Below are 57,671 nucleotides of genomic sequence, written 5' to 3'. Positions count from 1 at the left end.
GGATCATCAATGTACAAATACCGCTGGCGCAGCTGTCCGTCATTTTCCTTGAGATAAAATTCAACCTCGCTCACGCCGTAAGGACGCGAGATGGAGCCATGCACGAGACTCAGCTTTTCCTGACTGTGAATGAGTACCCTCTCTTGCTTGTTATGCGTGAAGGCAGTCACGGAATACGGGACGATCGGTGCATGATTCGTAATGCTCGCTTCGATGAAACCCGCCTTTTTGGCACTTTGATAGCGCAGTGCTCCACGCAAGCAAGACAGCTTCAGGTCTGGCACCTTGCCCGCATCCTCCGACTTTTGCCGGAACTCGATACTGCGTCCAGGGACGAACTCTTTGAGCGCTTCACGGAAAACATCAATCCGGCACGACTGCCCAGTCAGCTTGATAATCGAGAAGTCAGCCAGCCTTCCCTGTTGGTAAAAATCGTCCAAAAAAACGCGCAAAATCTCGTAAATATCCGCTTTGATCAGGTGATTGATCTCTTTGGCGTTGAAAACGACATCTGGAAAATCAAACACATCCCGGAAGCGACCATCCTCCCGTATCGACAACACCCATCGCTCGACTGCCGTCAGCTTTAGATCAGGCTCTTGACGATTTTCCGTATCGGATGTGAAGCGATTGCGCAGAATGCCGGTCTGACGGAAAAACTCTTTTTTCATGTGATCAGCGAGGTCCCACAAAAAGTGGAAATTGTTGCGGACACGCTGATACTCGTCCCGGCTCTTGTTCTCGTACTCCTTGTAGCGAGTCGGCAAAATCGTCTCAGCTTCCTGATATCTCGCCTCGAAGCGTTCATAGATGGAGTCGACGCCGTATTCATCCACGTACCGGAATATTTCCGATCCAGGGATGTCGATGATCTGGTCGATGTCGGTCACTTGTCGCCCTTTTCCGTAATAGTCCGCGAAGACGATTTTCATAAATTGCATGATGCGATACGTAATGTTGTTGCCGCCAAAATTGGTGTCGCCATTTTCATAGGTCGTGTCGATATCGATGCGATAAGAGATATGTCCGTCCTCAATCCGGAAATGGCAGGATGACAGGTCCGTCGTTCCTCCGCCGCAATCGATAACGAGTGCTTGATACGTCTCCCCGTCCAGAAAGCTGTTTTTGTCAATTTGATCCGCAATCGTATTAAACAGGACGGCCATTCCTTCATCGAGGGCGTGCTCTGATTCAATGCGATACTCCGGCAAAATCTCGGTGAACATCTCAAGAAACTGCGTTTTCAGCTTGACCGGACTTGTGATATGCAGATGACGAAAGCGGCATTTGAATTGATGCTCGGCCATTTGAATGACGTGAAGAAGGTACTGGCGCAGGATGTCGCTTCGTTTCACACTCGCGGTATTCCCTTGGCTGTCCATGACCTCCTCGATTTTGTGATAGCTGTTCACCCAGCGCTTGATACCTTGAAACACGGTCGCGTTCGTGCTGTATCCGTTCTTTTTCATGTGCCGAAGTGCTTCATAACCGATGTGAAAGCGAACGTCATGCGGGGAGGAGCAATCCGCCACGCTGACAGCCGTCGGCAGTACCTCGATCCATTCCTCGTTTTTTTGCGTTGTATCAGGAAAAGAGACATAATTGATCGCATTCAAACGTATGCGTCCATTCAACAAGTCGTTGCTGGAAGGGGAGCTGACATACTGATGGTCGAGAAAAGCACCCGCTGTCGTCGAGGAGGTACCAAAATCAATCGCGAGAACGGCATCTGTTTCTTCCAATTCCCTGATCTCGAGGTCAGTCACCGGTACTTTGTAGTAGTGGAGATTAACAGGCGGCAACGGATGTTCCTGGTGATACGCCTTGTACAAATACTCCGAATCCTGTTTGCGGAAAAAGAGCAGGCTGTAGTTTTGATTGACCGTTTTTCTCAATGGAGCATCTTGGCAAGCGTGCAGCACAAAATGCCCGGCTCTCCTATCGTCTTTGTCCTTGCGCAGATGCAAAATCCCGCATAACTCCATATGGTCATTCACCAAAAGCACATTGGATTCGGACAAGCCTTGGGAGGATTCGACGCGATAGTTGTCCAGCCTGTCAATGGCGAGACCCATGTACAAGCACATCTTCGCTGGTATTTTGATCACATCTACACCTGGCATCGGTGTGTTTAAATATTTGTGGAGTACAGCTTCGAGGCGTTCAACACCACCTGGAACAGCACGCTCAATCAGGAGGTTTTCTTCTGCGCCGCGAAAACGCAGAATCGTGTGCAGCAGTCCCTCCCGATCAAGATTGTTCACGAAAGAGCGGACCAGCTTTTCCTTGTAACAAATATTGCGGAGCTGAAAGGTTGTCATTTCCATCAGCTCGTCCCGCGTATAGGTCGCTTCTCCTGGATGATTGCGTTCTTTGCCATCTCCGCTGCCTTTTTGGAGATGAAGCTTATATGAATAGGTAGACATCCCAACTCTCCTCTCTCCCGACCTTTTGTTGGGGTCAATCGGTCAAAACCCTCTAGTACAGTGCAACACTGTCGATTAGCATCGTTTCCTCGACATCCAAAATGCCGAAATGATTTCGCCAATAAATCTCTGTATGGAACCGAACCGGCAGAAAAATATCCTTGATTAAAGCAAGCTTGGCATGTGCGGTTTCACTCTCCGACTGCCCGACGTAAATCAGCAGCTCGTCTTTTTCTTCGCAATTGGCGTAAATGGTGGAGTGAGAGAAAATTTTGCGCATCGTATCCTTGAGCAGGTACACCGCTTCGCCAGTCTCATACAAGCGCAAAATATTGCCTGCGATAATCTCTCGCTCCTCTTTGGTAAAAAGTCGGATATTTTCCTGTACCCGACTGCCGAACAGCCCCGCTTCCAAATCGCGCAATACAAAGCGGATGTGGTATTCACGCTTGTTCATCCCTTGCGACAGATCGATCTCGGCAAGCAAATGGATGATGATATCAAACAAGGTATGCCGAAGCTCTGCATCGTCCGCGTAATTGGCATCAAAAAGGTCACGGAAAATATCGTCGAAGCGGTAGTACGGATTCACCTCTACTGTCTTTTCCACCATTTTGGCGTTGATGGCCTCATGACTCAGCTCCATGTAGGGCGAATACACTTTGGCCGCTTTGAACTGGATGTCTTTTTTGGCGATCCCGGCGCGTTTTGCACGAATAACCAAATCCCAGATGTAATTCAAGCCCATTCTCCTTCACACTTGTATTCCGGAAAATACATCTGAACCTCGGAGACGAGAAAGCTCATCATGTCTTGAAGAATAAAGCTGTTCGCCCCGCGTCTCCGAAAGCCGAGAGACATGATCTTCTTGTCATTTTCTACGCGGACGTTATCGCTAATGAACGGATTCAAACCGTATGTGGCGGAAGGCCGATTGTTTTTGTCCCGGATCTCCACATTCACTAGCTCCAGTTGCTCAGCGGCCTCAAAGGAATGGACGATTCGAATAATCTCTCCTTTGGCCCGGACAGTCATCGCCTGCTTCCGCGCATAGCTCCCAATGAAGCTGTTTTTGCGACGATTGGACACCAATTCGTAATCGAGTCTTCCGATGCGGGTCGTGACAGGCTGCGTAATTTTGCATACGTTCCAAACTCCCGACTTCTCCTGAGGTGAGACAATCGTCAGCTCTTCTGGTGACCGCTTGATGTAGCGAATCAGCTCCTCATCTCCATCCACCAAATACCCGTGCTCGCTGCCTGTCTTGCGTAACGACAGAACATGCTCGAAATTCACCCGGTCAATGGCAGGTACGGGAAAGCCGATGTTTTTTAAAGCCAAGCGCTCAATGTTCCATAGCGGAATGACGTCCAGCTTTTTGTAAGGCTCCCACTCATCGAGGGTAATCGACATTTCCAGTATCTCTTCGTCTTCTGTAAACGTGCCCTCACAGGCAACCAGAATGACATCGAAAAACTTGCTCGCGTAAGGGTGATTCACCGTTTTCCACGGCATCCCGTTCTTTTGAAACATGTTGTACAGCTTTTCCAGCTCATCCATATACACACGACTTTGTTGGAGGCGCACCTCGATTGGATAGTGGTTGCCCCCCGTGTTCAAACGCCCCTTGAAGGTCCGCTTGCTCATTATCAGCGCCTGTATCTTGTCGTACTCACACTCTAAAAAGATCGTCATCATGACCGCTTCTTCCCGGTTGCTGAGCTTGACTGCCAACTCTTTGCGATCACATATTTTCTTTTCTTCATCACCAGGGATCATCGGGTACAAATACTCATGGATCGGGTCAAAGTCATCGCGATGGCAGAGGGTCACATAGATGTCATGCTTATCTTCCTTGTCCTCGATCTCGGTAAAAACACGCTCCTCCAGCTTTTTCTGCATCTCCTCCTGATACTCGACCAGGTTGAGGAAGACGCCGTTCATGATCTGCTTGAGCAACCTGCGCTGCTCCAGCTCCTCCATTTTGTTCAAACGATCCAGTACGATCTCTTTCATGGCGTTTTCGCTGCCTCCTCCTGTGTCGGATTGGCTGTAGCTGGTGGATTAGCTTGCGGTGGCTGAACTGGCTGAGTCGTAGGAGCTGTCGCGGCTGGCGGAACTGCTTGATTGGTCGGCACTACTGGAGGTGCCTGAACTGGCTGGTACGTTGGAGCCGCCGGATTTACTGGGACTGTCTGGTTAACCGAGGGCGTTTGGTTATTCGGTGCCGTCTGATTTACGGGAGCCGCCTGGTTAACTGGTGCCGTTTGATTCACCGGAACTGCCGTTGGTTGACTCGCAGCACTCGTCCCTTGCACAGGTGGCTGTCCTGCTGACGCACCTGCCGACGGCGGAGCAGCAGGAGGATTTAGCTTCTCCTCTGCCTTTGTCACCTTGCGCTCCATCGCCAAAACTTTTTCCAGCACACCAATCTCCTGATAAATTTCCTGGGCCATCGTATATGATTGGATCGCTCCCTCGAAGTCTTGCGCCGCATAGCTCTCGTCGCCTTGCTTCTCCAGCTTGTCGCCATCAAGCGTCTTCTTTTCCTTATCGATTCCGGTCTTTTTGGAAGCTACCTCGTCCAGCTTGGTGCGAAGCTCCTTTTCACCTGTCACAAAGGACGTTTCCAACGCCAGCTTGCGAGCCTTTTGGTAATAGGCCTCCGCACCAGCGTAATCCTGTGCCTCAAACAAGAGGTCGCCTTCCTTTTTCCACTGCATGACGAGCACATACGATTGCGTCTTTTCTTTTTTCTCCAAAATCTCCGGTTCGTTAAAATCATCGCGCCCTTTCATTTCCTTGAGCGCCTTGTCGTACTTATCCAATGCTTTCGCGTACTGCTCATCCTTTACAGCCGTATCTCCATCCACGATCAACTGTGTAATGCGGATCTTTTTGGCCAAGAGGGCAGCCTGAACTTTGTTTTTCACGATATTTGCGGCATTTCGGGCATCGCTGTACGCCTTGAGTGCCTTCGGATAATCTCCCTCCGCAATGAAAGCGTCTCCGGCTGTTTCATACTCAAACATCCCTGTCGCAGCATCCGCGATGCGCTCCGCTTCCTTCATCTTGTACAGCAGAGCTCCGCCTCCAGCCAAGGCAAGCACGAGAAGGATGAGTGCCACCCGTTTGATAATTCGCCATTTTTTTTGCGGGTCTGTCTTGAATATTTTGTTCGCAAAAATAGCGGCTGCCGTGTAGTTTTGAACGACATGCTCTTGCTTGCTCAAAAGCACATCTTCTAGCGTATCGATCCAGGCCTCGGGATCTTTCGCCTCTTGAAGCCCGTCCTGCATTTCGGCCGGATTTACTTTCTCCCACAGACCGGGGGTGGCAAGCAGAAAAACATCACCGTCATAGAGCGGAAGCTTTTTGGAGACAAACGGACGAAATTCATTGGGTGTCCCCAAATAGCTCAAGAGATTATGTCGCTCTTCGTGCTGATCAAGCGCGTCCTCTGCGATTTCCTCCCCATCTACCATCTGTTGGGCAAGACTCTGATCCTTGCTCTGCCATTGCAATCGGCCATTGCGAAACTGATACAGTCGGGTGTTACCAGCGACCCCATACCTCACTCTGGCATAGTCCGTTACGACTACGGTCAAGCTCGCTTTTAGCCTGACGCGATGGCTCTCGGCTTGCAGGACACGATGGGCTTCCTGCAAATAGCGGCGTATGCGATAACGCGAAATGGATGGCTTCTGCAAAAAGTAGCCCAGAACGCTTTTGGCAGCCAACTCCGCACTTTCTACTTCCTGATCATTGTCCAATCCGCGGGCGATTACCCAGCACGCGATATCATCCAGCTCCGTGTAGGCAAAGTAATCCTTGTTGCGAACGAAGCTGCCTGATTCGGATAGAAACCCGGTAATGAATTCACTGTTGTCCTTTCTCATTCGTACTACCCGCTCCCCCGTTACCAGCCTTTTTCCAGGATGAGAATGGTTGCGTTATCCTGATTGGCTTTTTGCTTGCTTTCCACCGCTTCAATGATTTGGTCAGCCGCGTCATGGGCAGCGATATTTTGGAACAAAATCTGCTCCAGCTCCATCTCAGTTAACGTATCGTAGACGCCGTCACTACAGAGGATGACCTTGTCTCCCTTCTCAAGTGGAAACGGCTCACGACCAATTTCGATATTTTGAAAGTTATCGTAGCCCAAGTAGTTGATTAGCTGTTTTTTCTGCGGATGGTCCAATGCCTCGTCCTTCGTAATCTCGCCGGACAGAAAACGAGCCTCCAGCACCGACTCATAAATGTCTTTTTGATTGATCGGGATGAATTCTCCATTCCGGAAAACGGTAATGATACTGTCTCCAACCGCTCCCCAATACAGCTTGTCCTCTATGATTACGCCAGCGACCAGTGTAGTCCCACCCCGACTTCCTCTCAGCGCCTGCAAAATCTCCGAATTGGCAAGAGAAGCGGCCCGGGAAAAGAAGAGGGACAAATACTTCGGGTTGTCCAGCTTTGTAAACTCACGGATAAATGTAGTCACGGCAAGTGTTGAAGCAAGTCTGCCGTTAGCCAGTCCACTGATTCCATCAGCCAAGACTGCAATCGTCCCATGAGACGATGTTGCTGTCGAAAAGTAATCATCCTGTTCTTCTCGTCTGCCGATCGTCTGTCCATTTCCGATCTGGATGACGGGATTCATTTCTTGCCGGATCAAAGCTGCACGCAGACGAAACAAAAGAGTAATGGCAATGATCACGCCAAGGACGACCAGATACGGGATTGCGCCCTGTTGAAACATGCTCATCATTCCTTGCCTTTGTTGGAGTTGTCCCACTCGAAGTGAACACCGCATAGCGGGATGAATATAAAGGTACTCTTTCCGAGCTGAAGCACATCGTACGCAGTAAGCTCAACTGGCGTGTACACCGCTTCATTGTTATGATAAGCAAGCCCCGACGCATCGCCCGGGAGCAAGTAAAAGTTGCGTTTTTTCGGATCGTAGACAATCACCGCATGATTGCGGCGGGAGATCGCGTTGTCTCCGACGATTCGGATATGCATATCCTCTGCGCGACCGATGAAGTTCTTCTCTGCCATAATGCGGTAATCTTGACCTTGTTGCGGCCCCTCAATACATACCAGCCATCCGGTAACAGGCTCAATTCCTTCTGTTTCCCCCAGATACGGCATCGTCTTATCGTCGTCTGCCACTCTCGCTGGTGCTTTGTTGTCCGGTTTCGCCCCAGGCTCCACGACCATACTGCAATAAGGGCAGGTGCTTCCGTGTTTTCTGGTGCTAAACATGTGACCATTCGCGCATCTTGTCAAACTCATTCTTCTGCTCCCCCGTTTCGTTCCGTGCAAGGACGATATGTATGTGTAAAAGCGATGTTTCCCCCGTTGTTATTTCAGCAACAAGCGGGTATTAGCTATGTAAATGATGTCGCCAGCCTTCACTTTATGCGGCTGTTCAATCTCCAGCTTGCTCTTGTCGCGTTTGTTCGGCTGCTTGATGCCTGTGCCGTTTTTGGAATGAATATCCTCGATGAACCAGTCCCCAGACGCTTGATTCAGAACCGCATGCTGCTTGCTGATCAAGGCGGCGTATTCCGCGTCCGCCAAGTCGATGTCGACCTCGTTTTGCGCAGAGCTTTTGCCGATCAAAAGGGATGTCTCCCCTTGGATGAACCACTCCTTCACGCTCTCTCCCTCTTCATCCAATAGAACCAGTTTGGTGACGCCATCCTCTTTTTTTGGCGCCGGTTCGTCGGGGCTTCCGAATCTGACGATAATGACCCCGAACAAAAAGAGTCCGAAGGCAATTCCTGTAAAGATTTTCAGAGCGTTGCTGTCCGTATAACCAAAGACATAAATAAGTGCACAAATCACAAGAATGGAAATCAGCAACTCTATGAGCTTCACTCTGACGGACTTTTGGTACCCTTTTTTCTTCGCCACATTTTTACCCCCAATCAACTACCTCTTACATTTAAATCGTGATCAAAAGACGAATTTTTGAACTTCCTCTTAAGAAAAATGCTCCGAGCTTTGGGCGAATGGTGTATGTATGGACATCCATCCAAAGACAGGAGCAGGTTGCTACTACCTCTATGTCATGAAAGAGCTGTCATCCAAGCCCGATTTTTCCCTCTTATTTTTTCTTCATGCGGAAAAACTGTTCAAACATATCCGTTGTATCCAGTGGATTTTTCTTCTCGGATTTCATGGTGTTTGGATTAATCTCGCCTGTCTTCGGATGAAACCCAAAAAATCGTTCAAAGGTGCTCCCCAAATCTTCGAAGTTTACACCCGGTGCAGACTGCGCTTGCTGTTTGCTTTGTCCTTGTTTTGTACTGTTTGTATGACCACCAGTTTGTTGTTTCTTCTGCTGAAAAGCTTCGTAACGTGCGTCGTACGCCTCGCGCAAGGCCGGGTCCTGCAATGTCTGATAGGCCTCGGTAATTTCTTTAAAAATTCGTTCTGACTCACTGCTCCCGGCATTGACATCCGGATGATGCTGCTTTGCCAGTTGACGGTATGCTTTTTTGATGTCATTCGTGGAAGCCTGTTTGGTTAGCCCCAGAATCTCGTAATAATTTTTCATGCGCGCACCCTCTGTCTGGCAATGATTTTGGTTATTTTGTAGAGCCGTACCTCGAACACGGCTTTCGAGGTACGGCTCTTCCTACCTTACTTCTCCCAAAACCTAAACAGCGTAGCCGCCTTCGATTTTGGTGAGTTCGGTTTTGTCTTTCTTTTGCTTGATGAAGATGCTGAATGTTCCTACACCCTCGGTATCACCGAAGCTCTCGTTGTAATCTACTACGAATGCGTTCGGGAAGTAGATTTTGCGGATCACTTGATCAGCAGCGATTACTTCCAGTGTTACTTTGCGGTAGCAATCCGCTTTTTCTGCTGGTACCAAAGACCAGAGAGCCAGCTTCATGGTGTCATCCGCACTGTCACCATCAGTTGCAGTGATGATTTTGCCAGTCAGTTTCAGTGTTGCACCCACATCTGTGGAGCGCGCGTTGGAATCGTCTGGCGTGTCAGTGTCGTACTTCACTGTTTGGATGTTGTCCATGCCCAGCTCAATTGTTTCAGAACCTTCTACTTTGAGTCGAAAACCCATGAATAAAACCTCCTTGAAATGAAATCTTGCTCTCGAAGTACCTGATTGGCTTCGAGGCTTATGTGTAAGGGTGCGTTTTGGGAAACACACCTCAAACCACCTGCGTAATGTGTCAAAAAGTTTCATAAACAGCTCTCCAGGGGATCAATGCTATGCCTTGACCGGAGTCGTTCCTTTGGTGATGGTGACCTCCAGGTTTTTCACATTGCCGTTGAACACCAAATCGATATGGCACAGATTGCTCTTGTCATCGATGATGTAGCTCATATCATCGCCATCTTGAATGATGGAGTTCACGAAGCCACGCGTGCCCAGCCATTTGCTTTTTTGGCTGCTCGGATTGTTACTGAAGAACTTCACGATGTTGTCGTGTTTGAAATCACCCGTCTGGAAGCGGAGAATCCGCTCGATATAGGTGCTGACAAGTGTTTTGTAGATGGAATCAAAGCCGTCCTCTGCCATAGCGAGGCTGCGTGCCTTGTACACCGTAATGCGCTTGATGTCTTTGCCTTGGATTTGTGCATTTTCCGAAGAGAAGACGAATCCAAAGTTTTTGCGGTTGATGGAATCTTTGATGTTGTTGGTGAAGCCGGAGATTTCTTTGGCCATTGTGGTAACAGCGCGCAGTCCGTTTTCACCTGCTTCGATGTCAAAGCGCACACCCGGATATTCGCGGCTAACCACTTTGAATGTTTCGCGCAAGTACTCTGGACACTGGTACGCTGCCACGACACCAGCAGCTACATAGCTGGCACCAACATAGACACCCTCGATCCACAGCTTCAGGATGTCTTCTTTTTCCTGGGACAGCTTCACGCCGTCTTCGGTTTGCAGCATTCTGCTGTCGATGACAACTCCTGATTTATCTTTCGGAATAATCGTGAAGTTCGGAATGCATGGGATAGCGAATTCACTGAATTCCTTGCGTACCAGGATTCCGCACTTGTCGATATATTTATCAATGCCCGCTGTCGCCATGCTGTTGAAGGTCGTTTCTTCACCTGTACTGAAGCTGAAGAACACTTGCACCTTGAAGTCCTTGACGACTTGAAGCAGCATGGTGAGCGATTCCATCGTATTGCCGTCCTGCTTGACGACTTTTTCGTTCCCACGGAAACGCTCGCGAGTCACTTTTGCTTTTCCCGCGGAATCCATATCCACAGATGGAACGATTCCGAACCAGATCGTATCCGTGAAGTCGTTTTTCGCGTTGACCGTGTTCAGGTATGTCTCCAGACGTGGAATGTTGCTGCTTTTCACGAGCATGTCGAGCTTCGTATTCGTGATCAGCATAGCTGGCTGCATGCCTTTGTTCTTGGTCACGTACTGATCGAAGAACATCTTCACTCCCAAAATTTTCTCAACCAAAGGCTTCACCGTTTTTACGAAGTCGTCCTTGGCGTTTTTGTAGAACTCGAGATACGTATTGTAGTTCTGTACTTCTGTCTCAATGTTGACTTCGGTATGTACCGTCGGCAGCGGGCAGAAGGTGCGAACCACGAGATCTTTTACATAGGAGGATGGCGTCTCCGTGATCGACTCGTAATCCTCTTCGAAAACGTTCATCAGTCCGTTTCCGCTGTTTTCATCGAGAACCATCAGCTCGCGGCTGTCACTCTTTGGTGCCTCAATGATCTTCAGCTCTCCGTCTTCCCCAATCGTCAGCATCCCGATCTGAATCGCTTCGGATTGGTTCTCCTCTTGAGCGCCGCCCAAGAGCAGTCGTGTTTTGATATCTTCAATCGCCAGCGGCAGCATCGCCATGACGTTGTTGTAGTTTTTGCTCGCATCCTCGAACATCGTGTTCAGCTTGTCACCGAGATCGAGCTTCTTCGGATCGCCATCATCGAGCTTTTCATAATGGCCGTACAAGTAGTGAATCTCTTTGCGCACCTGACGGATGTCATCCATCACTTTTTTCGGGGAAATCATATCGAGCAAATTCTCGAATTTGAAATCCACGTTGGTGATCCCTTGGCTGCGCTTCGTATCAATCAGGGTAAACAGCATTTTCAAGAAGTCATTGCTCTGATCGATCTTGATTTCAGAAATCGCATCCTCTGCAATTCCGTCAGGCTTTTTCAAGGTGTACATCACTTTTTGGTTCGCTGCATTGTAGAACGAATACACACTCGGGGAGAACTTGTCCAAAAACTCATCGAAGCTGCGCACGAGAAGATGCTCGTTGATCTCCTTGATCTTGTCGTCGCTGAGACTGTCGATTCCTTTTACATCTCCAACAATAGTGATCAGGTCCAATTTTTCCGGGTTGATCTCTTCGAACAGCATGGTTCGGTTGGTCTGGTTAATAATGTCCATAAATGGCCCCTTTCTGTTGTCTGCATAACCACTTAGTCCTACTTGATAAATGATGAGTCCTACTTCATGAATAGAAATACAAATCGTTACATTTATACCAAAAACAAACAAAAAATCTTGCCTCTAAATTAAACTTTGCCTGCATTATTTGTCAACATTCCGCAGATTGTGACAATTTTCCTATACCTGCACGACCATTCTCAGTATTTAGACCCATTTTATTCCACAAATCTTCCTTTTCTTGGATTCCCGTTTTATGCTGAAGACACAGAGTCTCCTTTCCTAGGTCTTCGAAAAAATAGGGATAAGCCTCGCCTTGTCCACTCTCTTACTAGGAAAGAAGCACAAGGACTGATAGATAATTCTCCCTAGTTGCCGCTGGGGAGGATTATACATTCACCTCATATTTACAAAAATGGGTGCAATTAACTTTTATATACATCGGCAATAGGAAACCGATCTTTTATACGAACAACCATTTATAGGTAAATCGTCCCATTTTAGTAAGTCATGAACTTTTTTAAAATTTTTTTCAGAAAAAAGGTGAATGTATGTACAAAAATCGTCAGTCAACCGTCTCTATGCCGCCACTTTTCCGAATGGTGGTCATTGGACTGCTCCTCCCCATGCTCTTCTTGTCCGCCCCACTAACTGCTGGGGCAAATGGAACAGCAGATGCCGGAGTAGACGCGGTCTTTGTCTTTGATACGAGTAATTCCATGAACAAAACGGACCCTGGCAAAACAGCCGCAGAGGTCATGAGTATGTTCATTGATATGAGCGAGGCCACGCGTACCCGCATTGGCTTTGTCGCCTATAATGATCGAATTGTACAAGCTCAGTCTCCATCGAGCATGGCCGAAGCAAGAGATCGGGAACAGCTCAAGCGAACCATTCAAGGGTTGCGTTACTCTGGGTATTCGGATTTGGGACTCGGTTTGCGCAGAGGGGCAGAGATGATTGAAAAAGCAAAGGACCCGGCTCGCAAGCCATTTTTGATCCTTTTGTCAGACGGGGGAACAGATTTGCGGCAAAACGCGGGTGACAGGAGTGTGGCAGCATCCAACAAGGATGTGGAGACAGCTATCTCGAAGGCAAAAGCGCAAGGCTATCCGATCTATACGATTGGTCTCAATAGCGATGGCTCCGTCCAGAAGGAACAATTGAAAAAAATCGCTGAGGCAACAGGCGGAACTTCCTTTGTCACACAAAGTACGGATGATCTGCCTGAAATCTTCAATCAGATTTTTGCCAAGCATATTCAATCTCAGCTCGTTTCGGTGGCAGCCATGACAGCGACCGGCGGCTTGCAGGAAGTGACCGTAACCATTCCTAACTCCAGCATGCAGGAAGCGAACATCATCCTGTTGTCCAACAATCCGCTGTTGGAATCGCAAGTGTACTATCAATCGCAGAATGTCCATTTTATGAAATCAAAAAAATACTCGCTGATGAAAATAGAAAAGCCGAAGAAGGGGAACTATCTCGTTAAATTTAGGGGCAAACCCGGGGATTTGGTGAAGATCAACTTACTGGGGAATTACAGCTTGATGGCTGGTGTAGAGGTCAAGCCTGAACCTGTTATCAAGGGGAATCCTGCCACGTTTACTACCTATCTGAACCATCTGGAGGGACGACTGGATGACAAGGATGTGTACGCATCCATGCAAGCAGAACTGATCGTAAACGATCTCGTGGGGAAAAAAGAAGAAAAGGTCCCGATGAAGAATCTTGGCGATAGCTTTACGGTCGACTACGTCTTCCCTCACACGGGCAAGTACCAGTGGAAAATCTTTATGAACGGCCCGGACTTTTATCGCGAAACGGCTACGAGCGTTTATGACATTACGAATATCTCCCCAGTTGCTGCTTCGGTCAATACCTTGACAATCGAGAAGGAAAACGGTGAGCAGGCTATCGATCTGGGTTCGTTCTTCACGGACGCCAATAACGACAAGCTGACCTATACCATCGTCACCGCTGATCCCGAAGAACGATTTGTTGCTACGATTCAAGACGCGGCTCTGAAGCTGACACCCGAGAAAAGCGGTACATCAGAAATCACCATCACCGCCACAGATGCAGAAGGAGCAAGTGTCACAGGCCCACTGGTCATTACCGTACACTCGGTATGGGATCGCTACATCACCATCGGCATGATTGTGTTGCTCGTAGCTGCGATTGGCTACGGTGTTTACTTGCTTACACGTCCCAAGCCTGCGTTTGTGGGTCGCCTGGAGGGTTATTTCCTGCACACGGCAAGCGGCAATGACATCCCTGTCAAGTTTTGGCCTCTCGCCTCCTTTGGCAAGAAGCAGCGGATCACGTTGCAGGAGCTGTTCACCAGTTTGGATGTGAATGAGCATTTGCCCGAAGCGCAGAAGATTTACTTCCAGCCGGGAAAAAATCAGACGCTCCTCTTGGTCAATCATAGTCACTGCACAATTGAACGGGGCAAGGAAACCATGCCCCGACATAAAAAGCTCGTCCTCCATTACAACGACAAGGTGTATGTGACCTTTGAGGATCGGATGACCGAGATCGAAATTCGCTTTAAGAAATCGTCGTCTAATGAGGAAGCTTCCTAAGAGAGAAGCGCCTTTCCCTTCCAAATCAGATGCTCTGCACGAATCGCTGTCGCAAACAGCTTGAGGGTGGGGCATCTTTTTTTCGAGTCGACGGCCAATCCCCACATAATGACATTCGCCAGCAGCAGCGGAACATCAGGGTTCCGTGTTCGAATCGCTGGCAAGGTATCCTCAATGACTCTTGCCGCCACATCAACGGGACGCTCTTTGGTCAGACAGTAATACAGGGTGGCAGCCAGGCTGTAAATATCGGAGACTACTCCTTGCTTGGATTGACCCGAGTAAAACTCAAGCGGTGAATATCCTTCTGTCGTCACAATCGGCTTGGGTTCATCACTCTCGAAGTAGATCGCGGAGCCAAAATCGATCAGCACAGGATGGCCAGCTTCAATGACCAGGATATTTTGGGGCTTGATATCGCGATGAATAATGCCTTTTTTGTGCAAATAGTCTAATCCGTCAAATACCGGAAGTACCGTCTGATGCAAAAATGCTCCCAGATCAAGCTCAGTTTGGGCGAGTACATACTCATCCAGCGTCTTTCCTTTGCAATAGTCCACGACGAGATAACCTGTGCCATTTTCCGCAAAATGGTCGATGTATCCGATGATATTGGGATGATTCAGTTCCTTGTGCAGGGACGCCTCTTGCCAAAAGCTGTCTAGCAGCATGTCGAATTTGTTTTTTAACGTTGGTCTGCGACAAATGACCTTCACGTGATCCAAATCTCGCATCGCCAATGCTTGAGGGAAAAACTCTTTGAGAATAAGTGTCCGCTTGCTTTTCATATGGTAGACCACATACACAATCGACAGCTCACTTGTGGAAATGGTCTTTTTGATCCGATAAGCTTTTTGCAGGATCGTGCCTTTTTTCAGACCTCTTTCCCGTTCTACCTGTCCCATGTCATGGCCTCCCCTATCTTTCCTCTCAAAAAATGATAACGAAAGATGGGGGATTCTGGCAATATAAAGAATAAGAATGGAGAGGGGAATGATAGATCATGGCACATTTGGAATCGTTGCTTCACGTACAAGTTCCCGTAAAAAATTTGGAAGAGGCCATTTTCTGGTACTGCAATCACCTTGGCTTTTCCTTGCAGGCGCGGTATCGTACTTCCGCTTTTCTTGCCCTGTCTGCGGGACCCACCTTGATGATATGGGAAACCGATGAGCAGACGTCCACAACCTTTACCGTTCATCATCAACCCATGCCTGTCTTTTTGTACACCACATCCGATGTCCATGCACTCCATGATTATTTGCAGGCCCATGAAGTCTCGATTACCCACTACCAAAACGATGGCTTCGGATGGGTGCTCAAGTTTTTTGACCCGAGCGGAAACATGTGGGGAGTCATTCAAAAGAACAACTAGTCAGTTGGATATAGAAAAAAGAAAAAGAAGCATGCGTCAACAGCGTGCTTCTTTTCGATGTTTTGCACCCTATTCAAATGATAGCTTGAGAAGATTTTTCGCAGCTTTTTCTTTGCTGTTGCTGCTGTTCCCATAAATACTGGCCGCGTTGATAGAACGGAAGCGCGATAAAGGTCAACAGCATGAGGATCGCGAAGATGAGCGACCCTTGTCCAAATCCGAGTACCTGGAGCAACACGCCACCAATCCACGCACAAACACTCTGTCCAAGGAAGGCAAAGCCGCTGGCGCCGTAATACGCTCCACGCAAATGCTGAGGAGCAATCTCCCCGATCAGGATATCTCCAACGACAAAGCACAAGATTTCACCGATCGTAAACACCACCATCGACACAGAGAGCCAAAACAAATTCGTAAATAGCCCGAAACCGAACAGCCCCAGCCCAAACAATAGACAGCCCAGCTTCAATGCAGTCATTGAGGAGTACCGCTTCATAAACTTGGCGAGCGGATATTGAAGCGCTAAAACGGAGATGGTGTTCACTACAAATAAAAAGGAATACGCCTCTATCCGATCATGCCCAATGTACAGGGAGAGTGTGGTGTCCAGATGCGAATAGGCACCGGCAACGAACAAATTCCCGAGCAGCAAGTAAAGAAATACTTTGTCCGTAAATACAATGCGTGCCATCTGATTCATGGTGACCGGATTAGCAGCCATATCCTTCTTCCACTGTTCCTTGAATATGATCATAAATACCACCAGCACAGCTGCGTACACGGCAAAAATGATGGCTGTAACAAGGAACGGCAACAAGGATGTGCTTCCGGCTCCCAGCTGCAGACCGATTAACGGACCGATTGCTCCACCCAGGTTGATCGCGAAATACCTGGCGTTGAAAACAGCTGCCCGCTGATCATCCGACGTGACATCCGCCAGCAGGGCACGGGCTGTTGGCTCAAAAACGTTTCGAAAAAGACCGTTACAAGCACTTAGAACAAAGAACATCCACGTCTCCGTCGCAAAAACGTATCCGATCAAGACGATGCTCCAAGCTCCCATCGCAGTGATCATCACTGGATATCTGCCCAATCGATCTGACAGTGCTCCCCCAGCAAAGCTGCTTATTGTTCCAACCAGCAAGCTGAGTGCGAGGATCGAACCAACGATCGCAGGATCAATTCCTTTTACCTTTCCTAAATAAATTCCCAAAAACGGAAGCGTCATAAAAAAACCAGTGCGTGACAAAAATGTTCCGATAATGACACCCCATGCCACCGGATGAAATCTCATTCTCCCCATCTCTCTTTCCCATTCCCGTTTGTTATCTCTCGTGTTATCTTCAGTATATGGAACTAGAAAAAGGGGAAAAAGGGTTCGGTTTGAGTGAATCCGATCACCTTTTTAAGTATGTATTTTATTTGAGAAATGGGGGCCAGCATGGTTACCGTTCTGCATTTTCTGGAGCTTCGTTCGTTTTTTCATCAAGAAGAAATCGGGAAACCGTTCCCTGTCACCATCGAAAAGCTGGCAGGAATTTGGCACTGTACGCCTCGCTACGCCAAGCTGATTGTCCGTAAGCTAGTCGATCTGGCTTGGGTCGAATGGAAGGCGGGACGCGGACGTGGCAATGTCTCGGTCATGACGCTTTATGCTGATTCCGATGAAATCCTCCTCGCCGAGGTCAAGCTGCAGATAGACAAAGGCGACGTCAAAGAAGCGATGGAGCTCATGAATCGCTACGGCAAAGCAGCCGTCAAAGACCAGATCATGGATTGGCTCTCGGAAGGAATGGGTTTCTCCAGCTACTCGGTATCGAATCGTACCCAAGATATCATCCGCTTTCCGGTATACCGCACGATTGTGACGCTGGACCCTGGTCTGGTTTACTACCACTTCGATGCACATCTCGCGGGACAAATTTTCAATACACTCGTCCATTATGATCAGAACAGTCGGTCTATTTTGCCGTCTATCGCTCACTCGTGGGAAAGCAGTCCAGATGCAACAGCATGGACCTTTTATTTAAAAAAGAACGTGCAGTTTCATCACGGACGGGAACTGACTGCTCATGATGTTGTTTTTTCCCTGAATCGGCTTCGTTTGCATCCAGACACGTTTGAGGCAAGCTGGATGTTTCGTGATATAGATCAGCTCATCGCCATTGATGACAGAACCGTGCGCATCCTGCTTAAAGAACCGAATTACTTGCTTCTGAGGCTGTTGGCGACGATACCCGCAAGCATTGTTCCAGAAGAAATCGTTCAGCAGGATGAGAAAGGTTTTGGAGAAAAGCCAATCGGAACAGGCCCCTTTCAACTGGTCCGCCTTAACGAGGGGATCTGTATTCTTGAGGCATTTCCTGCTCATTTTCTGGGGAGACCGCAGTTGGATCGTGTGGAAATTTTGATCTTCCCCGAGTTGGACATGGGTCGCCTAAAAGAACCAAATTGGGCGTCTGTGATGGTGTCGCACGGGGTTCAGTCGAAAGCACTAGCATTGAAGGAAGCAGTCATTCAGGGGGGTCAGGACTGGTACGATACGGAGGCATTTTTTTCCTGCTGTAATTTGCTTGTTTTTAACCAGTGGAAGAGGGGTCCGCACAATCATTTCAAGTTCCGTCAAGCGCTTGATCAGCTGATTGATCGGGATCAAATGATTTCCGATTTGGGCGGTGATCGCATCTACCCGGCAAAAGGCTTCCGCACATATCACCCTGTTTTAAGGGAGGTAAGAGCGAGAGAGAACGAGCAGCTCTGCCATGCGAAAATCATGTCCCTGCTACAGGAAAGCGGCTATCAGGGAGAAACACTCCGACTCGTGACCACAGCCTACCATGAAGAGGATGCGCTATGGATTCAACAACGATGCGGCAATTATGGCATACATCTGGAAGTCGATGTGAGAGAACCATGGGAATTTTCGAATCGCGAATGTTTGCCCGAACATGACTGCCAGCTGTACGGCAATGTGTTTAGCAGCGATCAAATCAGCGAGCTGGAAATGTATTTGCAAAGAAATTACTTTCTCCCCGCATTTGATGAATCGTTGGCTTTGGCTATCAACAAGGAGATTCGCTTGACGTTTCAGGAGCCAGATCGGCTTGCTCGGGAACGCCATCTCGCCAGAATCGAAGCCATGATCAAGGAAAATTATGCTGTCCTGTATTTGGTTCAGAAAAAGACTCTTACGTCGTTCCACAAGTCACTACGCGGTGTCTCGATCAATTCGTCGGGGTGGTTGGACTTTCATAAAATCTGGTTTCAACCGGATGCGTTGCAGCAGCAGATGTAAGGAGGAGCTGTGGAGAGGGAAGAAGTGCATTTCCAGTCTACGCTTCGGCCTCCGCCCCGACCACAACCGTTCGGGGGACATCTTTATTCTTTCATGCCAAAAAAGCAATCCAAGAGCGACCTTGGACTGCTTTTTTCTATTAAGAAACTATTTTGACTGGTGATAAACTTCTTTACCTGCTACAAAAGTCATGATCACGTCAAATTGTGTATTCAATACCGTAATATCCGCATCATACCCTGCCGCCAACCGTCCTTTTCGCTCGCCAAAGCCAAGGATGCTTGCTGGTGTCAGGGAAGCCATATCCACTGCATCTGGCAAGGAGACACCGCTCAGCATCACCATATTGCCAACTGCTCGATTCAGCGTCAGGATACTTCCAGCAAGGGTTCCATCTGCGAGCTTTGCCTGATTGTCTTGGACGTGAACCTCTTGTCCCCCAAGGTCATAAGTCCCTTCGCCCATCGCGGCTGCCCGCATGGAATCACTGACGAGAGCGAGCCGTTCAGCTGTTTTGACCCGATACAAAATCTTCATGACTGCTGGATGCACATGGATTCCATCTGCGATCAGCTCTGTGCTCAACTGCTCATGATACATCGCGGCACCGACTACACCTGGCTCCCGATGATGCAGCCCTGTCATGGCATTGAAGCAATGGGTAAAATGGCGCACGCCCGCATCTACCGCTTCTGTCGCTTGGGCGAACGTAGCTCCTGTATGTCCAGCAGATACGATGACATCGCGTTCTTTTAACCAGGCAATCGCTTCAAGCGCTTCCGGTTGTTCTGGCGCAATCGTCACGACCTTGATCAGACCTTCTGATAGCTCGTATAGCTTTTGCACTGCATCGAGCTTGGGTATCGCGATGTTTTCTTCTTTTTGCGCCCCCTTGTAACGAGGGTTGATCCACGGACCTTCCAGATGGATGCCGATCGATTGTGCCCCCGGAAGCCCTTCCCTGCTGTTCTGCGCGATGTTTACCAGCACTTGCTCCAATTGAGCATAAGGAGCCGTCATCGTCGTCGCCAAAAAAGACGTCACCCCATGTCGCGCGAGTGCAGTCGAGATGGCCTGAAGTGATTCCGGCGTCCCGTCCATCGTGTCGTATCCGTCAATCCCATGCATATGCATATCGACAAATCCGGGACAAATCCACCCATCCTCTACTGTCACCACATGATCTGGCAAAGCTTTTCCATACTCATCAGCCTTGCCTGCATAGATGATCGTTCCATTTCCCACGACTACGAGACCATCATGCAATTCCTGTCCATCTGCGACAAGTTTCCCCTTGAGAGCGTATTCCTGGTTCAATTTGATTTCCTCCGTCTTTGGCGTGACTTTATTTGCGCATTTATTCTACTGGGGTTGCCCCAGATTGCTGCAAATTCTCGTCGTCTCCGCCGCCAGCTTTTCAACGAGCTCACTCGCGCTGATTTCCTGACTGAGTGGAGCTGCCTGCCCCGCCCACATCGACATGTACGCAATTTGCTGCTGCTTGCCCGCTGCGGCTCGAATGTCTTTCGTCAGAGCATTTTGCACCGGATAGGTCGGGAGCTCGTGATCAAGTGGAGCGATCGTAGTCATAAATTCATTTTGAATGCCCCTTGCCCATTTTCCAGAGAAAGCACGTGTCATCACAATGGACTCTTCGCTCGTCTCCAAAATAGCTTTCTTGTGCAGGGCATGTGCTCCGCTCTCCTTGCACGTCAGAAAAGCCGTTCCAAGCTGCACTGCCTGTGCCCCGAGCGCAAGTGCTGCTGCGATCCCTCGCCCGTCCATGATCCCACCAGCCGCGATTACGGGAATCTTGACCCGATCCACGACTTGCGGGACGAGCGCCATTGTTCCAATCATATTGCTTGGTGAATCCGGCAAAAAGGAACCACGGTGCCCGCCTGCCTCACTGCCTTGGGCGGCAATCATATCGACTCCACTCGCTTCCAATGCAATCGCTTCGCGAACGGTTGTCGCTGTTCCAATGACAGTAATTCCCCGCTGCTTCAGCTCTGCCATCAAGCGATGATCCAGAACACCAAAGGTAAAGCTGAAAACGGAGGGCTGTTCCTCCAGGACGACAGCCATCTGCTCAGCAAACGGCTCTGTAAATTGCGTCACCTGCGGGTTAAGCGGAATGCCCAATCGAGCTCGCACATCATTCATTGCCTGAGCAACGCCTTCTGCGATTGGCTGGTCGGCATCGAAATCTTCGGGAATAAACAGATTCACGCCAAACGGTTTGTCCGTTAACGCCCGAATGGACTTGATCGCCTCACGAATTTGCTCAGGAGACATATATGCGGCACCGAGCGTCCCGAGTCCCCCTGCTTCTGAGACAGCAGCTACCAGGGCAGGTGTGGTCGCTCCCCCTGCCATTGGCGCCTGAATAATCGGCCATTTCAAATGTAAACGCGAAGTGATCGGATTGTTTGTCCACATCGTTTTTTCACTCCTCCACTTTTTGAATAACCGCTTTTATTGTTTACTCGTTGCTTGGTCGTCGTTGTGAATCCATTCGAGAAACTGAGCCAACACCCGGGCAGTTAACCCCCAGATGACACGCCCGTCCACCTCGTAAAACAAATGCTCGACTGTCCCTATTTTCCACGGATATCGCTTGCCACCCGGGATCAGATGATAAGGAAAATCCTCTTCGGGCTCGGTCATAACAGAGGAAAGATACTTCGCTGGCTGTGTTGCCAACAGACGATCGAGTGGAAGGATAAAGACCTCTCCGACCTCGTCTGGGTTCGGCTCCATATCTCGAATTCCTTCCACGTATCCAATAAAGGGCGTGATGATAGAGGAGCCTGGCCCAATCACCTGATCGAGCTCGCCTACATAATGAATCCGATCAAGTGGAATCCCCAGCTCCTCGCTTGTTTCCCGAGCAGCGGTCGCCCAACGTGATTCGTCGCTCTTCTCAGCTCGCCCTCCCGGAAAACAAACCTCGTTCGCCTGTCGCCGCATCGTACTAGCTCTTTTTTCAAATAAAATGCCGAGCTGATTGTCAGCCATTTTGACGAGCGGAAGCAAGACACTGTACGCGCCGCTCGTCCCACGTTCACGTTCTTGCAATCTCTTTGAAATCTCCCTGATGGCAGGAGCAAGGGAATCCTCCCCTGATTCCTGTGGCAAGTACAAGTACTGAGAGACCTCGATTAAATTTTGATCCGGGTCACGAAAATACACCGAACGCATCGGCCCGATAGCCCCTGTTTTTAGAACAGGTCCTTCCACCAAATGGACGCCGCATGCATGAATATGCTGGATGACTTTCTCCAGCGGAAGGGATGTGATAAGACACAAATCAGCGGAGCCTGCGACTGGATGCATCGCTTTTGGCTCCCATTCTTGTCCGATTTGATGCAAATTGATTTTTTGCTGGCCGAAGTGCAGAGCCCTCCTGCCATCGCCAAAGGTAACTGCCTTCATACCCAGGACTTTTTCGTAAAAGTGACAGGTTGCCTCGATGTCTTTTACCGTCAAAACCAAGTGGTCTAATCGATCGATCATATGCCTTTACTCCTTCTCGTCCCGATACATGCTCATGCTGTTATTATAACAAACACAAGGCGGTTGCTTCTCCTCCCCATTGTCCTCCAACATTTCCCTCTTTTCAATTCCCAAATTGCCTCATCTCTACTTCACCAAATACAAAAACGAGCGTCTCCCTCGTAAACAGACGGGGAAAACGCTCGCTATATCCACCCTTTGCGAAACTATGCTTTTGAACGTGCCAGCAAGTACAAGAAATACGGTGCACCGATAACCGCTACAACAATACCAGTCGGAATCTCTGACGGCTGCATGATCCAGCGCCCGATAGTATCCGCCACGATGACCAGTAGCGCACCCGTCAGCGCTGATGTAGGCAAAAGCATCTCATGCTTTGGCCCTACTAATCTGCGAGCCAAATGCGGACCGATCAACCCGACAAAACCGATGCCTCCACTCACTGCCACGCAGGAAGCGGCAAGCCCGACTGCGGCAGCCAGCAGCTTCAATTGCTCTTTGGCAACGGGTGCACCCAAGCCTTTCGCCAACTCTTCTCCCAAATTGAGCACATTCATAACACGTGCTTTGTAAAAAACATAGGGGATTAAAATGGCGATCCAGGGCAAGAGCGAAAGAACGAACTTCCAGTTGGTCCCCCAGATACTACCTGCGAGCCAAGTCGCCACAAACTGGTACTTGTCCGGGCTCAGCTTCAGCGTCAAGACGATCATCGCGGCACTCATCCCGGCCGCCACGGCAATCCCCGTCAATACGATACGGGTCGGAGACAATCCCTTGTGTCTTTTATAAGACAATGCGAAGATCAGCGCTGCTGTCACGCTGGCTCCGAGCAACGCCAACACTGGCAGCAAAAAAACAGGTGCTGCAGACGTCGATGGATAAAACGAAATGAACAGCATCACCATCAAGCCAGCACCAGCGTTGATCCCCAAAATACCAGGTTCAGCCAACGCATTGCGGGAAATTCCTTGAATAATACACCCGGATACGGCAAGTCCTGCCCCGATCAGGAGGGAAATCACAATCCGCGGCAAGCGGAATTCGAACAAGATCAGGCTTTGTTTGTCTGTTCCAGAACCGATTAGCGTCATCAGAAGATCGCTTGGTGACAACCGGATATAGCCTGTGTTCATACTGATGATAAACGCGATGAATATGAGGATAGCGAGTATCGTCATAACCGCAAAGGCTTTATTTCTTTTGCGGGTTTGGTATTGGGAAAGCATTTGCTGCATCATTACATCTCCCTTCTTTCTTTACGCGCCAAGTAAAGGAAGAACGGTACACCAATTAGCGCAATAAGTGCCCCTAACGGCGTCTCATACGGTGGATTTACCATTCTTGCGGCCAAATCGGCGAAAACGACGAGCAAGCTGCCCAAAATTGCAGAGCAAGGAATAATCCATCGATAATCAACCCCAACCAAAAAGCGGGTCAAATGCGGAACGATCAATCCAACAAAGCCTACAGCCCCAACAACGGCGACTGCAGATCCAGCCAAAATCAGGACGATGATCATGCCTGCCAGTTTGACCAACGCCGTGCGCTGTCCCAATCCTTTCGCTACATCTTCTCCAAGACTGAGCATCGTGATGGAACGCGACAACATCATCGCCCCAATAAGAGCTGCGACAATCCATGGAAACATGACTTCAAGCTGAAACCATTTGGTTCCCGCCACACCGCCTGCATACCAGAAGGCCAAATCTTGTCCAATTTTAAAGTAAAGCGCAATCCCTTCGCTTAACGCGGACAATAGTGCGGTCAATGCGGCACCCGCTAAAACGAGGCGTACCGGAGTCAAACCGCCTTTTGCCAAGGAGCCAATCCCGTAGACCATACCTGCCCCTACGCCAGCACCCAAAAAGCTGTAGAGAATCAGGTACATGAACGGCAGACCCGGGAAAAAAGCGAAGCAGAGAGCCAAAACAAATCCGGCACCTGCATTCAAACCAAGCAGCCCAGAATCCGCCAACGGGTTTCGTGTCATCCCTTGCATGATGGCACCTGCAACAGCGAGGCTGGCCCCGACCATTGCACCGCCGAGCAGACGCGGCAAACGAATCTCCTGAATAATTTGGTGTTGGGTAATATCTGGATTAAATTGAAAAATAGCTTCCCATACGACAGCAAAGTGAATGTCGGCTGCTCCAAATGACACAGACAAAAACATCCCCAATATTAATGCGAATACTCCGCCGGTCAAAATGAGTGTCGCTGCCCAAGGGCGAGAGCGAAACGCAACCGGCTTTCCGTTATTCCCCTCTTTCAGGGAATGTGCGTGTTGACTCATACGTGCCACCTTTTTTCGTTAGTTTGGAGCTGAGTTGCTAATAGTGATATTGATTCTTATTATCACATAATGATTTTAGGCGATGCGTGAAAACAGTGTCAATGGACAATCGCGAACTTGTCTTTGTACATTTACGCTAATACTTTAAGGACTTCGTCGACCTTTTTCCCGTTGGCGATCACACCGTGATTCATCCAGGTCATGAAATCCACCTGGTACGCCCGCTTTTTTTGGACAGCGGGAAGCGCTTGCCACACGGGATGGTCGAGTTGAAGCTGTTCGGCACCTGGTTTTCCGTCATGCCACTTGTCAAAGGCGAAAAAGATATGATCAGCATCCAGTGTAGACAGCTCTTCCCACGACACCCCTTCTCTCCCTTGCTTGGCAAATTGTTTTTTTACGAGCGGGGCCGGCTCCATTTCCAAATCTTGAAACAACACCTGCGATGTGTAGTTTTTCTCTACGAGGATTTGATCGGCCGAGATGCGCAAGAAGGCTACCTTCTGCCCTTTGAGACTGCGTCCTATTCCATTTTTTGCAGCTTTTACTTTTTGTTCATACTGCTCGATTGACCGCTCTGCCAATTCACTTCGGCCCAACCGATCACCGAGGGTGCGCAATGTTTTTCGCCACTCAGGACCGAACTGCCGAATTACGCATGTAAAGGCAATCCGGGAACATTGGTCATACACATCCGCCTTCCAGCCTGTACACTCCCGAAGCATAATGACATCTGGGGCACGACTGGACAATAGCTGCACGTCATCGGTCAGCACATCGTACGCCGGTACATCATGCAGGCCCAAGTAGCTTGCTGCCCCCAATATGTATGCGCCCATTGAACGACGGGTCGAATGCCAAGAGCCAGCAAATAATCCTCCATATAAAGAGAGACGACTCGTAAATCATCCCGATGAATGTTGCGGTATTTTCCTGGCGCAAGCCCTACACTCTGTTTAAAACGACGATTGAAATAATATTCGCTGTTGAATCCGACGTTTTGGGCAATCTCGTTGATCCGATCACCTGTCATGAGCAGGAGTTGCTTCGCCCGATTGATCCGCAATTGATTCATGTAATCGAGCGGTATTTCTCCCGTCATTTCCTTGAAGAGCTGCGTATATCGCCAACGTGGAACGTTCGCTTCCTGTGCTAGCTGGTCTACGGTCAGCGGCTCTTGATAGTGCTCCTCTACATACGCAATCGAACGTTCAACTGCTCTCCTCGGGTCCAAACTTGTTTTGCCTGGCACATTTTGCTGGGCCAAAACGCATAGCAATTCCTCAAAGCGCACGTGATTATAAAATCGTTGCAGCGACTCTGTGGCATCGCGATGCTTGTAAATCTCTGCAATCGATTCAACGACACGAGAAAAAGGCGTGCAGGTCAACTCCCCCATACAGAAAAAAGCCTCGGAAGCTTGTTCCTGCGTCGGAACTCCCGTGTGGACGACACGAAAAGTCAGATAATAGTAGTCGAGAACATGACTGGTGCAACTGATCCGAACGTTCTGACACGGTGCTGCAATCCAGCATCGCTCCCGAGTGAACCGATATGTCGACGATTCGATTTCCATGTGCCCTTCTCCGTCTGTTGCTACAATCATCGTGTAGTCCTCCGGCTCTTGATAGTCCTGCCATCTTTCCACATTTACTTTTTGGATGGCCGTCATAGCAAAGAATGATGGTGGAGATAGCTTGGCCCCGGTTGCTTCGTTATTCATCTCCCTCACCCTTATCGTGAGAATGATTATCATTTCTATTATAATGAGTAAACATCCCGACTACAAGCTCCGGAAATGAAAAAGAAAGCGCATCAACTGATATGACGCGCTTTCTCTACTAAACTCATTACTTTACAATCGCTTTGACCAAATCGTCTGCCTTCTTCATATTGGCCAGAATGGCACCAGATTGCCAATGCGTTCGCTCCATTGGGTAGACATGACCTTTTTTTACCGCAGGAACGGATTTCCAGATGGGGCTCTCCAAAATCTTGAGTGCATCCTTGTTTTCTTCGGAAGTCCACGTGCCATTCGACGGGAACACAATGATATGGTCTGCATCGATAGCCGGGATGGCTTCTTCTGATAATACCACGTGTGTTTCCTGATTTTTGGCAGCGGAATACGGAGTAAGTCCCAACTCCTTGTAGAGCATGCCTGTGTAAACATTGCCATCTCCGAAGAGGGCCAAATTCGGCTTATTCCCCACGTTCAAACGAATGACGGCCACCGTTTCATTGCCAATCGCCTTTTCCAGCTTCGCCTTGGTATCCGCTATTTTCTCATTGTACTTTTGGATCGCTTCGTCTGCTTTTTCTGGAACGCCTAACACCTCGGCGATTTTCTTGAGTCTTCCAATCGTGTCGTTACGGAGTTCATCCGGCAGCTTGTACGTAGGGGCTACCTTGCTGAATTCCTCGTATTTCTTGGGATCAGCGTAGCCATCCACAATGATGATATCCGGATTGGCTGCAAGCAACGCTTCCATACTTCCTGTAATATCAAAAAGCGGCACGTCCAGCCCGAGGTAATCCTGTTTGCCCCACGCCGGGTGATACCACTGGACAACCGGAGTCACACCCAATGCTGTCAAAAAGTCCTCCTGATAAATCGCCGCTACCCGCTCTGGCTTTATCGGAATTTCTACATCGCCATAGGCGTCCTTCACCACTTTGGTTTTCACAGCGGTGTTCTCAGTCGTTGCTTTCTGCTCAGTGGATGTTGGCTCCGCTGCTTTTTCTGCACACGCAGTTAACACGAGCATCATGATCAATAATAATGCCATCCATGCCAATCCTGCATTCCGAACCGTTCTGACCATCTTTCTACCCTCTCTCGCATCTGTTGATGATTATCCAATTGATACTCATTCTCACCTTTTGCATCCTGATCATATTTGTTTCCACTCTATCTGACAATGCATTTTCTCCATTATTTTTTGTCCAAACTCCACAACCGTCCGTGTGAAACCCTTCCCTTTGCACAAAATCAATGAAGGGTATCTGACGTTTGTCCATTGAGCTGGTAAGCTGTATATGATAATGATTATCAGTGATAGCAAACAGATTCAAACGAATACTGGAGGAAAATAGAAATGAAACACATGCGCAACATAAGCGGAACGCTAGGAATCTTCGTGCTGGCTGGTAGCTTGCTCATCGGATGCAGTCCATCTGCTTCGCAAGCAACGAGCTCCGCGAGCAGTGAAGCAAGTCAGAAAAACCAGACGCGTCCCTATACGGATTATCTCGGGCATGCAGGCAACATCCCGGTCTCCCCTGCACGAATCATCTATTCCGGTGAGACATTTGGCGATATTCTCGCGCTGGGCGTGAAGCCGATTGGGGGATTCGGGTATTCCAACCAAATCTTTGAGGACCAACTCCATGATGTCGAGAATGTCGGTTTTCCCATTAATCTCGAAAAGGTCCTGGAATTACAGCCCGACCTGATTATCAACGCAAATACGGAGGAAAAAGAATATGAACAGCTAGCCAAAATCGCTCCTACCGTCATTTTTGATACATTCGCGCCGTTGGAAGAGCGGATGACCCAGCTCGGTGATATTCTTGGGAAACCGGAGGTAGCTAGGAAATGGCTTGCTGATTACAAACGGAAATCGGAGGAGATGTGGAAGAAGCTGAAGGAGTCTGGCACTATGAAAGAAGGGGAAACCGCCTCTGTCTTTACCTATTATCCGGGTGATCGGCTGTTTGTCATGGCTAGAACAGGGCTTTCCCAAGTGCTCTACGATACAAACGGATTCAAGCCCACCGCGCCCATTCAGGAAATACTCCATGCACAAAAAGGATTTGAGCTCATTTCCGTGGAACGTTTGCCCGAAATAGCGGGAGATCGTATCTTTATACTGAATACGCCGAGCGAGGAAGCTGAGAAATCAACGCAGAATCTGCTAAAATCACGCATCTGGAAAGACCTTCCGGCTGTTAAAAACGGATCTGTCTACTTTATCGACATCGAAAAATCTAGCAGTGATGCGACAACAAGAGAATGGCTCCTGCAAAAGATTCCTGAAATCCTGGCGAAGTAATGAAATAGGAGAAGCTTTTCAATAATGATTGAAAGGCTTCTTTCTTTTGTATACGAATGATAAAATAAATGATAATGATTCTCACAAAAAGGAGGGCAAAACCGATGCTTCACTCTATACCACCTCATCCTCCGCTCGGTTCCCTTCATTTTCAGTTGTGTAAAGTAGAGCGGACAGCTAGTCCTTCAGCCACTCCCTTCCATTCCCTGCTCTTCTTCACAAAAGGGTACGGCAGCGTCCGTATTCACGACCAAACGTTTTCACCTTTGGCAGGAAAGTGTTTTTTGCTTTCACCGTCTACTCCTTTTGCTATCGAATCCTTATACGACAGCGCGATTGAATGCTACCAAATCTCGTTTACTATCATCCAGTTCGATGCAGACAATAGGCCCCTATCTTATCCATACGAACTGCTTGATGGTCGTATCGAGCTGTCCGCTCACCCCTCTGCCCAGCTCTTGCGCTTATGTGACGCTTTGCTCTTGGGGCGTTCAACTTCTTCTGAAATGGACAGCTTTTGGCAGCAATTACGGTTCCAGAAGCTGATCGGATTTTTGCTGGAGCAAAATCTCTCTCCTAGCCTTATCCCCAACAAGAGCAAAGAGGTCGAGAACAGCATTCGTTATATCCAGCAAAATTATCAAGAGAACATGACGGTCAAGCAGTTGGCAGATCTGGCCAATGTACCGTCGTGGCAGTACACACAGCTCTTTCGCCAGTTGACGGGTAAAAAGCCTTTGGAATATTTGACAGCGCTGCGTATTCATCATGCGAAAAAGCTCTTGAAAAGCTCGAACGATTCACTGCGGGACATCGCCTCGCAGGTCGGCTTCACGGATGAGTATTATTTTAATCGTCGCTTTCGAAAGACCACCGGTTACACGCCTAGGCAATATTCCAGGCTGACTCAACGCATGGAGCTCGTGCAGGACTGGACAGGGCATGAGGTAGAGATCCCCCTTCGCCCACAACGCATCGTCTATATTGGGGAGACATTTAATGATTTGCTCGCGCTCCATGTGGAAAATATCGTCGGCGGAAATTTTACCTGGGTAGAACGAACAATCTACCGGGACCGAGTAAGACACATGAAGGATATTGCGTTTCCCGTTGACTTTGACCATTTGACGGCATTGAAGCCAGATTTGATTATTTTCGCGAACGCAGAGGAAGACAAATACAAGCAGATGAACCAGATTGCCCCAACACTCACGTTTAATTCATTTGCTTCGCTGGAGGAACGGTTGTATACACTCGGAGATTGGCTAGGGAAGAAGAACGAGGCGCGGGAATGGCTCAGGAAATACCACACGAACGCTGCCACCATGTGGAATCAGCTCCGCTCCGAGCTTGTGCCCGGTGAGACTGCATCCGTCTTTATCCATGAGCATGGCGGGCGTCTGTTCGTAATGGGCACTTCCGGGCTTTCCTCCGCCCTCTACCATCCAAACGGTTTTACTCCGGTGGATAAAATTCAGGAAGTAATGCAAGCTGGCTACGGTTTTATCGAAATTCAAGAGAAGGACATCCACCTGTACGCGGGCAATCGGATCTTTATGCTGCTGTCCGAAGACCCCGAATCGCGTCAGGCTGCTGCTGCATTGATGCAAAGTGATAGGTGGCACAGTCTGCCAGCCGTTCAAAATGGGTATGTTTATTTTGTAGAAGCGCAAAAATGGAATGGCGGCGCTGCCCTTACCAGAGAGAGATTGCTGCATGTGCTACCACTTTTGCTGCGCCATTCTTCCTGAAGCAAACAGGCCAGCTTCCCTGTCGTGGGGAATCACTGGCCTGCTTACTACTCCTCTGCTACCATCCATGCTACATTTTTTGCTTGGAGTTCTTTATTCCATTCTGCTGGTGCTGGCGTATCGCTGATCACAATGTCGACCTCTCCTAAATCTGCGATCTTGCACAATGTGCTAACCCCGATCTTGGAGTGGTCCGCTAGCACAATGCTTTCATTGGCATTTTCGATGAAACAACGGGCAAGTTCTGTTCGATCCGGCTCATAGCAGGTCAAGCCTTTATGGAGTAAGATGCCGTCAGCCGCGATAAACGCCTTGTCCACATAAAATTGTTTCATCATCTTCTCTGCATAGGTCCCGCTTACCCGATGATGCTTGGCGCTCACTTTTCCACCCAGGAAGTAGATATCTGCCGCAAGCATTCCACTGTTTTGGTACTCGATTAATCGATTCAGCGCCGTGATCGAGCTAGTGAGGATCGTCAAATCTTTTTTCGTGACGAGAAAGCTGATCATCTGCAAAGGCGTTGTCCCTTCATCGATGACAATGGTATCGCTGTCTTGCACCAAGTCTGCTGCCAACCGTCCAATCCGTTTCTTTTCTTCCGCTCGCAAGACTTCACGGGTAATATGAGAGGGCTCGGAGCGCTCCACTGTCAGCTTTACTGCCCCGCCATAAACGCGCTTCAGCTTTTTCTCCGCTTCCAGCTCTTCCAAATACCTCCGGATCGACTCAGACGAAACCTGCAGCTTTTCGACCAGTTCATTGGTCCGCACCTTGCCATTGGAATTGATCAACTGCAAAATGATTTGCTTACGCTCTTCCCCGAACAACGACACGCCGAATGTCCCCCTATATCGTACTTTACGTCATTTCGAGCTTCTCTCCATGAATGTAAATCTGACGTTTTGCCAGCTCGTGAAAAATCACTGCCGGATCGAATGCCTCTTCTGGAGTAATGACGCCAGTAGCTTTTACGTTTCCTTTTGCGATCTGCTCAGTAGCAATCGCCAGCGGGATTCCTACGTTGCGGGTATAGGCGCGCAGCCCAGCCCAGTCAGCTACAGAGCCGTCAGATGCCGGATGTGTATGGTACAGGACGTGTCCTACTTTCCGACCGTCCTTGGTACCTGTTACTTCGACATGGAGAGAGTACCCGTATAATTCCGTCTCTTTTCCCTCCCTAGAATTGTAGAGGTATTGGGAGATACAATCAAGGATTCCCACCTTTGTTTCGCCTACCGTGATGGGATCGTTCCGTAAAAAGCCATAATCGTAGAGGGCTTTGACCAGCTCCATGTTTTGCTTCGGCCATGTTCCCCGTACCTCGATCAGCTTTACCCCTTTTGGAGACAAAGCCTGTGCCAGCGTCTTCGTTTCTGCATGAGGAATGATGTACTGAATGGTTTTTCCATACGGCTCGGGAAGCTTTATTTCGCGTGGGCGAGCAAATGGCGGAACTTGAATAAATTCCCCATTTTCATAGACGACGCGCCCTGGCAAGTCTGGATCATACTCATAGGTCGTCGTCTCTGTGATCGATTTGGAAAAGGCAATCGGGCGAAAGGAACCGTGGCTGACGCGGACTTCGTCGACTTCATCGAGCTGGTTCGCTGCATGCATCGCCATCATTTGGGTCAATCCAGGTGTCATGCCAAAGCCTGGAAGGCAGGTCTTCCCATGGTCGCGGAAGATCGCATCTGATGCGTTTTCTTCCCCAAAACCGTTCAAATTGATGCCATGGCAGCCAGCCTCCGCAATTGCAGCAGTAGACAGGCCGTTCAGTGTGATCGTGGTTCCGTCCATTACGATGTCGTAACCGCGCATTTTTTGGACCGTATCCGCATGATCGCGTACGTTTACCGGAACAAAATCTACGCGTGGATCATTCAGCCACTCGATTACCTTGCGACCTTCTTGTTCGTTAAAATCACCGATCGTGATCTGCTCAAAATCCGAATGCATCACGAGATCGAGCACAGCTTCCCGACAAATATTTCCCGCTCCACCCAAGCAAAACACCTTCATCACGATAGCCTCCCTTTATTTACTCCAGCCAGAAACGATTGTTTTCCATTGCCGTGATTAATCTCTCGATATCCTCTGGGTAAACCTCTCCGATATTGCCAATCCGAAACGTGTCCGCTTGCGAGATTTTGCCCGGATAAATAACAAAGCCTGCCTGCTTTAGCCGCTCATACAGCTGTGCGAAGGTAAATGCCTCGCTTTCGGGATAATAAAAGGACGTGATGAAGGGCGATTGCGATTCTTTTGGCAACAGGATGCGAAAACCGATGCGATCCATGCCTTCTGCGAGTAGCTGCTGATTGCGCTGGTAACGCTCGTACCGTTTTTCCACTCCGCCCTCAGCCTCAAGCTCTATCAGTGCTTGATAAAACGCTCGCACGACATGGGTCGGAGAAGTATAGCGCCACTTTCCGTTTTGCTCCTCCATCGTCTTCCACTGGCTGTACAAATCAAGGGACAACGTACGGGCAAACCCTTTGCATTTGATGAGCGCAGACGTTTTCGCAATGACAAAGCCAAAGCCAGGCACGCCTTGGATGCATTTGTTCGCGCTTGAGATCAGGAAGTCGATCGAGAGCTCTGCTGCATCCATTGGAATGCCTCCGAAGCTACTCATCGCATCTACGATATAGACTTTTCCGTATTTCTTGGCGACCTCACCGATTTCTTTGATCGGATTGAGCATACCCGTAGTCGTTTCGGAGTGTACGACAGCCACATGCGTGATCGTTGCATCCGCCGCTAGTCTCTGCTCCAATACCTCTGCATCGGCTTTTGTCACTTCGCCAAAATCAATGACCTCCGTTGCAATTCCATGAATTTGTGCCATTTCCACGATCCGATCCCCGTATGCACCATTCGTCAGGACGAGCAGCTTGCCGTCTGCGGGAATCGCACTGCTTATCACCGCTTCCACACAAAAGCTCCCGCTGCCTTGTATCAAGACGCTCGTATAATCTTCTACCTGCGAGGTTGCCAATCGGACGAGCTTTTGGCGGATTGCCTGTACCAGTTCATTGTAATCACGATCCCATGTGCACCAGTCCCGCAGCATCGCCTCGCGGACGGTTGAGGAAGTAGTCAATGGTCCGGGGGTGAGCAACAAGTACGGGTTGTCGGTTGGTCTTGTCTGATTCATGGTCTCTCTCCTCCTGCATGACGCATCTCGATCTTTTTCAGCACCTCGTCCAAGCATCCAATCTCCTCGATTACGTAGTGCGCGCCCGCCGCCATCAGTCGTTCTGTTGCGATAGCAAGTTTTTTATCCAGCTCTTCCTGTGGCATGCTCGTCACTTCCTCCAAGGACAGACCGAGCTCGCTTCCACCCTTCAGAACGCCAACGGTCCACATTCCGGCGTTTCTGCCTTCTTTCATATCGCTCGTCGTATCACCGACCTTGACCATCTCGTTCATTGGATATACGTCCAGCAGGATCGCATTTTGATAGCACATCCATGGATATGGACGTCCAGCAGGCACTTCACTTGGGGTGATCAGTACGTCCGGCTCGTAGCCCTGTTGTTTGGCCGATGCTGCTACAACATTCATCATTTCCCTTGTGTACCCTGTAGTTGAGCCGATTTTGATGCCTTGCTCACGCAGTCGTCCTACCAATTCGATTGCCCCCGGTATAGGAGTAGCATACTCGTGCAGCGTAGCCATCAGCATCGGTTCGAAGTCAGCGTACAATTCGTCCACATCCGCTTCATTCGGAAGTCGACCGTAACGCTCTTGCCACAGCGCTGCTACCCGCTCCATTTTGCACAGCGCCTGGATATGATCGCGCTTGAGCATCCCCATCGGCTCGCGTGCTTCTGCTGCTGTCAGCTCGATCCCCCGTTTTTTGAACACCTGTAAAAAGACCGCCAAAGGAGCGAAACACCCGTAATCTACCATCGTTCCCGCCCAATCAAATACTACTGCTTTCATGCTTTATGCCACCTGACCTTTCTCTTGGTAGGACCCTGTTGTCCGCTTGCGAAGTTTGGATGCAATCCATTCTGCACCAGCACGTGCGAGGATGTTGAGGAAGACGATCAATACCGACATCGCTGCTGCCGGAGCCACATCCCCGGCGTCATCCATGTTGACGATGGAGACAGATGCCAACTTGAAATCCGCTGCGTACAGAAAAACAACCGCCGAGATCGTCACCATCGAGTTGATGAAAAAGTAAACCGCCATCTCGACAATTGCTGGCATACAGACGGGAATCGTGACGCGCCACAATAGCTTTGTTTGCGAGATCCCCATGGACTCTGCCGCCTGCTCGAACTCGGGATCGAGCTTTTTCAACGCGCTGGTTGCTGTAATAAAACCGACTGCGAAAAAATGAATGACGTTCGCCAAAATTAGAATCCAGATCGTTCCGTACATGCCGTGAAATGGATTCGATGGATTATTGAAGAAGAAAATGTACGCTAGCCCAATGACCATCCCCGGCAATGCCAGCGGGAGAATCGACAGGAAGTATCCAGCTTGGCGAAGCCCCTTCCACACTTGGGACTTTTCAATCGTGTAGGCCGTAATAAACGTGACCGCCGTCCCGATCACTGCCGTCAGCAAGGCGACGAGAATGCTGTTCCACAGTGGCTCGATCCCTTCTCCGGCTACATTGGAAAAGTCGTAATGATCCAAGCCAAAAGTCAGATTATACGGCCATACTTTGATGAAAGAAGCCAGTACCACTGCAGCCATGAGAAGCAGCAAAAATCCGCTGACGCTCACACAAATAACGGAGTAAAACAAGTCGCGCAAACGATTTTCCTTGATTCGATACGGTTTGGACTTGGCTGTAACAGCCGCATGTTGCTTCCGCTCAACAATCCGGTCCACGACAAACGCCACGAGAGCGGGAATGATCAATAGCAGCCCAACCGTTGCTCCCATCGTCATATTTTGCTGACCGATGACCTGCTTGTAGACGTCTGTCGCCAGTACAGAAAACTGTCCACCGACAACCTTTGGTGCTCCGAAGTCAGTAAACGAGAGAGTAAAACAGACAAAGCAGGCGCTGACGATACCGTATTTCACACTGGGAATCGTCACTACAAAAAACTTGCGCCAATGGTTCGCCCCGAGCGTATCCGCCGCTTCGTACAATTGATAGTCGGCAAAAGCAAGGGAAACGGCGAGAATCAAATACGCTTGCGGGAAAACATAGACGATCTCCGCCAAAATTATCCCAACAGGGCCGTACAGATCGATGTCCCATTGGAACGGGAGCAACCCGAAGATTCCTGTCGTCATCAGCCCTTGATTCCCAAAAAGGTAGGTCAGGGCGATTCCGTGCATCATCGTGGGTGCAAACAGCGGTAGCAGCGCGATAGCCCGAAAGACTCGTTTTCCGCGAATCCCGCTGCGCGTCAAGGCATATGCGAATAGAAAAGCGAGTGTGACTGCAATAAGCGTGGTCATCGCAGAAATATACAAAGTGTTGTTCAGCGACCCTGCCAGTGCTGGGGTGGAAAAGTACGTAACGAAATTGTCCAGGCCGATGAACTGACCGTTCTTGTTATAGAATGCTTTGGAAAACAGCTGGCCAAGTGGCAACAGAACACTCGCTGACAATCCAAGAACGACAAGGCCGATGAGCCACTTTTGTATGGCTTTTCCATCGAAGATCGATGTCATTTCCTTCATGCTGCTCACTCCTGTCCCTCTATGGTTGGCGCATGCTCAAATGACAGCAAATTCTCCAGCGGAAACTCCAGCCACACCTTTTTGCCTCGGGCAATTCCAAGTCTTTGTGCCTCGGCCGCTATTAAATCGATTGTCAGAAGCTCTTTTTTTATCTGACCTTCCTCTTGCCACTCCAGAAAGATTCGATAAAAAGCACCGCGAAATTCTATTTCGGAAATAGTCGCAGGCAAGGTGCATTCGGATTCTTGCTGCAAAAGCCGCACATGCTCCGGTCTGATCGCAAGTAAGCGATTCGGATCAGATTGCGCATTCTCAAAGCGACTGTACTCAAAAAAGTTGATCGCTCCGATAAAATCAGCAACAAACGGAGTCGCTGGTCTGTTATAGATCTCCTCGGGTGTACCTACCTGAACGACCTCGCCGTGATCCATGACGACGATCTTGTCAGCCATGGTTAATGCCTCATCCTGGTCATGGGTGACCATCACGGTAGTCATGCCGTACTGCTCATGCAAACGCCGAATCTCCCGGCGCAGCTTTTGTCTTACCTTTGCGTCCAATGCTGATAATGGTTCATCTAAAAGCAAGATATCCGGCGATAGTGCAATCGCTCGCGCCAAGGCAATTCGCTGCTGTTGACCGCCTGAGAGCTGGCTGGGATATTTGGCGGCGGCATGAGACAAATCAACCATGTCTAGCGCCTCTTCTACTTTGGCTGCGATCTCTTTTTTCCCGAGCTTCTTTTCTTGCAGACCAAAGGCAATGTTTTCGGCAGCCGTCAAATTGGGAAACAAGGCGTAAGATTGGAACATCATCGCAATGTTTCTTTTTGCAGGAGGCAGAGAAGTAATCTCCCTGCCTCCCAAGATCATCTTGCCTGTTGTCGGCTGTTCCAATCCAGCCAGCATTCTCAGTAATGTCGTTTTACCGCAGCCACTGGGACCGAGCAGACAAACAAATTCATTCTTGTCAATTTCGATGGAAATGTGCTCCAATGCGGCAAACAAACCAAAGCGTTTACTGACCCCTTGAATGGATAGATAGGATTGTGTCATGCTGTTCTCCTCACTGCTTACTTGGGTTCACTCTTGGTCGCGTATCGTTTTTCCCACTCCGCCAAGACGTTGTCACGATTTTGTGCGGCTTGATTCAGGTCGAGCTTGATTAATTGCTTGATCGGATCTACTGCGTAGCCTTCCGGGAGCGTCGCGCCTTCTTGCTTGACACTGACGATGGCGAAGTTCTGGTTGTAGGCTTTCATGACTTCATCCGAGATAGCCCAGTCCAAGAACAGCTTGGATTCTGGCTTGATCTGACTCTTTTTGATCAAGGCATTCGCCTCTACATCCCAACCCGAGCCTTCTGTTGGAAAGACGACTTCCACGGGCGCGCCTTTTTTCTTCTCAGTAATCGAACGGTAGCCAAAGGAAATGCCGATTGGATATTCGCCAGATGCGGCCATTTTCGCTGGCTTCGAGCCGGAATGCGTGTAGATCGCCATGTTTTCATGCAGCTTGTCGAGGTACGCCCAGCCTTCTTTCTCCCCTTTTAATTGCATGATTCCGTTGACGGTGAGAAGCCCGGTTCCAGAAGACGCTGGATTCGGCATCACGATCAGCCCTTTGTACTCCGGCTTGATCAGGTCTTCGTATGAACGCGGGATTGGCAAATTGCGTTTTTCCAGCTCCTTGGTATTGACTGCGATCGCAGTCTCCCATGCATCGATTCCTACCCAGCTTGCAGGTACCTTGGAATCCTTAAACTCCGGGGATACCTTCTCGATTCCTTTCGGCGAATAGCCTTCGAGCATGCCTTGCTGTTCGAGTACAAGCAGGCTTGTCGCTGCCGTTCCCCATACGACGTCTGCTTGTGGATTGTCTTTTTCCGCCAGCAGCTTTGCTGTGATGATTCCTGTGGAATCGCGGACGATATTGACCTTTACATCTGGATATTTCGCTTTGAAGGATTCCAAATATGTTTTGATCTGGTCATCCTCCAGCGCTGTATAAACGGTAATCTCTCCGGAGGCGTTTGTACTTTCCTTTGTGGAAGTTTGTGTGTTTGGTTGTGACCCTGGTGCTTGTCCACATCCTGCTAAAAACGCGATTGATAGAACGGATGCAAGTAAAGGATAATGCCATTTCTTCATGAGAACCTCTCCTCTTTGCGGAATGTTCATTTCTTGGTTCCTACGACACCAATCTTACGGGGGAAATATTAAGCGAATATGAACACAACGTAAATTGATTGTTTTTATGTGTGTTTAGTTGTGTTTTATTGGTTTTATAAACATGTACGTTTGCACAAAACAAAAGACTGAGTCATCCATTCCAATAGCAAATGGGATGAACTCAGTCTTTTGTTTTAGCGTATCAACTACTGCAAAGCAGCCTCTACAGCCGCCTCTGCATGAATCGCAGTCGTATCAAATACCGGGACCGTGCAATCCTGCGCTGTGATCAATAGGCCGATTTCCGTGCAACCGAGGATGACTGCCTCAGCGCCTTCCTTGACCAATCGCTCAATAATCGCCTGGTAGGTACGTTTGGATTCTTCGCGAATGATCCCGACACACAGCTCATTGTAAATAATCTCATGGACGAGTTTTCGTTCTTGTTCATCCGGCAGCAATACCTCTAATCCATGAACATCACGCAGACGCCCTGTATAGAAATCCTGCTCCATCGTAAACTGCGTCGCAAGCAGTGCCACTCGTTTATGTCCGTGGCTCGCGATCGCTTGCGCTGTCGCATCCGCGATATGAAGAAAAGGCAGGCTAGTAGCTTCTTCGATGGCATACGCCAACTTGTGCATCGTATTTGTGCAGAGAACAATCAGGTCGGCTCCTGCCGCTTCCAGACTTTTCGCCGCAAGCGCCATCCGCTCGCCGGCTTCTTCCCATCGTCCTTCTCGTTGCATTTCTTCGATCTCGGCAAAATCAACAGAATACATAATGCTTTTTGCCGAATGCAAACCGCCCAGCCGCTCCTTGACGGTTTCATTGATCAAACGATAGTAGACCAAGGAGGACTCCCAGCTCATGCCGCCAATTAATCCGATTGTTTTCATTGTTCTCTACTCTCCTTTATCGTTATCGTTTCCATTCGCGTTTTCCCATCACGCCTGACGAAAACGGGTTTGTAGTAGTTCATGCGCCTTTTTCGTACATAACGAAGTGTCCAACGGAATCCCTCGTTCCAGCGCCTCCACTTCTGTTAACAAGGCTTCTTTTACACCATCAGCATTCAGCCCTAATGTCAGAGCCATCTTTTTGTAAAAAGAATAATAACTCTCTTTCTTTGCTGGACCGAGATGAAGAGTTCCAAGATAGGAGCTGTGCAGCAATTCGTGGATGGCCTTTCCCACATCTTCCACATGGACAAACGTCTTGTGCAAATTACCTGACCGGCTTACTTCTCTGCCAGCTTCCAGCTCTGCATACATCGAAGCTACGCGTTTATCCCATTTCCCAACTGCATTGCGACCATAGATCGGGCCCACTCGCACGATGACATGATTGGGATGCCGCTCACGAATGCGTGCTTCCCCTCGTATTTTGGCATTCGAATAAGCAGCTAACTGATTTCTCTCTTCTAATGGCTCGGGATGATCTTGTTCCCGATAAGAGCCTGTCCCTCTTCCGAAAATACCGTCTGTGGAGATGAAGATGAATTTGCTCTTTTCCGGCAACTGAGAAAGCAGAACATCCAAGCCTTTTTCTATTAGCTCTCGTTCATCTGTTGCACTCATCAACGCCCAAATAACAACATGTGGTGCAAGCTCTTGCAGTATCGCTGAAAAAGAAGGGGTGTCAGTCACATCGACCCGAAGCAATTGATGGACAGCTTGTGCAGCAAAGCATGTACCCATCAGATCAATGGCATTATCCCGCAAAAGCTCCTGATAGATTTGACTTCCCAAGTAGCCGCTAGCCCCGAGCAATAATACGCGGCGTTTCTTCATGGCATGTCCCCCTCTATCACTTACCATCTCGATTATAATCTAATATACCACTATCTCCCATATATAGGGACGCATAAATAACAGACCCGCTGCGTCCCGCGTAATATATTTTAATTTCCTACATCGATTATTCAGACCGGTATAGCTGGCCGCATGCCGCGTTAATGTCCGATCCGAATTGAGTTCGGACCGTGACGCTTATCCCCTTTGACTTCAGGACCCGAACAAATGCTTTAATCCCAGAAGGATCAGATTGCCGATAGCTATCTGGCGTAACTTCGGTCGAATTGAATGGAATCAGGTTAACGTGGTAGAGATGTTCCCAAGATCCCCTTCCCCGTAGCAACTCGGCAACTGCTTCCGCATGCGCCGTCGAGTCGTTTACTCCACGAAGAAGAATATACGCAATATATACCTTTCTCCCTGTTTCCCGGATGTGACGATCCAATGCCATCAGTACGTCGCGGACTGGGAATCGGTCGTTTATCGGCATCAGCTCGCTTCGCTGATCGTCAAACGGCGAATGCAGCGAGAAGGTTAGATTGACCTGGGGAAACTCCCGCGTCAGCTTGTCAATCCCCGGCAACAGGCCGATCGTGGAAATCGTAATTCGTCGATGTCCTAAACCGAAGAGAGAAGGATCGGTCAATATCGCCATCGCATCAAAAATATGCGGGTTTGCTAGCGCCTCCCCCATGCCCATAAATGAGATGCTGTCCAAAGAGTGGCCGTTCAAGCGAAAATACAGCAATTGGTCGGTAATCTCATCTGCGGTCAGATTTCGTTTCAGACCAATGGTACCGGTTGCACAAAACTTGCACCCGAATCCGCAACCGCACTGTGTGGAAATACAATACGATTTCCACCCCCGCTCATAAGTAAGTCGTACGGCCTCGACCTGTTCGTCGCCGGGAATCGCAAACAGCACCTTGCTAACCTGTTTCGACGTGAGTTCCTTTACCGGAGCGATATTGCAAACGTTCGGTCCAAGTACCCGGTTCAACTCGTCGCGCAAAAATTTGGGTAGTATGGTCATCCGTTCGTATTCGCCGATGTTTTGCCTGAAAATGGCGTCCATAATCTGAGCAAACCGATACTCGGGCTGCTTGCATTCAGACAATATTCGCCGAATCGTTTCATATTTAGAGGTTAGTTTCATGTCTTCTCCTTACTGCCGGAGAAACCATATAAAGCAACCGTCAATTGGCGCTATGACACGTTATTCATCTATATAGAAAAAGCGCATACGTTTGCAGATGACTACGTGCATCTGTCGATAAATTGGTAAATCTCCGGCAACTGATTAGTTTTTTTGTGAACCGCTTCATCCAATTGGAACCGGTTCACATAATCATCTACAACCTCAATCTCCATCGCTTTCATCCTCCTAGAAATGGCTTATCTCTTGTCAAAATAAAAAAGAGCTACAAGAAAGTTACCTTTCTTGCAGCTCAAAAAATACGGCACATCCAACCCGTTGCAGGGTATAAACAGGATATATTTTCTGAGTGAAAAGAATAAGGTAACGATCTTGCCAATAAAGAATAAGACAAATGCTGCTTTATTCTTTAAAAAAGTGGCAAGAATGATTACATTATCCTCTTCAACTCCTATCGTTAATTGTCAGAACGATTTTAACATACCAGTTTCTGCATGACAACATCCGTGAGTCCTACTCTTCGACCTTACCTGTCAGGGCATTGATATTGTTACCAACGATGTAATAGGCAAGAACCGGTTTGGCTAACCTCTCACCATTAACGAATGGGTAGATGTATCGCAGTTCAGTGGGTTTCGCCAGCAGGGCCTTGGCTGCTGCATCTATGGAGACAGCCTTCCTCTTATCCGGGAGCTTGGCGGGCTTTTGGTCGAGCACTTGAAAGTACCCGATGATTTTCCCTGTGAATCCATTCACCCTAATAACAATGCATCGTCCGTATACAAGCGGTAGTCCCTCAACAGATGGCACAAACTTTACTTCATATTTATTTGGATTCTCCTCATCAGTATTCAATATGTAGTAGAACTCCTTTTCTTCCTGTTTGAGATATGGTTGCATGAACTGAACAGCTTTCTCAAGAACCTGCTTTTCCGACAATGTTGCCTTCCCTTTTTGGGGTGGGGCGTTCGAATAGCTTGTAAATCCGATCACATCACCATCCTTCGCAACTAATAACTCCTTTTCATCAGGGGAAAAATAGATACTCTCCATCTCGTTATGGAAGCCGTTTAAGGTACTACCCTTCAAGCTCATACCAAACTCGCTTTCGTAAATCCGCACTGCCTCCTGCTCATTCGTGACCTTTAATACCTTTCCACCAGGCGTGAGGGAGATTGGTTTCCACCTCCAGTTTCCGTATTTCCGAATAGTGAGCAGCTTAGCTCCTGTTACTGCGTCTATATAACCGGAGTCTACAGAGGAGTAGACGAGATCGGTCTGATTTTCGTCATGGGTGTACATAAGTTGCAGGCGGGGTGCGATAAAGTGACTGAGCTGATCTTTCTTCATCGCCTGGGCTGGGGGGAGGAAGTCAGCTGGATCGATGTTTGTCAGCGTGTTTTCTCCTCCCGAAACGTGGGTTACCTGTCCCGTACTGTTTACTGACAACCGAAACTCATCGCCAACTACCTCAATGCCATTTACATAGCGGGTATAGATGACATCCCCTGCAGGAGCCCGCGTTACCTTGTACAGGCTACGCATTTCACCGATCCACCCCTCCATGAAGGTATCGGCGCTCTTATAGGCCAGCTTGTCATCAGGATTTTCAAGATCCTTGTCATCCAATAAATACGTGAGCAGTTTCCCGGTTTCTGCATGGATATAGGCTCTGGCAAAGAATTCATTATTCTTTTCATAACGGATCTCGTACACAGGCTGGTCTTTCGTTTCCAAGGTAATATGTCTTGATGTGTCATCGAGAGCTGGGAAGAGCATTTGCAGCTTTTGCTCTGTTCGTTTTGCCTTTTCGCTAAGCTGATTTTCCTGAAGATGAGCTGCAGCTTGTTGGTTCCCTGTCTGATCTGCCGTGACTGTGCCCGTGGCTGGTGACAGGAGCAGTGTGGCTGTTAGGAGTGCGCTCCTTGCCAGTACAGGATAACGCCTTTGAGAGGTCATACGTATATCCTCCATTTTCTCTTGACGTTGAAGCTCTCACAATAAGACGATGTTAGGTAAAAATTGTCACCTCAACTTACGCGAGACAAGCCTACGCACCTTTAATAGAGAAGAAATCATGGCGTAAGATACAGGGAAAATAACAAAGAGAAAAAGGGCCTTTTAAGGCCCTTACATCCGTGTTTCTTATCTGCTATTCAGTTACCTTCTACGCTTGGTTCAGCTTGTGATAGTACGTAAACAACTGATCGCAGTCCTCACGCTTCTCCACCTTGATCATGTTCAAAACACTCGGATTCTTACCGGAAAAATAGTCGCGAAGATGCTTATCCGAAAAACCGTTCTCATGCGCATCCTCCGCAGTTGAGCAGTAATGAACAACCTTGATCCCGGACCAAATGATAGCGCCCACGCACATCGGGCAAGGCTCGCATGTCGCATAAATTTCGCAGCCTGTCAGGTCCATCGTGCCCAGCGTCTTGCACGCTTCGCGAATGGCTACCATCTCTGCGTGCTGGGACGGGTCCATATCTGCCATCATGCGATTACTGCATACGGCGATGATTTCGTTCCCTTTCACGACAGCCGCTCCAAAAGGTCCTCCGAGCTTGTTGTTCATGCCTTCCATCGTTTTTTCCACTGCCAGCTTCATGTAATCCATAGACTTGCTTCCTCCCTCAAGAGGCCTTTATTTTACGATGTGTGTCCCTGCTTTGTTCGTAATCGCATCCTTTAAGCTCTCCGGGTTCGTAATGATCACGCTTGACCCGTTTTTCTCCAAAAAGCTCAGGCTTGCCTCAATTTTTGGCAGCATGCTGCCTTTTGCGAAATGCTCTTCACGAACGTATTGCTTCGTTTCCTCTACCGTGATGCGCTCCAGCGCCTTTTGATCCGGCTTGCCGAAGTTAATGCATACCTGCGGAACACCTGTCGTAATGATCAGTGTCTGTGCATCGATTTGCTCAGCCAGCAAGCTGGTGGCAAAATCCTTGTCGATGACAGCATCAATCCCATCGTACGTATTTTCGCCCGATTTCACAACCGGAATACCGCCTCCGCCAACAGCGACTACCACATATCCCGCTTCTATCAACGATTTGATTGCGTCTTTTTCCACGATGTCGATTGGCTTTGGAGAAGGAACCACTCTTCTGTAGCCGCGACCGGAATCCTCGATAAATACCCAGTCTGGATGCTCTTTGCGCATCTCTTCCGCCTGCTCCAGCGTGAAGAAGGAGCCGACTGGCTTCGTTGGATTTTGGAAGTTCGGATCATCCTTGCTGACCTCTACCTGTGTGATGACGCTCGCAACCTTTTTGTTGATTCCTCTTTTGGCGAATTCGTTGGTGAGTGCCTGCTGGATTTGGTAGCCGATTCCGCCCTGTGTATCCGCCACGCAATTGACCAGCGGGATCGTAGGCATCCCGGACACTTCATTGGCGATTTCGCATCGTTGCAAAGCAAATCCAACCTGCGGTCCGTTGCCATGAGTAACGACTACGTTGTACCCTTCTTGCACCATATCTGCTATATTTGCTGCGGTTTCACATACGGCTTCATACTGGTCTTGAATCGTGTTGCGACCATTATCCTTAACCAATGAGTTGCCGCCGATTGCAACAATAACGAGTTTTTCCACTGGGCACTTCTCCCTTTGTTAAGATACTTTTGCAGTTGTTTCACTCTGCGTGATCGTGCTTGGTTTGTTCCATTTATAGCACAGCGCGTATAAAACGCCGGATATGATCGACCCGCTAAGGAATGCTGACTTGCTGATGTTTGCCAATAGTGGCACATTTGGCAAGAAAGAGCCGGATAACGTAATCAAGAAGCTGACGATCAGTACGCCGCATGCCACCATATTAAAGCCGTTCTTGAATTCTCCATTTTCACCCGGTTTTACGTAGATCGCAGATAAATCCAGCTTTCTTTTTCTTTCAATGAAGAAACTGACCAGCATGATCCCCGTAATTGGACCGTACATGGAGCCGATAAAGCTATAGAACATATATAGCGCAGCCGTACCATTTACCAGCTTCCAAGGTAAAATGACAGTCCCCAATACAGCTGTCAAGATAGCCGCTGATTTCACTGTAAACATTTTCGGAAGAAGCGCTGTCATTTGCAGTCCAGATGGAAGCAAATTCCCAAACACAACATAGCTCGTCGAACCTATATTCAGTGCCAGCAACAAAATAATGACGGCAACCGGATTCCCAATTTGATTAATGGCAGCGACGACATTAAAGTCTTTGATGCCAAACGCAATTTGCGTTCCAACCAATAATCCTACACACGTAATTCCAAACAGGATGTAGGATGCAATCATTCCAAGCGGCAGACCAATCATCGGAGCTTTCGGGTGTTTTGCCCTTTGCGTAAGGTCTGCGATATTGACAATCGGGCCACCCCAGTTCGATACCAATGCACTCACACATGCGATAAATACAAGCCAATTCTCCATCGGTTTGACAGGAGCATAGGCAAAAATCGGACCAAATCCACCAGCAACGCTGATCGCCCAAATCGCTGCACCTACGATGAAAATATAGATGATCGGTGAAGACCATTTACTAAACAGACTGAGAATTTTCATTCCACCTAAAAACAATCCAACTGTAATGACCCAAAGGATCACATAAGAAAGCATCGTCGGGAAATCTAATCCGAGAAAATCAAAGCCTGGAACCATATTCATATACCCAGGGAATATTTTCTCAAAAATGACATTAAAGGATTGTGCGCCAATAATTGTTTTTGTCCCAAAAAACACAACACCAGCGATAAGCCCGCGACATATAGCAGGAATGACCGAGCCTTTTACCCCAAAGGAGCTGCGCAACAGCATCGAATAGCCAATCCCGTACTTCGTTCCCGCATAGCCATTCAACACATAGCCAGCCGAAACAATCAAGGCAGCAATCATGACTGCCCACAAGACTTGCGGAACGGATAATCCGAGGACAAAGAATCCGGCTACCGTCATGTACGACATGAGATTGTGCACAGCGCCCATCCATACGGTCACGTAGTTAAAGGTGCCCCAATCTCGATTTTCGGAAGTCTTTGGCAAAATATCGTCCGCGTATCCATAGGACTTGAATTCTTCATATGATTCCTTTACGTTTGCCTGTCCCATGTTCATTCACCTTCCTCTTTCAACTCAGCTTTCGCAACCTTCTTTTGCTGCGAAAGCTGAGTCACCTAGGATGAAAAGCTATTGGCTAATCGTTTCCGTCACTGCGAGCAATGCCTTTTCAAAAGCTTCCATCGGCGGATACGTAATACCCGCACCGATCATGCCGATGCCTGCATCTTTATGCGCAATGGCGGTGTTGATAATCGGCAGAATGCCTGTTTGGATCACCTGGCGAATATCGATTCCCGTCGGTACTCCGCTAAAGTCCAAGAGTGGAATCGTGACGTTTGGATTTTCGGCTGTGGTGATTTCTTTCATCGTGGTGGAGAAGCCGATCGCTTCTTCAACCGTTCCGCCTACGAGCGCAACAATCGCTGGAGCTGCCGCCATCGCGAAGCCACCGATCCCATATGTTTCGGTGATCGCACTGTCCCCGATATCCAAGCCGGAATCCTCTGGCTTGTAGCCTGCAAACATCGGACCAATTACCTTTTGTGCTGGTCCAGTAAACCATGTGTTGCCAGCCATGCCGCTTACACGAATACCGAACTCTACCCCATTGCGCGCCATTGTGGTGACAATCGTGCTGTTTTCGATTCCATGTGCTGCATCCAGCGCGCATTTGCACATCGCCATCCATGTCGGGCCAGAGAAGTAATCGCTGCTCGCTACGAATTCGAACACTTCGCGCTTTTGCTCTTTTGTGAAATCTGTCTCCAAAATGTACGGAGTCAACGCTTGAATCAACAAGCTCGTACCTGCGTTGTTGCGGTTGTGGCATTCATCACCCATGTGCAGTGCTTGCGCCAGCATGAGACGCAGATCGATTTCACCTGCAATTTTCATCGCATCACGCAGCATTGGTCCCAATACATCGCGCATCCAGTTCAGACGAGCGATGACACTTTCATCGTTGGCACCCATGCGCAAAATTTTAGCCATTTGCTCACTCAGGTTGGTGTAAGCGATGTTGCCATACGTCTTGTTTTTCACCACATGCATGAACATTGAAGCGGATGTCACACCTGCCATGGAGCCTACGCAGTTGTGTTCGTGGCATGGAGAGAACGTGATTGCGCCGGAAGCAGCTACCTGTTCAGCTTCCTCGATGTCTTTTGCCAAGCCCTCGAATACGATTGCTCCGGTTACGGCACCTTTCATTGCTCCGCACATTTTGTCCCAAGTAATAGGCGGACCTGCGTGCAGAATCGTGGTTTTCGTCATGCCTGGTACCACATTGATCGCTTGGTCGAAGCCAACAAGCATTGGCTGGGAGTTGATGATTCGCTCTACCGCCAGCTTGTTTGCCGCCGCGATTTTCTCCGCAACAGCTGCATTTTCCAGTCTGTCGAGAGCTATAATCAGCTCAGGCTTTCCGCCGCCTGGTGGCTTCCAATCCAGATGAGACGCATTCGCATTTTGCTTGATGATATCGTCTTTGAAAAACTCGATCCCTACGTTGATCGCATGAATTTTCCCGTTAAACAGCTCGTTGATTTTGCTCATGATTATTCCCCTTTCGCAACAAATTCTCTAGCCAGAAGACCTGCGTTCGTGCTGCTGCTCGCAATCGTTACACCCGCATCCATCAGCTTTTTCACTTGCTCATCGAAGTTCGGAGTATCGAGGTCAGTACCCAACACATAGCCCAGAATTTCCAGATGTCTGCCTTCCTTGGCAGCCTGCGCTTTTGCTTCAATGATCGCTGGCAGCATCACGCCGACAGGATCTTCGTGGGAACCGAAGCCCAAGATGAAGTCCATCAGAATGACGCCGACGGAAGGATCTTTCGCTTCTTCCAAAAATCTCGCGATGCGCGTGGAAGGATCGATCATTGGATGCGGCTTGCCATTTGTAAAGTCGTCATCACCCATGTCGAGGAAAGTATGAGCCTTGCTCTCATGGATGTTTTTCAGCTTGTAGTCCGCTTTCTTTTGGATGTTGCTGTATACGTCTTCATACTTGTCCATTGCGAGGTACATGGCTTCGTCGCACAGTGTACCGCCGCAGAACAGCCCCCGAATGTATTTTTGTTCAGGTAACAGCTTTGCCCGGACTTCTTCAATCAGCGGCCAGTTAAGAGCGCGCTTGTTGAGCTCGTCTTCGTTGGCACCAGCCAGCACAACTGCTTTGATGGCAGCCTCCTTGCTCGTCTTGGCAAAATGTCCGCCTGCTTCCAGAACTGCGGTTTCTTCTCCACCAATGAAGTACACAACGACAGGCTTTTTGCAGCTTTTCACTTGGGCCAACACTTTTTCTTGAACACTTGGTGCTGGCGGTTTGGAAATGAGCACGATGACCTTTGTCGCCTCATCCTCTTCCAGTGCTTTGATTCCGTCGAGCATCATGATGCCGCCGACTTGCTCGGAGAGGTCGCGACCGCCTGTTCCGATCAGCTGCGTGATACCGCCGCCGAAGTCGTGAATACGCACGCTCACCTCTTGGCTTCCTGTACCAGATGCACCTACGATCCCGATGTTGCCTTTTCTCACAGCGTTTCCGAAGCACAGTGCCACATTGCCGATAATCGCCGTACCGCAGTCAGGTCCCATCATCAAGAGGCCTTTTTCATGCGCAAATTGCTTGAGGGCGATCTCCTCCTCGATACTCACGTTGTCGCTGAACAGCATGACGTGCAGATCGTTTTCCAATGCTTTTCTCGCTTCTCTCGCCGCAAATGCGCCGTTTACCGAGATGACAGCGAGGTTTGCCTCTGGAATGCTGGCTGCCGCAGAATCAATCGTGGAATATTTGATCTCTGTTGCGGATTTGCTGCCGCCCTTTTTCTTGAACAGTTCTTCGATGGCGATGAGAGCACTCTCGCACAGCTCGTCTGTCGCTGCCTTCACCACGATCATCAAGTCGCTCGTTTTCGCTGCTTCCAGCTCAGGTGTGAGCAAGCCAACGTTTTTCAATACTTCTTTGTTCATGTCGGTGCCCATCGCGATAACCGCTTGTTCGACACCTTCAATTTGATTCGCTTTTGTAGATAGAGACATCAGGGATACCGAGTCAAAATACGTGCTTTGATTGATTACGACTTTGGTAGACATACATTACCTCCAGCTTCAAGATTTCGTTCCAAACCACATAGGATGCCAAGCAGGATATCCGTACCCGACGACGAGCCGATCCCGATGATTTTGTCTAAAACAGGGACAAGCTCTTCCATGGAGCCAGACACCATGCATGAAAGTAAGTCATTTAACGACTCTCTTACTTGTCCATGTACTGCTTTTTTCAGCGTGATCGCACTGATTTCGTTCGTTAATGCCTGGGACGAACGGACGATTTCATCGAAAAATGGGCATGACAAACAAGAGGAAATGTTCTGCATTTTGTATACACTGCACAATCCCACTAAAAAATCGTCACCCGATGGCGTTAAGCCCGGCCCCAGCCCGATTAGACTGATCGCATGCTGAGTGGCTGACTCTATGCGTTTGTTTGCCAGATCGTCGGAAAGCATGCCTGCACGCTGGATCAGCATACGGGACATCTCTTTCTCAAACGGATTGGCAGGTTGGGAGGACATCTTCATGCCCCCCGTCTTGCCGTATACGTCCACGTAGTTTTTCGTGAACGCCACATTTCTGCGCAATACATCTACGCCTTCTATGTCACAAGGATAGGAAGGAAGCTCTCCTTCCCACTTTGTTGCTTGCTGAGTCCATATTCGTATATTCGCTCCAATAACGAGCGAGCTATCATCTTCCGTAATGACCGGAGCGTTAACGGACAGCCCCAGCTCTGAAAAGCCCTTTACATCAATGATGAGCGTGTTGGGTGCATTGTCTAGCTGATGGTTGCCAATGGTGTACAATTCCCCGTTTTCGCTGCATTTCAGATTGATCGTGCGCTCAAAAATACTGTGTACGGTCCCGCTAAAGTTTGCTCGTGCCAAACGCTCAAGGAAACCAGCATCGCCAGACAACGCCTGGATGTACATGGGACGCTTTACTTTGCTCCTGCTTCCAGCAAGATTTTCTCGATCGCGGTGTAGCCTTTTCTTCTCGCAAGCTCAAGCGGTGTTACCCCGTATTTATCTACCATGTGAACATTGCAGCCATGCTCAATCAACAGTTTGATGATCGTTTGTTGCTTTTCACCGCCATCGCCTAAAATGATCGCTTCGATGAGTGGCGTCCAACCTACAAAGTTCGTATGGTTTACGTTGATGTCCGTCGTCGTTACGAGCTCACGTACGATGTCCACATGACCTTTTTCGCACGCTGGTGTAATCCCTACGCCACCAAAACGAGTCAAGAGCTCCAGGTTTGTTCCTGCCTTGATCATCATTTTGACGAGCTCCAGCTTGCCGTTGATGCAACCGAACAAGAACGGGTTGAAGCATGTCTCATCCTGCAAATCTACATCTGCACCCGCTTCTACCAAAAACGATACCGCTTCCAATTTGTCGTTCATGGCAGCAGTCAAAATCGCTGTACGCTTTTGTCTGTTTCTTGCGTTAATATCTACGCCCTGCTCCAGATGCTTTTTCAGTGCTTCGATATTCCCCTCAGCCGCTGCCTCGAGAAATGCTTGTACTACGCTTTTGTCTGTCATAGTAAGCCCTCCATGATCTCGTGATGGAACAACCTGCCAAGATTGGCTGAGTGCTTGCTTTTTAAAAAACAATTAGACAAGCCCCCGTACTTACATCATTATTTTAGACAGGGTGAATGGAATCGTCATTGTGTATGGAAACTAAAAAAATCGAGGTTCACTTGTGCACATTGCACAATTACAGGAATCCCTTTGTGGCAAAGGAGTGAACAGGGTGCTGACCATCAAAGATTTGCTTACCATTCAATCCATAGACGGCATCAAAATCATCGCGGGAGAGCAAGGCATCAATAACGTCATCTCCATCGTCAATATCATGGAGAACCCGGATGCTTTTGACTGGCTGTCTTCCAATGAATTACTGCTCTCCACCGGATATATTTTCAAGGACAATCCCGAGCTGCAAAATAAAATCATCAAGGAACTGGCGGAGATCAACTGCTCCGGGCTCTGCATCAAGATGCATCGCTATTTCGATCAAATCCCCCAAAACATGATTGATCATGCCAACAAATATGGACTGCCGCTCTTGGCCCTGCCTTTTGAATACACGCTGTCGAAAGTGATTGCCATTATTAATGAGAAAGCCTCCGGGCGCTATGATTTGTTGAACCGCAAAACATTGGACATGCATAACGCCCTGTTTCGCATTGCGCTGGAAGGTGGCGGACTGGATCGCATCGCCTCCGAGCTGTCTGAGACGATCAACAACCCCATCCTTATTCTGGATCAGGACTGGCATCTGCTTCATTACACGGAAATCTGGCACAATCCGATTCCGCTTGACTCCTGCCTGACCTTGATCAAAAACAGACCTGTGTTTACCCGTGACTTCACGGAATCCGTCCCGAAAAATATTAGCCAAATTAAAAAGTCTATCAAGCGTATCTACCAGGCGAAGGATTATGAGGTTAAATGCAGGATTTTACCCGTTGCCGTTGCCAATCACATCTACGGATACATCGTCGTCTGGCAAACTGTGTGGGAGCTGACTGAATTTGACTACATCGTGCTGGAACAGGCATCCACCATCGTGGCGCTGGAGCGGATCAAGGCGAGGGAAATCGAGGAAGTGAAGCTAAAGATCAGACAAGACTTTTTTGATGACTTGCTCACAGGTAAAATCACTTCGGCTGACTCACTGCAAACCTTATGTGATTTGCACGGACTGCAATCGAGCTACATGTATTTTTGTACGGTTATTAATATTGAGCCAGTTGAGCTGGAAAATTTGGAGGATATAATCGATCGCAAGTACGAGCTGGACCGGATCGCAAAAAAATGCGTGGATCTTGTGTATGATTACGCGAGCAAAGCACCGGGAGAGGTGACCTGCTTTTATCGAAACAATCGAATCATCATTCTCATCGGACAAAATGAACATCGTCCTGTGGTGTCTGCAAGTGAAGCCAAGCAATTCGCCAATGAGCTGTACAGCGCTCTCGTGGATAAAATCAAGAAAACCTTGTTCTTTATTGGGGTCGGACGTCAGTATAAAAATATCGCTTCGCTGCATAAGAGCTTTACCGAAGCACATGAAGCGATCCGCCTGATGCAAAAGTTCAACAGCAAGGGCGACGTCTCTCATTTTGATGATTACTCCGTCTATCATTTCCTGGGTTCCAACATTAAGGACATCGAACTGGAAGACTTCTTTTTGAAGCGTCTCGGGAAACTGTACGAGCATGATCAAGAGTTAGGCACCAGCCTTATGGTGACCTTGGACAATTTCTTTCTGTACAATCAAAACGTCAGTGAGGCGGCGAAAGCGATGTTCATTCACCGCAATACGTTTATTTACCGGATCGAGAAGATCAAGGAGATTTTGAACATGGATTTGAAAAACTCGGAGGAGTTGCTCCAAATCCAGCTGGCGCTCAAGATCGGCAAGCTTTTGCATAAGGAGTAAAGCTTGAAAGAGCGTTGTCTTCCTGCTGCTGTGGTCGGGAGGAAGGAGTGCCACATGTTTTCCAGTCGCCTTTTTCCTCACATTGTTCGGGCGGTCTCCTTCCAAACATGTGACACTCCTTCCCGAACAGCTGTTGGGGTACTCGTTTCAAACTGCTTTGGGAGTGGGGCTTGCCGAAGATTTCGCTTGAATACAAAAAGAGCCTCTTTAAAGAGGCTCTTTTCTCTTAGTTGCTACTGTTTAGTTATGAATGTATTTTTCAAAGACTTTACCAAAATCTTTGACGACATACTTGTATCGGATGTCCTCCAGCCAATCGAAGGTGTATTGGTTGATGGACTTGAATTGTGAAGCTACGTCCGCTTGCTGGCCAGTTACGCGACCCAGTGTGCTTTGGGCGACGTGGAGGCTTTCTTTTGCATGCTGAAGCGCAATTTCGTTATCGTGCATAATCGAAGCGATCTTCACAAGGGCTTTGTAGAGGTCTTTTAGCTCCTCCAAATGCTTTTTGTTAACATCGATCGAGTAGTGCTCATTGCCCATCGTGAACTTGATTTCTACATCCAAATCGACGGTTCCGGCTGTTTCCAGATACACGTTAGAGATCGGATGTGTATGGTAGGAATAGCGGCGCAGCATGCGTTTTTTGCTGGTAGCACTCGTTCCATCCAGATGAACCAGCCCCAGATTGGTGAAGCAGTACTCATCCGACTTTGATTTGATCAAAAAATAGATTTTCTCATGGTCCTCGTGCAAGATGTAATCATCCGCGTCTACCTTGTCGTAATCCGCTGGTTTTACCACGATTCCCACATTGCTCAAGCCGAGCGCGTCTGCGGCAAGCTTTCCAAACATGATCTAACAGCTCCCCTCGATATGTACGGTGTAACCTTTACCATTTATACGTGTGTGGGGGGACTTGGTTGCAAACAACTACAGTGCTTCACCCAGTTTTTCTTTTCCGTTCCGTGTTTTTCAATGAAGCCAGCTGGAGCATTACAGCCAGGTCGTCTTTTCTTCCGCTGCCACCCTACTAGTCTCAGGAGCATCTGCCTCAGGATAGCCAACAAACAGCGTGCCCACGACCTTTTTATTTTCAGGCGATCCAAGGAATTGCAGCAAGCGCTCGTCGCGAACCAAGCCGACTCCTCTCGTGCGCCATACCATGCCCAGTCCCAGTTCCTTTGCTGCCAGCCACATCGAGTGAATCGCGCAGCAAACCGCATATTCGTTATCCTCTGAGGATGCTTCATCTCCTGGGATCACATCAGCAGTCGCAACAATGACGAGCGGTGTTTTTTCCAGGACGGCCAAGGAATCCTGCACGAGATTCGGCTTGGTCGGAAAACGCTCCAGCAAAAATTCCTTCGCGATTGCCTCGAACCGCAGCTTCGCTTCTCCTCTGATTACGTAAAAATGCCACGGCTGACGCAAGCGGTCGTTCGGGGCTAACACTGCACAATCTAGCAACGCTTGGATTTTTTCGGTTTCTACTTCTTTTGGAATATAGTTACGCACGGCTCTTCTGCTTTTGAGTGCCTCTAGTACGGACATACTGGTTCCTCCTCGGTTTACCATTTTCATACGAATCCCCATCATTATATCGAAGGTTATTCGGGTTCGTACAGGTATCTATCACCGAGCATGTATCGCTGAATGTGCTTGGTGTTCGTCTTTTCTCGCAACATAGATATCATATTGCTTATGGTCTTTTTCTTGGGGCAGCATCCCCATGTCTCCCCCTAAATGACGAAGCGCATGGGAGTGAATGCGTGTGCGAAAACGAATGCCACGAGAACTTAGCTTATTTGCCACACGAATGTATTCTTCATGACCAAACGCAGTGTGGATCAAGCACTTGTACTTGGAAAAAAGGGTGAGAAAAGAGTCCATAAACCGCTCCACTCCCTTTCCTTTTTGTAGTATATTCCAATTATTGCGGAAATGAGAGGGGGCATTCTACTATGAATCGAAAGAAAGTATTCACGGGTTCACCTTGGGAGCCTGTCGTGGGCTATTGCCGCGCAATCCGAATAGGCGACCGGATCGAAGTGGCTGGTACCACTGCCATGAAGGACGGAGAAGTCGTTGGCTTGGGCAATGCCTATGAACAAACAAGATTTATCCTGGAGACGATTGAAAAAGCATTGCAAGAATTAGATGCTGACTTGTCTCATGTGGTCAGAACGCGGATGTTTGTTACGGATATCAGCAAGTGGGAAGAGATCGGAAAAGCACACGGGGAGTTTTTCCGCGAGATTCAGCCTGTCGCTACGATGGTCGAGGTCAAGGCATTGATCGACCCGCGTCTGCTCGTTGAAATTGAAGTGGAAGCTATTGTTTAAGCATGCTTATTAGTTGGAGCGGACCGACGACTTTTTTCTGTCGATCCGCTTTTTGCATTTTCTACGATTGTGTGAGCTCCTCAGGGATATCAAGACCTGCCTTCTCTGCTTCTTCGAGGTGATGTTTCGCCAGAAGCTCGTCCACATGTTGCGCTTCATTCCGGTAAATTCTTGCCAGTTCGATATGTGCATGCGGGTAATCTCTTTCCAAAGCAGCATGAAAATAAGTGATGGCGGCGTCGATATTTTTGGCTGTACCATACCCATTACTGTAGAAAATCCCCAAATTATAGGCACTGAAATCGCTGCCTGCTTCGTAGTCCTGCTGATAATAATGCAGCGCCTTTTCGTAATTCCCTTTTGAATCATGCAAATAGCCAAGCCAATCAAAAACCGGAGAGCCTAATAACTCTCCCTGTTCATAATGCCAGAGAGCTTTGTCCAAATCTTGCGGCACCAGCTCCCCGTCATAATAGGTGGCACCAAGATTGTTGTGAGCCAGCGCATGACCGTGTTCTGCCGCCTTGCCCATCCAGTACATAGCCTGATCGGCATCAGGCTCCGTGCCTATCCCATGTCGATAGCAGCAGCCTAATCCGTTCATAGCATGGTGGTTGCCTGCCGCAGCCCCTAACTCATACCAGTAAAAAGCTTTATCAGCATCCTCGAAGCCTTCCAGATTGTAATACATATGGGCAAGATTGTTCATGGATGGGGCAAAGCCCTTTTCAGCAGCAAGCGTATCGTACAGAATGGCTTTCTCATAATCACCTGCTTCATACGCTTCCATGCCCAGGTTGTACAACGTTTCTACTGGCGTGTACTGATCTACGCTGTCAACATCGGATTGCTCTCCTTTGGCATAAGCCAGCAGTCGCTTGCGAACCTCGGCATCAAAATAATAGCTGTAATAACGATCTTCGACTTCCTCCAGAACGAGCGTTTTATCTGCCCTCGACAGCCCGTACTCGCTTACTAAATAAACGTCGTGATCCTTGAAGGCATAAGCAAAACCCTCGACCAGTGCCTTTTTCACCACCAGATCATATTCGAAATCACTCCATCGCTTTTCCGGCGATAAGGCAATGCTCCATAATCCATTTTTCTTCAAAGCATACGCATCCTGATGCAGCCAAAAAATGTTCTCATAATCGTCTAGGGGGAATAACCACGCTGGTTCATCGGCATCTCCATGAAAAACGCCTAGCTTCCCATCTTTTTTCGCCAGCACCTGATTGCCCTGCCCTGCCTCCGTATACACCTGCAAATCAATCAGTTCATCGTATTCATACGGCAACAAAAGGCTCTCCTGCTGCTTGCCATAAGCGGCGTACTTCTTCCCCTTGCGCAGAACGAGCAGATTCGGAAAATGGGTTTGCCGATTCAGTTTATCGAAGCCGGATGCCCCGACAGTGCCGTCTTTTTTGTACAAGGTGCTATGATTTGTACCCTTGTGTGGTTTGACAAGGATTAGCCCTTCGTCGATCTGTTCCACAGCCGCCAGAGGGAATTCTCCGACGTATTTCCAATATTCGTTAAAGATTTTCCGATTTTTCCTGCCTTTGACCGCCGTATGGTAAAAGCCGACCCCACACTTGAAAGCCTCTTCGTGCTCAAAATCTATCGTTACAGAACCAGATTCGTCCAGAACGCCCCATTTTCCGTCTTTCTTTGCCGTGTAAAATCCTTGGTAATCAAGCAGTTCTAACTCTTCGTAGTGGGTAGGGACAATCGTTTGGCCTTCCAGATTGATCAGACCATATCGACTGTTTCGTTTGACGATGGCACCAGCAGAGCCGTATTCAAAATCGTAGGCGTCCTCCCACTCCAACGGAATGACGATTCTCCCGGATTTATGTACATAGCCGTATTTGCCATCTCTAGCGACTACGGCGAGATCTTCGGAAGCGAAATCGTAAAAGGCATCGAACTGAGGGGCGAGCAATACGTTTCCCTCTGCGTCTTTGAGACCAAACAAGCCAGCTTCCTCAAAAATCTCTACATCAGGATGTTCTTCATAAGGCTGCCAGATGTGTCCCCAGCCGTATTGGTAGTCCTCATAATTGAGCAGCTCGGCAAAAGAACGAAAGCCCGGGTTCACATCCACCAATTCGGAGTAGTTCAATAGCGAGATGTCATCGTTGTCCATTGCCTTTGTCATGATCTCGTTGTTATGGGCAATATTTGCCCGCAAAGTTTCCGCCTGCTCGTCATGAGGGATGTCATCCATATTAAATACGTCCCAGG

General features: G+C 48.7%; 48 protein-coding genes (2 of these 48 cut by a window edge). 7 read left to right on the top strand and 41 right to left on the bottom strand.

Annotated elements, in window-relative coordinates:
- From M3630_RS10270 to M3630_RS10225, 10 genes are all read right to left on the bottom strand, one after another.
- Positions 1 to 2,426 carry the 5' portion of an acetate and sugar kinases/Hsc70/actin family protein gene (locus M3630_RS10270; protein ID WP_251252028.1) on the bottom strand. It extends 247 nt beyond the left edge of the window, so 2,426 of the gene's 2,673 nt are visible here — the first part of the coding sequence; the start codon lies at positions 2,424 to 2,426; the stop codon falls past the left edge of the window.
- A gap of 52 nt (positions 2,427 to 2,478) precedes the next feature.
- On the bottom strand, positions 2,479 to 3,174 hold the full coding sequence (locus M3630_RS10265; protein WP_173611965.1) for an iron-dependent peroxidase: 696 nt from the start codon (positions 3,172 to 3,174) through the stop codon (positions 2,479 to 2,481).
- Positions 3,165 to 4,442, bottom strand: a complete 1,278-nt coding sequence (locus M3630_RS10260; RefSeq protein WP_251252027.1) for a normocyte-binding protein — start codon at positions 4,440 to 4,442, stop codon at positions 3,165 to 3,167. The genes M3630_RS10265 and M3630_RS10260 overlap by 10 nt, the downstream gene beginning before the upstream one ends.
- On the bottom strand, positions 4,439 to 6,325 hold the full coding sequence (locus tag M3630_RS10255) for a PP2C family protein-serine/threonine phosphatase (protein WP_251252026.1): 1,887 nt from the start codon (positions 6,323 to 6,325) through the stop codon (positions 4,439 to 4,441). The genes M3630_RS10260 and M3630_RS10255 overlap by 4 nt, the downstream gene beginning before the upstream one ends.
- 20 nt (positions 6,326 to 6,345) lie before the next feature.
- Complete coding sequence (locus tag M3630_RS10250) at positions 6,346 to 7,185, bottom strand: PP2C family protein-serine/threonine phosphatase (RefSeq protein ID WP_251252025.1); 840 nt, start codon at positions 7,183 to 7,185, stop codon at positions 6,346 to 6,348.
- 5 nt (positions 7,186 to 7,190) lie between these two features.
- A complete protein-coding gene (locus tag M3630_RS10245) occupies positions 7,191 to 7,721 on the bottom strand; it encodes an FHA domain-containing protein (protein ID WP_173611969.1) in 531 nt (176 codons plus the stop codon).
- Positions 7,722 to 7,790: 69 nt separating this feature from the next.
- Complete coding sequence (locus M3630_RS10240) at positions 7,791 to 8,345, bottom strand: FHA domain-containing protein (RefSeq protein WP_173611970.1); 555 nt, start codon at positions 8,343 to 8,345, stop codon at positions 7,791 to 7,793.
- A gap of 193 nt (positions 8,346 to 8,538) precedes the next feature.
- Positions 8,539 to 8,991 (bottom strand): J domain-containing protein, encoded by a 453-nt coding sequence (locus M3630_RS10235; RefSeq protein WP_251252024.1) that lies wholly within the window; start codon positions 8,989 to 8,991, stop codon positions 8,539 to 8,541.
- Positions 8,992 to 9,093: 102 nt separating this feature from the next.
- A complete protein-coding gene (locus tag M3630_RS10230; protein WP_007728098.1) occupies positions 9,094 to 9,519 on the bottom strand; it encodes a hypothetical protein in 426 nt (141 codons plus the stop codon).
- Between the two features lie 150 nt (positions 9,520 to 9,669).
- Entirely contained in the window at positions 9,670 to 11,838 is a 2,169-nt protein-coding gene (locus M3630_RS10225) for a transcriptional regulator (protein ID WP_232774333.1), read from the bottom strand.
- Positions 11,839 to 12,389: 551 nt separating this feature from the next.
- On the opposite strand from M3630_RS10225, the gene M3630_RS10220 reads away from it, so the two are divergent.
- A complete protein-coding gene (locus tag M3630_RS10220) occupies positions 12,390 to 14,426 on the top strand; it encodes a VWA domain-containing protein (protein WP_251252023.1) in 2,037 nt (678 codons plus the stop codon).
- Here the strand turns inward: M3630_RS10220 and M3630_RS10215 are convergent.
- Entirely contained in the window at positions 14,423 to 15,331 is a 909-nt protein-coding gene (locus M3630_RS10215) for a serine/threonine protein kinase (RefSeq protein WP_251252022.1), read from the bottom strand. The two genes, M3630_RS10220 and M3630_RS10215, sit on opposite strands and share 4 nt — an antisense overlap.
- Positions 15,332 to 15,429: 98 nt before the next feature.
- On the opposite strand from M3630_RS10215, the gene M3630_RS10210 reads away from it, so the two are divergent.
- Positions 15,430 to 15,801: a VOC family protein gene (locus M3630_RS10210; protein WP_251252021.1), complete on the top strand. Its 372-nt coding sequence runs from the start codon at positions 15,430 to 15,432 to the stop codon at positions 15,799 to 15,801.
- 73 nt (positions 15,802 to 15,874) lie between these two features.
- On the opposite strand, the gene M3630_RS10205 is transcribed toward M3630_RS10210, so the two are convergent.
- The gene (locus M3630_RS10205) at positions 15,875 to 17,095 is read right to left on the bottom strand and encodes an MDR family MFS transporter (RefSeq protein ID WP_251252020.1); all 1,221 of its coding nucleotides are present in this window, start codon (positions 17,093 to 17,095) and stop codon (positions 15,875 to 15,877) included.
- Between the two features lie 147 nt (positions 17,096 to 17,242).
- On the opposite strand from M3630_RS10205, the gene M3630_RS10200 reads away from it, so the two are divergent.
- Positions 17,243 to 19,096: an SgrR family transcriptional regulator gene (locus tag M3630_RS10200; protein WP_251252019.1), complete on the top strand. Its 1,854-nt coding sequence runs from the start codon at positions 17,243 to 17,245 to the stop codon at positions 19,094 to 19,096.
- Positions 19,097 to 19,243: 147 nt separating this feature from the next.
- Here the strand turns inward: M3630_RS10200 and nagA are convergent, their stop codons facing one another.
- From nagA to M3630_RS10160, 8 genes are all read right to left on the bottom strand, one after another.
- Positions 19,244 to 20,413, bottom strand: coding sequence for an N-acetylglucosamine-6-phosphate deacetylase (gene nagA / locus M3630_RS10195; RefSeq protein WP_251252018.1), 1,170 nt, complete (start codon positions 20,411 to 20,413; stop codon positions 19,244 to 19,246).
- A gap of 45 nt (positions 20,414 to 20,458) precedes the next feature.
- Positions 20,459 to 21,538 (bottom strand): NAD(P)H-dependent flavin oxidoreductase, encoded by a 1,080-nt coding sequence (locus M3630_RS10190; RefSeq protein ID WP_251252017.1) that lies wholly within the window; start codon positions 21,536 to 21,538, stop codon positions 20,459 to 20,461.
- A gap of 36 nt (positions 21,539 to 21,574) precedes the next feature.
- Positions 21,575 to 22,615, bottom strand: a complete 1,041-nt coding sequence (locus M3630_RS10185; RefSeq protein ID WP_251252016.1) for a VOC family protein — start codon at positions 22,613 to 22,615, stop codon at positions 21,575 to 21,577.
- Positions 22,616 to 22,821: 206 nt separating this feature from the next.
- Complete coding sequence (locus M3630_RS10180; RefSeq protein ID WP_251252228.1) at positions 22,822 to 23,853, bottom strand: FecCD family ABC transporter permease; 1,032 nt, start codon at positions 23,851 to 23,853, stop codon at positions 22,822 to 22,824.
- Positions 23,854 to 23,855: 2 nt separating this feature from the next.
- Entirely contained in the window at positions 23,856 to 24,911 is a 1,056-nt protein-coding gene (locus tag M3630_RS10175; RefSeq protein WP_047071438.1) for a FecCD family ABC transporter permease, read from the bottom strand.
- Positions 24,912 to 25,042: 131 nt separating this feature from the next.
- Complete coding sequence (locus M3630_RS10170) at positions 25,043 to 25,717, bottom strand: ABC transporter substrate-binding protein (RefSeq protein WP_251252015.1); 675 nt, start codon at positions 25,715 to 25,717, stop codon at positions 25,043 to 25,045.
- Positions 25,681 to 26,634 (bottom strand): AraC family transcriptional regulator, encoded by a 954-nt coding sequence (locus M3630_RS10165; protein ID WP_251252014.1) that lies wholly within the window; start codon positions 26,632 to 26,634, stop codon positions 25,681 to 25,683. Before M3630_RS10165 ends, M3630_RS10170 begins: the two co-directional genes overlap by 37 nt.
- 127 nt (positions 26,635 to 26,761) lie before the next feature.
- Positions 26,762 to 27,736 (bottom strand): ABC transporter substrate-binding protein, encoded by a 975-nt coding sequence (locus tag M3630_RS10160; protein ID WP_251252013.1) that lies wholly within the window; start codon positions 27,734 to 27,736, stop codon positions 26,762 to 26,764.
- A gap of 273 nt (positions 27,737 to 28,009) precedes the next feature.
- On the opposite strand from M3630_RS10160, the gene M3630_RS10155 reads away from it, so the two are divergent.
- Entirely contained in the window at positions 28,010 to 28,966 is a 957-nt protein-coding gene (locus M3630_RS10155; RefSeq protein ID WP_251252012.1) for an ABC transporter substrate-binding protein, read from the top strand.
- Positions 28,967 to 29,070: 104 nt separating this feature from the next.
- Positions 29,071 to 30,717, top strand: coding sequence for a helix-turn-helix domain-containing protein (locus M3630_RS10150; protein WP_251252011.1), 1,647 nt, complete (start codon positions 29,071 to 29,073; stop codon positions 30,715 to 30,717).
- 47 nt (positions 30,718 to 30,764) lie between these two features.
- Here M3630_RS10150 and M3630_RS10145 read toward each other — a convergent pair whose 3' ends face one another.
- The 18 genes from M3630_RS10145 to M3630_RS10060 all read right to left on the bottom strand — a co-directional run bounded on the left by M3630_RS10145 (position 30,765) and on the right by M3630_RS10060 (position 51,170).
- A complete protein-coding gene (locus M3630_RS10145) occupies positions 30,765 to 31,553 on the bottom strand; it encodes a DeoR/GlpR family DNA-binding transcription regulator (protein WP_251252010.1) in 789 nt (262 codons plus the stop codon).
- Positions 31,554 to 31,578: 25 nt separating this feature from the next.
- Positions 31,579 to 32,742: a saccharopine dehydrogenase family protein gene (locus M3630_RS10140; RefSeq protein WP_251252009.1), complete on the bottom strand. Its 1,164-nt coding sequence runs from the start codon at positions 32,740 to 32,742 to the stop codon at positions 31,579 to 31,581.
- Between the two features lie 19 nt (positions 32,743 to 32,761).
- Positions 32,762 to 33,880 (bottom strand): 2-aminoethylphosphonate--pyruvate transaminase, encoded by a 1,119-nt coding sequence (gene phnW / locus M3630_RS10135; protein WP_251252008.1) that lies wholly within the window; start codon positions 33,878 to 33,880, stop codon positions 32,762 to 32,764.
- Complete coding sequence (phnX, locus tag M3630_RS10130; protein ID WP_232774343.1) at positions 33,877 to 34,671, bottom strand: phosphonoacetaldehyde hydrolase; 795 nt, start codon at positions 34,669 to 34,671, stop codon at positions 33,877 to 33,879. The genes phnW and phnX overlap by 4 nt, the downstream gene beginning before the upstream one ends.
- A gap of 3 nt (positions 34,672 to 34,674) precedes the next feature.
- Positions 34,675 to 36,384, bottom strand: a complete 1,710-nt coding sequence (locus M3630_RS10125; RefSeq protein WP_251252007.1) for a putative 2-aminoethylphosphonate ABC transporter permease subunit — start codon at positions 36,382 to 36,384, stop codon at positions 34,675 to 34,677.
- 5 nt (positions 36,385 to 36,389) lie between these two features.
- Positions 36,390 to 37,439, bottom strand: a complete 1,050-nt coding sequence (locus M3630_RS10120) for a putative 2-aminoethylphosphonate ABC transporter ATP-binding protein (protein ID WP_251252006.1) — start codon at positions 37,437 to 37,439, stop codon at positions 36,390 to 36,392.
- A 17-nt stretch (positions 37,440 to 37,456) separates the two neighbouring features.
- Positions 37,457 to 38,533: a putative 2-aminoethylphosphonate ABC transporter substrate-binding protein gene (locus M3630_RS10115; protein ID WP_251252005.1), complete on the bottom strand. Its 1,077-nt coding sequence runs from the start codon at positions 38,531 to 38,533 to the stop codon at positions 37,457 to 37,459.
- 227 nt (positions 38,534 to 38,760) lie between these two features.
- Positions 38,761 to 39,453: an aspartate/glutamate racemase family protein gene (locus M3630_RS10110; RefSeq protein WP_251252004.1), complete on the bottom strand. Its 693-nt coding sequence runs from the start codon at positions 39,451 to 39,453 to the stop codon at positions 38,761 to 38,763.
- A gap of 48 nt (positions 39,454 to 39,501) precedes the next feature.
- Positions 39,502 to 40,347, bottom strand: coding sequence for a sugar nucleotide-binding protein (locus tag M3630_RS10105; protein WP_251252003.1), 846 nt, complete (start codon positions 40,345 to 40,347; stop codon positions 39,502 to 39,504).
- 127 nt (positions 40,348 to 40,474) lie between these two features.
- Positions 40,475 to 41,506, bottom strand: a complete 1,032-nt coding sequence (locus M3630_RS10100) for a Cfr family 23S rRNA (adenine(2503)-C(8))-methyltransferase (RefSeq protein WP_251252002.1) — start codon at positions 41,504 to 41,506, stop codon at positions 40,475 to 40,477.
- A gap of 513 nt (positions 41,507 to 42,019) precedes the next feature.
- Positions 42,020 to 43,465: a YcdB/YcdC domain-containing protein gene (locus M3630_RS10095; RefSeq protein WP_251252001.1), complete on the bottom strand. Its 1,446-nt coding sequence runs from the start codon at positions 43,463 to 43,465 to the stop codon at positions 42,020 to 42,022.
- Between the two features lie 208 nt (positions 43,466 to 43,673).
- Positions 43,674 to 44,126 (bottom strand): nucleoside deaminase, encoded by a 453-nt coding sequence (locus M3630_RS10090; RefSeq protein WP_251252000.1) that lies wholly within the window; start codon positions 44,124 to 44,126, stop codon positions 43,674 to 43,676.
- Positions 44,127 to 44,153: 27 nt separating this feature from the next.
- Positions 44,154 to 45,104 (bottom strand): carbamate kinase, encoded by a 951-nt coding sequence (gene arcC / locus M3630_RS10085; protein ID WP_173612003.1) that lies wholly within the window; start codon positions 45,102 to 45,104, stop codon positions 44,154 to 44,156.
- 18 nt (positions 45,105 to 45,122) lie between these two features.
- Positions 45,123 to 46,604, bottom strand: coding sequence for a cytosine permease (locus tag M3630_RS10080; RefSeq protein WP_251252227.1), 1,482 nt, complete (start codon positions 46,602 to 46,604; stop codon positions 45,123 to 45,125).
- 78 nt (positions 46,605 to 46,682) lie between these two features.
- Positions 46,683 to 48,110: a YlbE family protein gene (locus M3630_RS10075; protein ID WP_251251999.1), complete on the bottom strand. Its 1,428-nt coding sequence runs from the start codon at positions 48,108 to 48,110 to the stop codon at positions 46,683 to 46,685.
- 2 nt (positions 48,111 to 48,112) lie between these two features.
- A complete protein-coding gene (fdrA, locus tag M3630_RS10070) occupies positions 48,113 to 49,657 on the bottom strand; it encodes an acyl-CoA synthetase FdrA (protein ID WP_251251998.1) in 1,545 nt (514 codons plus the stop codon).
- Positions 49,639 to 50,553, bottom strand: coding sequence for an oxamate carbamoyltransferase subunit AllH family protein (locus M3630_RS10065; protein ID WP_251251997.1), 915 nt, complete (start codon positions 50,551 to 50,553; stop codon positions 49,639 to 49,641). The genes fdrA and M3630_RS10065 overlap by 19 nt, the downstream gene beginning before the upstream one ends.
- An 8-nt stretch (positions 50,554 to 50,561) precedes the next feature.
- On the bottom strand, positions 50,562 to 51,170 hold the full coding sequence (locus tag M3630_RS10060) for an ankyrin repeat domain-containing protein (protein ID WP_251251996.1): 609 nt from the start codon (positions 51,168 to 51,170) through the stop codon (positions 50,562 to 50,564).
- 214 nt (positions 51,171 to 51,384) lie between these two features.
- Between M3630_RS10060 and M3630_RS10055 the strand changes: the two genes are divergently transcribed.
- Positions 51,385 to 53,079, top strand: coding sequence for a PucR family transcriptional regulator (locus M3630_RS10055; RefSeq protein ID WP_251251995.1), 1,695 nt, complete (start codon positions 51,385 to 51,387; stop codon positions 53,077 to 53,079).
- Positions 53,080 to 53,319: 240 nt separating this feature from the next.
- Here M3630_RS10055 and M3630_RS10050 read toward each other — a convergent pair whose 3' ends face one another.
- Together M3630_RS10050 and M3630_RS10045 are read right to left on the bottom strand one after the other, a co-directional pair.
- Positions 53,320 to 53,934 carry a PH domain-containing protein gene (locus M3630_RS10050; RefSeq protein ID WP_173612008.1) on the bottom strand — a complete coding sequence of 205 codons (615 nt, stop codon included), beginning with the start codon at positions 53,932 to 53,934 and terminating at the stop codon, positions 53,320 to 53,322.
- Positions 53,935 to 54,075: 141 nt separating this feature from the next.
- Positions 54,076 to 54,633, bottom strand: a complete 558-nt coding sequence (locus M3630_RS10045; RefSeq protein ID WP_173612009.1) for a nitroreductase family protein — start codon at positions 54,631 to 54,633, stop codon at positions 54,076 to 54,078.
- A gap of 410 nt (positions 54,634 to 55,043) precedes the next feature.
- Here M3630_RS10045 and M3630_RS10040 point away from each other — a divergent pair, with 410 nt between their 5' ends.
- Positions 55,044 to 55,424, top strand: coding sequence for a RidA family protein (locus M3630_RS10040; protein ID WP_251251994.1), 381 nt, complete (start codon positions 55,044 to 55,046; stop codon positions 55,422 to 55,424).
- 61 nt (positions 55,425 to 55,485) lie between these two features.
- Here the strand turns inward: M3630_RS10040 and M3630_RS10035 are convergent, their stop codons facing one another.
- On the bottom strand, positions 55,486 to 57,671 hold the 3' portion of the coding sequence (locus tag M3630_RS10035; protein WP_251251993.1) for an SEL1-like repeat protein. 340 nt of this gene lie beyond the right edge of the window; only the last 2,186 of its 2,526 coding nucleotides appear in the window; its start codon lies off the right edge, out of view — the gene reads right to left on this strand; it ends in the stop codon at positions 55,486 to 55,488.

Origin of the sequence: Brevibacillus sp. MER 51 (assembly GCF_023714195.1) — a bacterium.
Classification (GTDB): Bacteria; Bacillota; Bacilli; order Brevibacillales; family Brevibacillaceae; genus Brevibacillus.
Note: the sequence above shows the minus strand (reverse complement) of the source record. Positions and strands in the feature narration are given on the sequence as shown.

What these genes read in the sequence shown, in the direction of transcription:
- M3630_RS10265 (WP_173611965.1), bottom strand. Translation starts at nt 3,174, where the DNA reads ATGGGCTTGAATTACATCTGGGATTTGGTTATTCGTGCAAAACGCGCC.
- M3630_RS10260 (WP_251252027.1), bottom strand. Translation starts at nt 4,442, where the DNA reads ATGAAAGAGATCGTACTGGATCGTTTGAACAAAATGGAGGAGCTGGAG.
- M3630_RS10255 (WP_251252026.1), bottom strand. Translation starts at nt 6,325, where the DNA reads ATGAGAAAGGACAACAGTGAATTCATTACCGGGTTTCTATCCGAATCA.
- M3630_RS10250 (WP_251252025.1), bottom strand. Translation starts at nt 7,185, where the DNA reads ATGTTTCAACAGGGCGCAATCCCGTATCTGGTCGTCCTTGGCGTGATC.
- M3630_RS10245 (WP_173611969.1), bottom strand. Translation starts at nt 7,721, where the DNA reads ATGAGTTTGACAAGATGCGCGAATGGTCACATGTTTAGCACCAGAAAA.
- M3630_RS10235 (WP_251252024.1), bottom strand. Translation starts at nt 8,991, where the DNA reads ATGAAAAATTATTACGAGATTCTGGGGCTAACCAAACAGGCTTCCACG.
- M3630_RS10230 (WP_007728098.1), bottom strand. Translation starts at nt 9,519, where the DNA reads ATGGGTTTTCGACTCAAAGTAGAAGGTTCTGAAACAATTGAGCTGGGC.
- M3630_RS10225 (WP_232774333.1), bottom strand. Translation starts at nt 11,838, where the DNA reads ATGGACATTATTAACCAGACCAACCGAACCATGCTGTTCGAAGAGATC.
- M3630_RS10220 (WP_251252023.1), top strand. Translation starts at nt 12,390, where the DNA reads ATGTACAAAAATCGTCAGTCAACCGTCTCTATGCCGCCACTTTTCCGA.
- M3630_RS10215 (WP_251252022.1), bottom strand. Translation starts at nt 15,331, where the DNA reads ATGGGACAGGTAGAACGGGAAAGAGGTCTGAAAAAAGGCACGATCCTG.
- M3630_RS10210 (WP_251252021.1), top strand. Translation starts at nt 15,430, where the DNA reads ATGGCACATTTGGAATCGTTGCTTCACGTACAAGTTCCCGTAAAAAAT.
- M3630_RS10205 (WP_251252020.1), bottom strand. Translation starts at nt 17,095, where the DNA reads ATGAGATTTCATCCGGTGGCATGGGGTGTCATTATCGGAACATTTTTG.
- M3630_RS10200 (WP_251252019.1), top strand. Translation starts at nt 17,243, where the DNA reads ATGGTTACCGTTCTGCATTTTCTGGAGCTTCGTTCGTTTTTTCATCAA.
- M3630_RS10190 (WP_251252017.1), bottom strand. Translation starts at nt 21,538, where the DNA reads ATGTGGACAAACAATCCGATCACTTCGCGTTTACATTTGAAATGGCCG.
- M3630_RS10185 (WP_251252016.1), bottom strand. Translation starts at nt 22,615, where the DNA reads ATGATCGATCGATTAGACCACTTGGTTTTGACGGTAAAAGACATCGAG.
- M3630_RS10180 (WP_251252228.1), bottom strand. Translation starts at nt 23,853, where the DNA reads ATGCAGCAAATGCTTTCCCAATACCAAACCCGCAAAAGAAATAAAGCC.
- M3630_RS10175 (WP_047071438.1), bottom strand. Translation starts at nt 24,911, where the DNA reads ATGAGTCAACACGCACATTCCCTGAAAGAGGGGAATAACGGAAAGCCG.
- M3630_RS10165 (WP_251252014.1), bottom strand. Translation starts at nt 26,634, where the DNA reads ATGAATAACGAAGCAACCGGGGCCAAGCTATCTCCACCATCATTCTTT.
- M3630_RS10160 (WP_251252013.1), bottom strand. Translation starts at nt 27,736, where the DNA reads ATGGTCAGAACGGTTCGGAATGCAGGATTGGCATGGATGGCATTATTA.
- M3630_RS10155 (WP_251252012.1), top strand. Translation starts at nt 28,010, where the DNA reads ATGAAACACATGCGCAACATAAGCGGAACGCTAGGAATCTTCGTGCTG.
- M3630_RS10150 (WP_251252011.1), top strand. Translation starts at nt 29,071, where the DNA reads ATGCTTCACTCTATACCACCTCATCCTCCGCTCGGTTCCCTTCATTTT.
- M3630_RS10140 (WP_251252009.1), bottom strand. Translation starts at nt 32,742, where the DNA reads ATGAAGGTGTTTTGCTTGGGTGGAGCGGGAAATATTTGTCGGGAAGCT.
- phnW (WP_251252008.1), bottom strand. Translation starts at nt 33,880, where the DNA reads ATGAATCAGACAAGACCAACCGACAACCCGTACTTGTTGCTCACCCCC.
- phnX (WP_232774343.1), bottom strand. Translation starts at nt 34,671, where the DNA reads ATGAAAGCAGTAGTATTTGATTGGGCGGGAACGATGGTAGATTACGGG.
- M3630_RS10125 (WP_251252007.1), bottom strand. Translation starts at nt 36,384, where the DNA reads ATGAAGGAAATGACATCGATCTTCGATGGAAAAGCCATACAAAAGTGG.
- M3630_RS10120 (WP_251252006.1), bottom strand. Translation starts at nt 37,439, where the DNA reads ATGACACAATCCTATCTATCCATTCAAGGGGTCAGTAAACGCTTTGGT.
- M3630_RS10115 (WP_251252005.1), bottom strand. Translation starts at nt 38,533, where the DNA reads ATGAAGAAATGGCATTATCCTTTACTTGCATCCGTTCTATCAATCGCG.
- M3630_RS10110 (WP_251252004.1), bottom strand. Translation starts at nt 39,453, where the DNA reads ATGAAAACAATCGGATTAATTGGCGGCATGAGCTGGGAGTCCTCCTTG.
- M3630_RS10105 (WP_251252003.1), bottom strand. Translation starts at nt 40,347, where the DNA reads ATGAAGAAACGCCGCGTATTATTGCTCGGGGCTAGCGGCTACTTGGGA.
- M3630_RS10100 (WP_251252002.1), bottom strand. Translation starts at nt 41,506, where the DNA reads ATGAAACTAACCTCTAAATATGAAACGATTCGGCGAATATTGTCTGAA.
- M3630_RS10095 (WP_251252001.1), bottom strand. Translation starts at nt 43,465, where the DNA reads ATGACCTCTCAAAGGCGTTATCCTGTACTGGCAAGGAGCGCACTCCTA.
- M3630_RS10090 (WP_251252000.1), bottom strand. Translation starts at nt 44,126, where the DNA reads ATGGATTACATGAAGCTGGCAGTGGAAAAAACGATGGAAGGCATGAAC.
- M3630_RS10080 (WP_251252227.1), bottom strand. Translation starts at nt 46,604, where the DNA reads ATGGGACAGGCAAACGTAAAGGAATCATATGAAGAATTCAAGTCCTAT.
- M3630_RS10075 (WP_251251999.1), bottom strand. Translation starts at nt 48,110, where the DNA reads ATGAGCAAAATCAACGAGCTGTTTAACGGGAAAATTCATGCGATCAAC.
- fdrA (WP_251251998.1), bottom strand. Translation starts at nt 49,657, where the DNA reads ATGTCTACCAAAGTCGTAATCAATCAAAGCACGTATTTTGACTCGGTA.
- M3630_RS10065 (WP_251251997.1), bottom strand. Translation starts at nt 50,553, where the DNA reads ATGTACATCCAGGCGTTGTCTGGCGATGCTGGTTTCCTTGAGCGTTTG.
- M3630_RS10060 (WP_251251996.1), bottom strand. Translation starts at nt 51,170, where the DNA reads ATGACAGACAAAAGCGTAGTACAAGCATTTCTCGAGGCAGCGGCTGAG.
- M3630_RS10050 (WP_173612008.1), bottom strand. Translation starts at nt 53,934, where the DNA reads ATGTTTGGAAAGCTTGCCGCAGACGCGCTCGGCTTGAGCAATGTGGGA.
- M3630_RS10045 (WP_173612009.1), bottom strand. Translation starts at nt 54,633, where the DNA reads ATGTCCGTACTAGAGGCACTCAAAAGCAGAAGAGCCGTGCGTAACTAT.
- M3630_RS10040 (WP_251251994.1), top strand. Translation starts at nt 55,044, where the DNA reads ATGAATCGAAAGAAAGTATTCACGGGTTCACCTTGGGAGCCTGTCGTG.